Annotated in this window: 53 protein-coding genes, 6 tRNA genes, 1 other RNA gene, 2 pseudogenes, 2 riboswitches and 2 other annotated features (1 of these 66 running past the window's edge); of the genes and pseudogenes, 49 read left to right on the top strand and 13 right to left on the bottom strand. The window is 33.3% G+C overall.

Going from position 1 to position 57,671, the window contains the following annotated elements; genetic code table 11:
• Nucleotides 1-162 precede the first annotated feature (162 nt).
• The 5 genes from dnaA to remB all read left to right on the top strand — a co-directional run bounded on the left by dnaA (nucleotide 163) and on the right by remB (nucleotide 4,473).
• A complete protein-coding gene (gene dnaA, locus TTHE_RS00010; RefSeq protein ID WP_013296578.1) occupies nucleotides 163-1,494 on the top strand; it encodes a chromosomal replication initiator protein DnaA in 1,332 nt (443 codons plus the stop codon).
• 223 nt (nucleotides 1,495-1,717) lie between these two features.
• Complete coding sequence (gene dnaN, locus TTHE_RS00015; protein ID WP_013296579.1) at nucleotides 1,718-2,830, top strand: DNA polymerase III subunit beta; 1,113 nt, start codon at nucleotides 1,718-1,720, stop codon at nucleotides 2,828-2,830.
• A gap of 20 nt (nucleotides 2,831-2,850) precedes the next feature.
• Nucleotides 2,851-3,057: an RNA-binding S4 domain-containing protein gene (locus tag TTHE_RS00020; protein ID WP_013296580.1), complete on the top strand. Its 207-nt coding sequence runs from the start codon at nucleotides 2,851-2,853 to the stop codon at nucleotides 3,055-3,057.
• A gap of 59 nt (nucleotides 3,058-3,116) precedes the next feature.
• Nucleotides 3,117-4,205, top strand: coding sequence for a DNA replication/repair protein RecF (recF, locus tag TTHE_RS00025; RefSeq protein ID WP_013296581.1), 1,089 nt, complete (start codon nucleotides 3,117-3,119; stop codon nucleotides 4,203-4,205).
• 10 nt (nucleotides 4,206-4,215) lie between these two features.
• Nucleotides 4,216-4,473 carry an extracellular matrix regulator RemB gene (remB, locus tag TTHE_RS00030; protein WP_013296582.1) on the top strand — a complete coding sequence of 86 codons (258 nt, stop codon included), beginning with the start codon at nucleotides 4,216-4,218 and terminating at the stop codon, nucleotides 4,471-4,473.
• 18 nt (nucleotides 4,474-4,491) lie between these two features.
• On the opposite strand, the gene TTHE_RS00035 is transcribed toward remB, so the two are convergent.
• A complete protein-coding gene (locus TTHE_RS00035) occupies nucleotides 4,492-5,223 on the bottom strand; it encodes a type 1 glutamine amidotransferase (RefSeq protein ID WP_013296583.1) in 732 nt (243 codons plus the stop codon).
• A complete protein-coding gene (locus tag TTHE_RS00040; RefSeq protein ID WP_013296584.1) occupies nucleotides 5,220-6,581 on the bottom strand; it encodes a Mur ligase family protein in 1,362 nt (453 codons plus the stop codon). Before TTHE_RS00040 ends, TTHE_RS00035 begins: the two co-directional genes overlap by 4 nt.
• Nucleotides 6,582-6,778: 197 nt before the next feature.
• Between TTHE_RS00040 and gyrB the strand changes: the two genes are divergently transcribed.
• The 3 genes from gyrB (at nucleotide 6,779) to TTHE_RS00055 (ending at nucleotide 11,700) form a co-directional block, all read left to right on the top strand.
• Nucleotides 6,779-8,680: a DNA topoisomerase (ATP-hydrolyzing) subunit B gene (gene gyrB / locus TTHE_RS00045; RefSeq protein WP_013296585.1), complete on the top strand. Its 1,902-nt coding sequence runs from the start codon at nucleotides 6,779-6,781 to the stop codon at nucleotides 8,678-8,680.
• Nucleotides 8,681-8,723: 43 nt separating this feature from the next.
• Nucleotides 8,724-11,141 carry a DNA gyrase subunit A gene (gyrA, locus tag TTHE_RS00050; protein ID WP_041587495.1) on the top strand — a complete coding sequence of 806 codons (2,418 nt, stop codon included), beginning with the start codon at nucleotides 8,724-8,726 and terminating at the stop codon, nucleotides 11,139-11,141.
• 106 nt (nucleotides 11,142-11,247) lie between these two features.
• Nucleotides 11,248-11,700 carry an FMN-binding protein gene (locus TTHE_RS00055; protein WP_013296587.1) on the top strand — a complete coding sequence of 151 codons (453 nt, stop codon included), beginning with the start codon at nucleotides 11,248-11,250 and terminating at the stop codon, nucleotides 11,698-11,700.
• Nucleotides 11,701-11,726: 26 nt separating this feature from the next.
• On the opposite strand, the gene TTHE_RS00060 is transcribed toward TTHE_RS00055, so the two are convergent.
• On the bottom strand, nucleotides 11,727-12,161 hold the full coding sequence (locus TTHE_RS00060; RefSeq protein ID WP_013296588.1) for a ferritin-like domain-containing protein: 435 nt from the start codon (nucleotides 12,159-12,161) through the stop codon (nucleotides 11,727-11,729).
• Nucleotides 12,162-12,372: 211 nt separating this feature from the next.
• Nucleotides 12,373-12,600, top strand: a binding site (T-box leader).
• Between the two features lie 43 nt (nucleotides 12,601-12,643).
• Here TTHE_RS00060 and ilvN point away from each other — a divergent pair.
• From ilvN to ribH, 12 genes are all read left to right on the top strand, one after another.
• Nucleotides 12,644-13,147 (top strand): acetolactate synthase small subunit, encoded by a 504-nt coding sequence (ilvN, locus tag TTHE_RS00065; protein ID WP_013296589.1) that lies wholly within the window; start codon nucleotides 12,644-12,646, stop codon nucleotides 13,145-13,147.
• A gap of 1 nt (nucleotide 13,148) precedes the next feature.
• Nucleotides 13,149-14,144 (top strand): ketol-acid reductoisomerase, encoded by a 996-nt coding sequence (ilvC, locus tag TTHE_RS00070; RefSeq protein WP_013296590.1) that lies wholly within the window; start codon nucleotides 13,149-13,151, stop codon nucleotides 14,142-14,144.
• A 15-nt stretch (nucleotides 14,145-14,159) separates the two neighbouring features.
• Nucleotides 14,160-15,353, top strand: coding sequence for a 2-isopropylmalate synthase (locus TTHE_RS00075; protein ID WP_013296591.1), 1,194 nt, complete (start codon nucleotides 14,160-14,162; stop codon nucleotides 15,351-15,353).
• A complete protein-coding gene (leuC, locus tag TTHE_RS00080; RefSeq protein WP_013296592.1) occupies nucleotides 15,344-16,600 on the top strand; it encodes a 3-isopropylmalate dehydratase large subunit in 1,257 nt (418 codons plus the stop codon). Before TTHE_RS00075 ends, leuC begins: the two co-directional genes overlap by 10 nt.
• Nucleotides 16,601-17,086, top strand: coding sequence for a 3-isopropylmalate dehydratase small subunit (gene leuD / locus TTHE_RS00085; protein WP_013296593.1), 486 nt, complete (start codon nucleotides 16,601-16,603; stop codon nucleotides 17,084-17,086).
• The gene (gene leuB, locus TTHE_RS00090) at nucleotides 17,087-18,154 is read left to right on the top strand and encodes a 3-isopropylmalate dehydrogenase (protein WP_013296594.1); all 1,068 of its coding nucleotides are present in this window, start codon (nucleotides 17,087-17,089) and stop codon (nucleotides 18,152-18,154) included.
• A gap of 4 nt (nucleotides 18,155-18,158) precedes the next feature.
• Nucleotides 18,159-19,823 (top strand): dihydroxy-acid dehydratase, encoded by a 1,665-nt coding sequence (ilvD, locus tag TTHE_RS00095; RefSeq protein ID WP_013296595.1) that lies wholly within the window; start codon nucleotides 18,159-18,161, stop codon nucleotides 19,821-19,823.
• 34 nt (nucleotides 19,824-19,857) lie between these two features.
• Nucleotides 19,858-21,513: a biosynthetic-type acetolactate synthase large subunit gene (gene ilvB, locus TTHE_RS00100; protein ID WP_013296596.1), complete on the top strand. Its 1,656-nt coding sequence runs from the start codon at nucleotides 19,858-19,860 to the stop codon at nucleotides 21,511-21,513.
• A gap of 46 nt (nucleotides 21,514-21,559) precedes the next feature.
• A riboswitch (FMN riboswitch) is annotated at nucleotides 21,560-21,673 on the top strand.
• A 69-nt stretch (nucleotides 21,674-21,742) separates the two neighbouring features.
• A complete protein-coding gene (gene ribD, locus TTHE_RS00105; RefSeq protein WP_041587393.1) occupies nucleotides 21,743-22,825 on the top strand; it encodes a bifunctional diaminohydroxyphosphoribosylaminopyrimidine deaminase/5-amino-6-(5-phosphoribosylamino)uracil reductase RibD in 1,083 nt (360 codons plus the stop codon).
• 8 nt (nucleotides 22,826-22,833) lie between these two features.
• Nucleotides 22,834-23,454 (top strand): riboflavin synthase, encoded by a 621-nt coding sequence (locus TTHE_RS00110; RefSeq protein WP_013296598.1) that lies wholly within the window; start codon nucleotides 22,834-22,836, stop codon nucleotides 23,452-23,454.
• Between the two features lie 43 nt (nucleotides 23,455-23,497).
• A complete protein-coding gene (locus TTHE_RS00115) occupies nucleotides 23,498-24,691 on the top strand; it encodes a bifunctional 3,4-dihydroxy-2-butanone-4-phosphate synthase/GTP cyclohydrolase II (RefSeq protein ID WP_013296599.1) in 1,194 nt (397 codons plus the stop codon).
• Nucleotides 24,692-24,711: 20 nt separating this feature from the next.
• Complete coding sequence (ribH, locus tag TTHE_RS00120; protein WP_013296600.1) at nucleotides 24,712-25,179, top strand: 6,7-dimethyl-8-ribityllumazine synthase; 468 nt, start codon at nucleotides 24,712-24,714, stop codon at nucleotides 25,177-25,179.
• Between the two features lie 51 nt (nucleotides 25,180-25,230).
• Here ribH and ytvI read toward each other — a convergent pair whose 3' ends face one another.
• Both ytvI and TTHE_RS14270 read right to left on the bottom strand, forming a co-directional pair.
• Nucleotides 25,231-26,295 (bottom strand): sporulation integral membrane protein YtvI, encoded by a 1,065-nt coding sequence (gene ytvI, locus TTHE_RS00125; protein WP_013296601.1) that lies wholly within the window; start codon nucleotides 26,293-26,295, stop codon nucleotides 25,231-25,233.
• 91 nt (nucleotides 26,296-26,386) lie between these two features.
• Nucleotides 26,387-26,554, bottom strand: a complete 168-nt coding sequence (locus TTHE_RS14270; RefSeq protein ID WP_013296602.1) for a hypothetical protein — start codon at nucleotides 26,552-26,554, stop codon at nucleotides 26,387-26,389.
• Between the two features lie 146 nt (nucleotides 26,555-26,700).
• Between TTHE_RS14270 and lepB the strand changes: the two genes are divergently transcribed.
• The 4 genes from lepB to TTHE_RS00145 all read left to right on the top strand — a co-directional run bounded on the left by lepB (nucleotide 26,701) and on the right by TTHE_RS00145 (nucleotide 29,072).
• Nucleotides 26,701-27,237 carry a signal peptidase I gene (gene lepB, locus TTHE_RS00130; protein ID WP_013296603.1) on the top strand — a complete coding sequence of 179 codons (537 nt, stop codon included), beginning with the start codon at nucleotides 26,701-26,703 and terminating at the stop codon, nucleotides 27,235-27,237.
• A 45-nt stretch (nucleotides 27,238-27,282) separates the two neighbouring features.
• Nucleotides 27,283-27,468, top strand: a binding site (T-box leader).
• A 35-nt stretch (nucleotides 27,469-27,503) separates the two neighbouring features.
• The gene (gene serS, locus TTHE_RS00135; protein ID WP_013296604.1) at nucleotides 27,504-28,775 is read left to right on the top strand and encodes a serine--tRNA ligase; all 1,272 of its coding nucleotides are present in this window, start codon (nucleotides 27,504-27,506) and stop codon (nucleotides 28,773-28,775) included.
• Between the two features lie 84 nt (nucleotides 28,776-28,859).
• Nucleotides 28,860-28,948: transfer RNA gene (locus tag TTHE_RS00140), tRNA-Ser, on the top strand.
• Between the two features lie 30 nt (nucleotides 28,949-28,978).
• Nucleotides 28,979-29,072 (top strand) — tRNA-Ser (locus tag TTHE_RS00145).
• A gap of 206 nt (nucleotides 29,073-29,278) precedes the next feature.
• Here the strand turns inward: TTHE_RS00145 and TTHE_RS00150 are convergent.
• The gene (locus TTHE_RS00150; RefSeq protein WP_013296606.1) at nucleotides 29,279-30,508 is read right to left on the bottom strand and encodes an LCP family protein; all 1,230 of its coding nucleotides are present in this window, start codon (nucleotides 30,506-30,508) and stop codon (nucleotides 29,279-29,281) included.
• A 182-nt stretch (nucleotides 30,509-30,690) separates the two neighbouring features.
• On the opposite strand from TTHE_RS00150, the gene TTHE_RS00155 reads away from it, so the two are divergent.
• The 4 genes from TTHE_RS00155 to TTHE_RS00170 all read left to right on the top strand — a co-directional run bounded on the left by TTHE_RS00155 (nucleotide 30,691) and on the right by TTHE_RS00170 (nucleotide 35,151).
• Entirely contained in the window at nucleotides 30,691-33,423 is a 2,733-nt protein-coding gene (locus tag TTHE_RS00155; RefSeq protein WP_013296607.1) for a UPF0182 family membrane protein, read from the top strand.
• A 104-nt stretch (nucleotides 33,424-33,527) separates the two neighbouring features.
• Nucleotides 33,528-34,115 (top strand): hypothetical protein, encoded by a 588-nt coding sequence (locus tag TTHE_RS00160; RefSeq protein WP_013296608.1) that lies wholly within the window; start codon nucleotides 33,528-33,530, stop codon nucleotides 34,113-34,115.
• 76 nt (nucleotides 34,116-34,191) lie between these two features.
• The gene (locus TTHE_RS00165) at nucleotides 34,192-34,686 is read left to right on the top strand and encodes a hypothetical protein (RefSeq protein WP_013296609.1); all 495 of its coding nucleotides are present in this window, start codon (nucleotides 34,192-34,194) and stop codon (nucleotides 34,684-34,686) included.
• Nucleotides 34,687-35,074: 388 nt separating this feature from the next.
• Nucleotides 35,075-35,151, top strand: a tRNA-Arg gene (locus TTHE_RS00170).
• On the opposite strand, the gene TTHE_RS13830 is transcribed toward TTHE_RS00170, so the two are convergent.
• Together TTHE_RS13830 and TTHE_RS14080 are read right to left on the bottom strand one after the other, a co-directional pair.
• Nucleotides 35,114-35,383: a hypothetical protein gene (locus tag TTHE_RS13830; RefSeq protein ID WP_081441834.1), complete on the bottom strand. Its 270-nt coding sequence runs from the start codon at nucleotides 35,381-35,383 to the stop codon at nucleotides 35,114-35,116. The genes TTHE_RS00170 and TTHE_RS13830 overlap by 38 nt on opposite strands.
• Nucleotides 35,384-35,416: 33 nt before the next feature.
• Nucleotides 35,417-35,581: a ParB N-terminal domain-containing protein gene (locus TTHE_RS14080; RefSeq protein ID WP_155812159.1), complete on the bottom strand. Its 165-nt coding sequence runs from the start codon at nucleotides 35,579-35,581 to the stop codon at nucleotides 35,417-35,419.
• 225 nt (nucleotides 35,582-35,806) lie between these two features.
• Here TTHE_RS14080 and TTHE_RS00175 point away from each other — a divergent pair, with 225 nt between their 5' ends.
• The 4 genes from TTHE_RS00175 to TTHE_RS00195 all read left to right on the top strand — a co-directional run bounded on the left by TTHE_RS00175 (nucleotide 35,807) and on the right by TTHE_RS00195 (nucleotide 41,472).
• Entirely contained in the window at nucleotides 35,807-36,610 is an 804-nt protein-coding gene (locus tag TTHE_RS00175; RefSeq protein WP_013296610.1) for a LuxR C-terminal-related transcriptional regulator, read from the top strand.
• Between the two features lie 430 nt (nucleotides 36,611-37,040).
• A complete protein-coding gene (locus tag TTHE_RS13655) occupies nucleotides 37,041-38,177 on the top strand; it encodes a radical SAM/SPASM domain-containing protein (protein WP_013296611.1) in 1,137 nt (378 codons plus the stop codon).
• 48 nt (nucleotides 38,178-38,225) lie between these two features.
• Nucleotides 38,226-39,398 (top strand): radical SAM/SPASM domain-containing protein, encoded by a 1,173-nt coding sequence (locus tag TTHE_RS00185; RefSeq protein WP_013296612.1) that lies wholly within the window; start codon nucleotides 38,226-38,228, stop codon nucleotides 39,396-39,398.
• An 808-nt stretch (nucleotides 39,399-40,206) separates the two neighbouring features.
• Entirely contained in the window at nucleotides 40,207-41,472 is a 1,266-nt protein-coding gene (locus TTHE_RS00195; RefSeq protein ID WP_013296613.1) for an MFS transporter, read from the top strand.
• Nucleotides 41,473-41,726: 254 nt separating this feature from the next.
• Here the strand turns inward: TTHE_RS00195 and TTHE_RS13660 are convergent, their stop codons facing one another.
• On the bottom strand, nucleotides 41,727-42,233 hold the full coding sequence (locus TTHE_RS13660; protein ID WP_049774864.1) for a hypothetical protein: 507 nt from the start codon (nucleotides 42,231-42,233) through the stop codon (nucleotides 41,727-41,729).
• Nucleotides 42,234-42,367: 134 nt separating this feature from the next.
• Nucleotides 42,368-42,805 (bottom strand): transposase, encoded by a 438-nt coding sequence (locus TTHE_RS13665; protein WP_049774865.1) that lies wholly within the window; start codon nucleotides 42,803-42,805, stop codon nucleotides 42,368-42,370.
• Nucleotides 42,806-42,958: 153 nt separating this feature from the next.
• Between TTHE_RS13665 and TTHE_RS14085 the strand changes: the two genes are divergently transcribed.
• Both TTHE_RS14085 and TTHE_RS00205 read left to right on the top strand, forming a co-directional pair.
• Nucleotides 42,959-43,114 (top strand): hypothetical protein, encoded by a 156-nt coding sequence (locus tag TTHE_RS14085; protein ID WP_013296614.1) that lies wholly within the window; start codon nucleotides 42,959-42,961, stop codon nucleotides 43,112-43,114.
• Between the two features lie 469 nt (nucleotides 43,115-43,583).
• A pseudogene (locus TTHE_RS00205) lies at nucleotides 43,584-44,219 on the top strand (reverse transcriptase domain-containing protein); the annotation flags it as partial.
• A gap of 334 nt (nucleotides 44,220-44,553) precedes the next feature.
• On the opposite strand, the gene TTHE_RS00210 reads toward TTHE_RS00205, so the two are convergent.
• The 3 genes from TTHE_RS00210 to TTHE_RS13670 all read right to left on the bottom strand — a co-directional run bounded on the left by TTHE_RS00210 (nucleotide 44,554) and on the right by TTHE_RS13670 (nucleotide 47,422).
• Nucleotides 44,554-45,378, bottom strand: coding sequence for an ExeA family protein (locus TTHE_RS00210; protein ID WP_231292682.1), 825 nt, complete (start codon nucleotides 45,376-45,378; stop codon nucleotides 44,554-44,556).
• On the bottom strand, nucleotides 45,379-46,617 hold the full coding sequence (locus TTHE_RS00215; protein ID WP_013296616.1) for a DDE-type integrase/transposase/recombinase: 1,239 nt from the start codon (nucleotides 46,615-46,617) through the stop codon (nucleotides 45,379-45,381). It lies immediately after the preceding gene.
• Between the two features lie 232 nt (nucleotides 46,618-46,849).
• On the bottom strand, nucleotides 46,850-47,422 hold the full coding sequence (locus TTHE_RS13670; RefSeq protein WP_013296617.1) for a DUF6431 domain-containing protein: 573 nt from the start codon (nucleotides 47,420-47,422) through the stop codon (nucleotides 46,850-46,852).
• Between the two features lie 247 nt (nucleotides 47,423-47,669).
• Here TTHE_RS13670 and TTHE_RS00225 point away from each other — a divergent pair, with 247 nt between their 5' ends.
• From TTHE_RS00225 to TTHE_RS14475, 15 genes and pseudogenes are all read left to right on the top strand, one after another.
• Complete coding sequence (locus tag TTHE_RS00225) at nucleotides 47,670-48,359, top strand: DUF234 domain-containing protein (RefSeq protein WP_340371402.1); 690 nt, start codon at nucleotides 47,670-47,672, stop codon at nucleotides 48,357-48,359.
• A gap of 157 nt (nucleotides 48,360-48,516) precedes the next feature.
• Nucleotides 48,517-48,593: transfer RNA gene (locus tag TTHE_RS00230), tRNA-Arg, on the top strand.
• 16 nt (nucleotides 48,594-48,609) lie between these two features.
• Nucleotides 48,610-49,056: a nucleoside deaminase gene (locus TTHE_RS00235; RefSeq protein ID WP_041587502.1), complete on the top strand. Its 447-nt coding sequence runs from the start codon at nucleotides 48,610-48,612 to the stop codon at nucleotides 49,054-49,056.
• A tRNA-Ser gene (locus tag TTHE_RS00240) sits at nucleotides 49,043-49,132 on the top strand. Before TTHE_RS00235 ends, TTHE_RS00240 begins: the two co-directional genes overlap by 14 nt.
• Before the next feature lie 12 nt (nucleotides 49,133-49,144).
• Nucleotides 49,145-49,238, top strand: a tRNA-Ser gene (locus tag TTHE_RS00245).
• 137 nt (nucleotides 49,239-49,375) lie between these two features.
• Nucleotides 49,376-49,641, top strand: an RNA gene (gene ffs, locus TTHE_RS13840) — signal recognition particle sRNA large type.
• 258 nt (nucleotides 49,642-49,899) lie between these two features.
• A complete protein-coding gene (locus tag TTHE_RS00250) occupies nucleotides 49,900-51,183 on the top strand; it encodes an IS110 family RNA-guided transposase (protein ID WP_013296619.1) in 1,284 nt (427 codons plus the stop codon).
• A gap of 527 nt (nucleotides 51,184-51,710) precedes the next feature.
• Nucleotides 51,711-53,600, top strand: a complete 1,890-nt coding sequence (locus tag TTHE_RS00260; protein ID WP_013296620.1) for an HD domain-containing phosphohydrolase — start codon at nucleotides 51,711-51,713, stop codon at nucleotides 53,598-53,600.
• 58 nt (nucleotides 53,601-53,658) lie between these two features.
• Nucleotides 53,659-55,260 (top strand): DNA polymerase III subunit gamma/tau, encoded by a 1,602-nt coding sequence (dnaX, locus tag TTHE_RS00265; RefSeq protein ID WP_013296621.1) that lies wholly within the window; start codon nucleotides 53,659-53,661, stop codon nucleotides 55,258-55,260.
• A 73-nt stretch (nucleotides 55,261-55,333) separates the two neighbouring features.
• Nucleotides 55,334-55,669 carry a YbaB/EbfC family nucleoid-associated protein gene (locus tag TTHE_RS00270; protein WP_013296622.1) on the top strand — a complete coding sequence of 112 codons (336 nt, stop codon included), beginning with the start codon at nucleotides 55,334-55,336 and terminating at the stop codon, nucleotides 55,667-55,669.
• Nucleotides 55,670-55,682: 13 nt separating this feature from the next.
• The gene (recR, locus tag TTHE_RS00275) at nucleotides 55,683-56,282 is read left to right on the top strand and encodes a recombination mediator RecR (RefSeq protein ID WP_013296623.1); all 600 of its coding nucleotides are present in this window, start codon (nucleotides 55,683-55,685) and stop codon (nucleotides 56,280-56,282) included.
• A gap of 300 nt (nucleotides 56,283-56,582) precedes the next feature.
• Nucleotides 56,583-56,686: riboswitch (SAM riboswitch) on the top strand.
• Between the two features lie 63 nt (nucleotides 56,687-56,749).
• Entirely contained in the window at nucleotides 56,750-57,361 is a 612-nt protein-coding gene (locus TTHE_RS14465; protein WP_231292683.1) for a homoserine dehydrogenase, read from the top strand.
• Nucleotides 57,309-57,539 (top strand): hypothetical protein, encoded by a 231-nt coding sequence (locus tag TTHE_RS14470; RefSeq protein WP_269207936.1) that lies wholly within the window; start codon nucleotides 57,309-57,311, stop codon nucleotides 57,537-57,539. The genes TTHE_RS14465 and TTHE_RS14470 overlap by 53 nt, the downstream gene beginning before the upstream one ends.
• A pseudogene (locus TTHE_RS14755) lies at nucleotides 57,485-57,634 on the top strand (homoserine dehydrogenase); the annotation flags it as partial. The gene TTHE_RS14470 and the pseudogene TTHE_RS14755, both read left to right, overlap by 55 nt.
• A 24-nt stretch (nucleotides 57,635-57,658) precedes the next feature.
• A protein-coding gene (locus tag TTHE_RS14475) for a hypothetical protein (RefSeq protein ID WP_231292685.1) crosses the window boundary here: on the top strand, nucleotides 57,659-57,671 show its beginning. 374 nt of this gene lie beyond the right edge of the window; the window shows 13 of its 387 coding nt (coding positions 1-13); its start codon is at nucleotides 57,659-57,661; its stop codon lies off the right edge, out of view.

Below are 57,671 nucleotides of genomic sequence, written 5' to 3' on the forward strand. Positions count from 1 at the left end.
TAAACAAAACTTTATACACAGTATATTTATAACTAAAAAACAATGATACATTGTTGATATTTTTTTTTCCTTTTAAACAAATTTTATCAACATTTATCCGATATAAACATAAATAAATTAATTTTTATTAACAGCTTGTTTATATTTGTAGGAGGTCACAAAATGTATGAAGATTGTTACACATTGTGGGATGCAATATTTGAAAAATTAAAAAGTGAGCTGACGTCTACCAGTTATACAACTTGGCTTGTCCATTTAAAGCCAGTTGCTCTTTTAGACAATATACTGGTACTATCAACTGTCAATGTATTTACCAAAAACATAATAAACGGAAGATACTTAAACGTAATATACGATGCAGCAAAATCTATTACTAATAAAAACATAGAAATAAAAATAGTCTCTGAAGATGAAGAAGAGTATAAAAAGATAAAGGAAACAGTCCAGTATAAAAACGACAAAGACAAAATTGTTTCCAATATGCTGAATCCTAAATATACATTTGACACATTTGTGGTTGGGAACAGCAACAAACTGGCTCATGCTGCATGTTTAGCCGTAGCTCAATCACCTGCAAGGGCATATAATCCATTATTTATATATGGGGGGGTTGGCCTTGGCAAAACGCATTTAATGCATGCAATAGGTCATTTCGTACTAGAGCACAACAGCAATACAAAAATAATGTATGTTACATCTGAGACATTTACAAATGAGCTTGTTAACTCTATAAAAGATGACAAAAACGAAGAATTTAGAAATAAATATAGAAGTATGGATATTCTTCTAATTGATGATATACAATTCATCGCTAAAAAAGAAAGGACACAGGAGGAATTCTTCCACACATTTAATACATTATATGAAGCAAATAAACAGATCATAGTTTCAAGTGATAGACCTCCAAAAGAGATACCAACACTTGAAGACAGGCTAAGATCTCGATTTGAATGGGGACTCATAGCAGATATTCAGCCGCCAGACTTTGAAACAAGGATAGCTATCTTAAAGAAAAAAGCGCAAAACGAAAACTTAAATATACCTGATGATGTACTTATATATATAGCAGAAAAAATTCCTTCTAATATAAGAGAATTAGAAGGTGCACTAATAAGAATTGTTGCCTTTTCATCACTTACAAAGGCAAATATCGATCTTGATCTTGCAAAGGATGCACTAAAAGACATAATATCAAACAAAGTTAGAAAAATAACGGTTAAACTGATACAAGAAGAAGTATGTAAATATTACAATATAAAATATGAGGATTTTATATCGAAAAAAAGAACAAAGACAATAGCATTTCCAAGGCAGATTGCAATGTACTTAGCCCGTGAAATGACTGATTTGTCATTGCCAAAGATAGGTGAAGAATTCGGTAAAGATCATACTACAGTAATACACGCGTACGATAAAATCTCAAACGACATTAAAGAAGATGAGTCATTAAATAAACAGATAGAAGAGCTTAAAAAACGAATAAAAGGATTTTAACATATCCACATTAATAAACTGTTAATAACATTATTTTTTTTGAGCTTGTTGATATTGTTAATAATTTTTCACTGTTTAAACAAATTTGTTAACAAATGTCGAAGCTTGTCGCTACGCATATTAAAATACTTTTTCACATATTAACAAGCTCTATTATTACTACTACTATATTTATATATATTCTTATTTTTATAAAATATGCTTAAAAGGAGCGAAATTTTTTATGAAATTTTCTTGTGATAAAATTTCATTATTAAATGCGGTAAATAAAGTTATAAAAGGGGTAACCCCCCGTACCACCCTACCTATTCTCCAAGGGATACTTTTAACTGCAAAAGACAATAAATTAGTCATGTATTCAACAGATATGGAAATAGGTATTGAATGTAAAGTTGATGCTGAAATTGTCGAAGAGGGAAGTATTGTCGTGTCATCAAAAGTTTTCTCTGATCTCGTAAGAAAACTTCCAGAAAACACCATTTACTTTACAACTGACCAAGATTATATAGTGAATATAAAGTGTGGATTATCAGAATTTACAATTTCAGGCAATTCTTCAGAAGAATTTCCTGAAATACCGGAAGTTTTGAAAGAAATAACTTTTAGCATAAATCAAAATGTCTTAAAAGAAATGATTAAAATGACTTCATTCTGTGTTGCACAAGATATGACAAGACCTATTTTAACAGGAATACTTATGGAGATAAGTAAAAATACGATAAACATGGTAGCGCTGGATGGATATCGCATGGCTATAAAAAAATATATATCAGAAGATCTTTTGTTAAAAGAATTCGACGACTTTAGTGTTGTCATACCTGGTACGACTGCGAATGAGCTTGTTAGGATAATGGAAGATAATGATGATAATGTGTATGTGTCTTTTACTGGTAATCAGATTTTATTTGAAATTAATGATACAAAGGTTATATCAAAGCTTCTAGATGGGAATTATATGAATTATAAGGCAGTCATTCCAAAAGACTTTAAGTCGATAGTCATTATCGAAAAAGATGATTTAATAGGTGCCATAGATAGGGCATCGCTATTAGCTTCAAATAAAAGCAATTTAATAAAGTTCACTTTTAATGAAAGGGAACTTATTATATCGTCAAATTCAGAAAAAGGAAAGATGTCTGAACGTGTAAATATTGATATTGAAGGAAATCTGATAGAGATCGCATTTAACTCCAGGTATCTATTAGAAGCATTGAGGGTAATTGATTCTGAAAAAATTAAAATGAACATGATTAACAGCATAAACCCCATGATAATAACTCCTGTAGAAGATGATGATTATTTATACATGGTGTTGCCTGTAAAATTAAATGGTTAGTATTGAAAGGATTAGATATTATGAAAGAGGTAAAAATTGACACGGATTATATTACGCTTGATCAATTTTTGAAATATGTAGGTATTGTAGAAACTGGCGGTAAAGGTAAACAAATGATATTAGATGGGCTCGTAAAAGTAAACGGCAATATTGAACTTAAAAGAGGCAAGAAGTTGCGCAGTGGTGATATTGTAGTTGTCAATGGTCATGAATTTATAATTTTGTAATATAAATACAATGTATTAAGATTATGCTATTTTCGATATAACGAAAGGATAAGGAATAAGTGTATTTGAAAGAGCTTACAATTGACAATTTTAAGAACTTAAGACAACAAAAGGTAACATTTTCCGCTGGAACTAATGTAATATATGGAACAAATGCACAGGGTAAAAGTAATCTTTTAGAATGTATAAGGATCTTAAGCATTGGCAAATCGTTTAGAAATAGCAAAAACAAAGATATGGTAAATTTTAACAGTGATTACTATTATATAAAAGGTATATTTGATATAGACAATGAAGAAATAACAGTTGAAACAGGTTATAAATTGAATCAAAACAGATTTTTTAAAGTAAACAACAATAAGATAAAAAGTATTTCAGAGCTTATTGGAGTTATACTTACTACAATTTTTTCTCCAGACGATTTAAACATTGTAAAAGGCAGTCCTTTTATAAGAAGGCGGTATATGGATGCATCAATATCAATGATTAAGAGAAATTACCTTTACGATATTATACAGTACAACAAAGTTTTAGCAAATAGAAACAAAGTATTAAAAAATATAAAATTTAAAAGTGAGAATTTAAAGCTTCTCGATATAATGGATGAACAGCTTTCGATTTATGGGTCTAAAATCATGATGTACAGGAAACAGTACATTAATAATCTTAACTTAATTGTGAAAAAGATATTGCATGATATATCAGATGAAGAAGTTGAGATTTGTTATTGGAGCAATGTTATGGATAAAATTGACGATATAAAGTACATAAAAGAATCACTAAGCAATAAGTTGAAATTAAATAGAGAGATAGATATAAAATATGGCGATACTAGATACGGGCCTCATAGAGATGATATTAAAATATATGTAAATGGTCATGATTCCAGAATTTATGCATCGCAGGGACAGCAGAGGACAATAGCTTTATGTCTTAAACTAGCTGAACATGAAATGATTAAGTCTGAGAACCACGAAAATCCAATACTTTTATTGGATGATGTAATGTCAGAACTGGATTTAAATAGAAGAAGATATATTTTAAATAAAGTCACTGGTTGCCAGACATTTATAACACATACGGAAAAAGATGATATAAAAGGCGACAAATACTTTTTAATTTCAGATGGAGTAATAATGCCTGATTAAGGAGGAAATTATGTACGTTCATTTAGGTGGTAATGTTGTTGTACCTGACAACGAAATAATAGCGGTTTTTAATATTGATGTCAGAGAGATGTCAAAAGATACTTGTGAATTTTTGAGAATAGCTGAAGAAGAAGGGTTTATTGTGAAGATATCAAAGGATAACTTAAAGTCTTTCGTGGTTACTGAGAGAGATAAAAAAAGCATAATATACTTATCGCCAATTTCATCATATACAATAATAAAAAGGGCATTAAAATACGAAGAATAAAAAATAGAGGCATATCCTCTATTTTTTTGCAAATCTTTTTATTATGGCATTTTGCGTTAGATGTTCAAAAGAGTCATCTAAAGGTTCTAGTTGATTTTTTCCGTATTTTCTGTCCAGTGCTTTTTTTATCAACATATCTGTAAATTCAGGATTTTTAGGTAATACAGGCCCATGAAGATATGTCCCAAAGGTATTCTTGTATACAGTACCTTCCATGCCGTCTTCACCATTATTGCCATTTCCATATATGACTCTTCCTAATGGTTTTACATTTTGTAGAAATGTTTTTCCAGAGTGATTTTCAAAACCAACCATTTTAAAAGTTTTACCGTCAATACTTGCATCTATTATTATATTATCGATCATCCTTTTATTTCCAGCAATTGTGTATATGTCTAATGCACCTATGCCGGGGAGTTTATTTCCATCTGATGATAAATAGTATTTACCCAGCAATTGGTATCCACCGCATATACTGAGCAGCGTCAAACCATCCTCAATAGCAGACTTTAAATTTTTTGCCCTTTTTAGTGTTAAATCATCGCTGACTATTTTTTGTTCTCTGTCAGAACCTCCACCTAAAAATAATATGTCGATGTCTGTAAAATCTGTATTTGTATCGATAGTTATAGACTTTATTTCAGTATCTATTCCTCTCCATTCACACCTTCTTTTAAGGGTTATTATATTTCCTCTATCACCGTAGAGATTTAATAAATCAGGGTACATATGTCCAATTGTTAATTTCATGCTTTGACACCTCTTGACTTCATATAGGTATTTACTTCATGCAGTGATGTATAATTAGGCAGTACTGCTATCAATTCTTCGTTTGTAACGGTTGGGATGTAATCAAGGGCATTTTCTATCGAATTGATAATTTTTATCTTTTTTGGATCTATACCAGCGTACTTTAGCCTCAATGCCATGTCTTCTGCTCTAAGACCTGATGTAACTACATAGTTTATTTTTGCATGTGATACAAAGTTTTCGATATCCACATCCCAAAGCCATGATACATCTCTACCATCTGCGTAATTGTCATTTATGGCAATTAGTAGGTTTAAGGGTTTGTTTATCTCTCTTAGCATATTTAAAGTGCTGTCAAAACCTATCGGATTTTTTATGAGGTTGATTATAGCTTTTTTTCCTTTTAAGTATGTTGTCTGCAATCTTCCTGCAATAGGCCTATAATTGTTTAATCCAGCCTGTATATAGCTTAAAGGAGTTCCTAAAAGTATATTTGTGGCGACAGATGACATTACATTGTATATATTATAAGCTCCATTAAGATGGCTTTTTATGTTTATTAGTTTATCTTTGTACTTAATTTTAAATGATATACCATCTTCGGTAAGTTTGATATCTAGTGCACCAAAGTCTAAGTTAGGTCTTGATTTGCCACATTTAGGGCAATAGTAATCTCCAAGTTGCCCGTAAAAAACATCTTTGTACACGTATTTACCGCCGCATACAGGACAATACTTTTGTTCAAATGCTGGTGAAAGGCTATATCCGTAGTTTAGCTTGTCTAAAATTCCATAGTACATGACATTTAAATTTAAATCATCACCTAATGAAGCAGTGAAGGGTTCATCTGCATTTAAAAGAAGCATTGAATCTTTAGGAAGTCTATTTAAAGATTCTTTAACCTTTTTTATTGTGATGTCCAACTCGCCATATCTGTCAAGCTGGTCTCTAAAAAAGTTTGTAACTACGACTATCTTTGGATTGATATCATTTAAAACAAGAGGCATGTTTGCTTCATCGACTTCGAATACACCTGCGTCTTTATTTATGTTTCCAAAAAAGTCGCTGTTTTTTATCAATACCGTAGCAATACCGCTTAACATGTTTGCGCCTTCCCTGTTGTGTACAACTTTTTTGCCTGATGATTTTAATATTTCTGCGATGAGTCCTGATGTTGTTGTTTTTCCATTTGTTCCTGTTACAACGACTTTTTCATTCTTTACACCTTTTACAATATCTTTTATTAAGTTAGGACTTATTTTAAGTGCAAGTTTTCCTGGAAGTGATGTGCCGTTTTTTCCAGTTAATTTACAACCTAATATGACAAATTTACCTAAAACAACACCGAGTAAATCCAATTTAACACCACCTTGATAAAAACGCTCTTATTTTATTATATTTTAAGTATATTATAAAACAGTGTATTTATAAAATAAAAATATTTCCTTTGATGATAAATTATTCATTATAAATTTGTCCAATATTGTGTTTCCTTGTATAAAAATCAAAAAAATGATACAATAAAACTATTGGAATTTAGTACGGAGGTATGAATATGGCAAATGAAGAAACATATGGTGCAAGTCAAATTCAAATATTAGAAGGTCTTGAGGCCGTTAGAAAACGCCCCGGGATGTACATAGGAAGTACCAGCAGCAGGGGACTTCACCATCTTGTATATGAAATAGTAGACAACAGTATTGATGAGGCATTAGCAGGATACTGTAAAAATATTGATGTTGTCATTCATAAAGATAATTCTGTATCAGTTATAGATGATGGAAGAGGTATACCTACAGATATACATCCACAGACTGGTAAATCAGGTGTTGAAGTCGCACTCACTGTGCTTCATGCTGGTGGTAAATTTAATAATGATGTGTACAAAGTTTCTGGTGGACTTCATGGTGTTGGATTATCAGTTGTAAATGCATTATCTAAAAGACTTGAGGTTATTGTTAAGCAAAATGGCAAAGTGTATGAACAAAAATATGAAAGAGGAGTTCCTAAGTCAGACCTTAAGATCATTGGTGATACGGATGAAACCGGTACGACGATAACATTTGCGCCAGATGATGAAATCTTCGAGACGCTGGAATACGATTATGATATATTATCTCAAAGATTAAGGGAATTATCATTTTTAAATAAAGGCGTAAGAATTAGGCTTATGGATGAGAGAGATGGAAAGGAAGACGTGTTCCATTATGAAGGCGGTATAGTGGAATTTGTCAAATATTTAAACAGAAATAAAGAAGTGCTACATCCTGAGCCTATTTACATGGAAAGCAAAAGTGATACGTATGAAGTAGAAGTGGCGATGCAGTATAACGATTCATATACAGAAAATATATTTAGTTTTGCCAATAATATTGATACTAGAGAAGGCGGTACTCATTTAATAGGTTTTAAAGCAGCTTTAACAAAAGTTATAAATGATTATGCTAGAAAGTTTAATATCATAAAGGATAATGACAAAAACCTGCAAGGTGAAGATGTCAGGGAAGGATTAACGGCTATTATAAGTGTAAAACTTATGAATCCACAGTTTGAAGGGCAGACAAAGACTAAATTAGGTAATTCTGAAATGCGTTCTATTGTGGATTCTGTTGTGACAGAAAAACTCACAGCATTTATGGAGGAAAACCCTTCTTTATCGAAAGTAATTCTTGAGAAAGCTACATCTGCTGCAAGAGCTAGGGAAGCGGCCAGAAAGGCAAGAGAGCTTACAAGGCGGAAATCAGCTCTGGAATCTACTTCACTTCCTGGCAAATTAGCAGATTGTTCAGAAAAAGATGCATCTAAGTGTGAACTTTACCTTGTAGAGGGCGATTCTGCAGGTGGTTCTGCAAAAATGGGAAGAGACAGCAGATATCAAGCAATACTTCCTCTTAGAGGTAAGATTTTAAATGTTGAAAAGGCAAGGCTTGATAGAATATTATCAAGCGATGAGATAAAAGCGATGATAACTGCTTTAGGTACCGGTATAGGAAGTGATTTTGATATTTCAAAGCTTAGATATCACAAAGTTGTGATTATGACTGATGCCGATGTAGATGGTAGCCACATAAGAACTTTGCTTCTTACATTTTTCTACAGATTTATGAGACCATTAATAGAAAATGGAAATGTATATATAGCACAACCGCCACTTTACAAAATAGAAAAGAATAAAAAGGTTTATTATGCTTATTCTGATAAAGAACTTGACAATATTTTAAAAGAAATTGGAAGGGAAAATTACAATGTACAGAGATACAAAGGTCTTGGTGAAATGGATGCTGAGCAGCTTTGGGATACTACAATGGATCCTGAAAAGAGAACAATGCTTAAAGTAAGCCTTGATGATGCTATTGCTGCAGACGAAATATTTACAATCTTGATGGGCGATAAAGTAGAGCCAAGGCGGGAATTTATTGAAAAATACGCTAAGACAGTTAGAAATCTAGATATATAGGCAGGTGTTTTAAGTGAGTGATAATAATACAAATAATGAAGAAATGAGAGTTATACCTGTAGATGTTGAAGATGAGATGAAAAAATCTTTTATAGATTACGCTATGAGCGTTATCGTCAGCAGAGCTTTGCCTGACGTCAGGGATGGATTAAAGCCTGTTCACAGGAGAATTCTCTATGCAATGAATGGGCTTGGACTAACGCCTGATAAACCGTATAAAAAAAGTGTATCTGTAGTTGGAGAAGTTTTAGGAAAGTACCATCCCCATGGTGATGTTGCAGTTTACGATGCGATGGTAAGAATGGCACAAGATTTTTCTATGAGAGAGACATTGGTAGATGGTCATGGAAACTTTGGGAGCATAGATGGAGATCCAGCTGCTGCTATGAGATACACAGAAGCAAGGCTATCGAAGATAGCATTGGAGATGCTTACTGACATCAATAAAGAAACTGTTGATTTTGTCCCGAATTTTGATGAAAATTACAAAGAACCTGTTGTACTTCCATCGAGGTTTCCTAACATATTGGTAAATGGATCACAAGGTATAGCTGTTGGTATGGCAACTAATATTCCTCCTCATAATTTAGGCGAAGTCATAGATGGTATAATAGCTTATATAGACAATCCTTACATTACTACAGAAGGGCTTATGAAATATATTAAAGGGCCTGACTTTCCAACAGGCGGCCTTATTGTTGGAAAAGATGGTATAAGGGAGACGTATGAAACAGGTAGAGGTAAAATAATAGTTAGAGCAAAAGCAGAAATAGAGGAGCACAATGGCAGAAATAGAATTGTAATTACAGAAGTACCTTATATGGTAATAAAATCAAAACTGGTTGAAAAGATAGCAGAGCTAGTAAGAGATAAGCATATCGAAGGTATATCAGATTTAAGGGATGAATCCGATAGAAATGGAATGAGAATTGTCATCGAATTAAAGAGAGATGTCAATCCAAAGGTTGTTTTAAATAAACTGTACATGCATACTCAGATGCAGCAAACATTTGGAGCTATAATGCTGGCATTAGTCGATGGAGCTCCTAAAATACTGTCATTAAATCAGATAATAGAAAAATATGTTGACCATCAAGTAGATGTTATTACAAGAAGGACAAGGTTTGAGCTTCAAAAAGCTGAAGAAAGAGCACATATATTAGAAGGGCTAAAGATAGCATTAGATCATATAGATGAAGTTATAAATGTTATACGTAGTTCAAAAACAGAGCCTATAGCCAAGAAAAACTTAATGGACAAGTTTGGGCTAAGTGATAAACAATCTCAGGCAATTGTTGATATGAGATTGGGACGTTTAACTGGGCTTGAAAGGCAAAAGGTAGAAGACGAATTAAATGAGCTATATAGGAAAATCGAAGAACTGAAAGGCATATTGGCTGATGAAAAAAAGGTGCTGGAAATAATTAAAAAAGAGCTTAAAGAAATAAAGGATAAATTTTCATCGGAAAGAAAGACTCATATAGTGGCAAAAGTAGATGAAATGGATATTGAAGATTTAGTCCAACTGGAAGATGCTGTTGTAACAATGACGCATTTTGGTTATATCAAAAGGATGCCACTTGACGCATATAAATCTCAGAAGCGTGGAGGAAAGGGCATATCGGGTATATCTACGAGAGAAGACGACTTTGTAGAGAATGTCTTTACGACAACAACTCATGACAGGCTTTTGTTTTTTACAAATAAAGGAAAAGTATACAGTTTAAGAACTATAGATATACCTGAATCAGGAAGACAAGCAAAAGGGACAGCTATAGTTAATCTAATTCAGATAGATCAAGATGAAAAAGTAAGTGCTGTAATACCAATTAAGAAGTCTGTAAAGGCAAAATATGTAGTCATGTGTACAAAGAAGGGAATCATTAAAAAGACAGAAATAGATGACTTTCCTAAAATTAAAAAAAGTGGCAATACTGCCATAAAGCTTGACGATGGCGATGAACTTATAAATGTCATGCTGACAAATGGAGATAGGGAAATCATAATAGGCACAGCCAATGGTTATTGCATTAGATTCCATGAAAATAACCTAAGGCCAATGGGGCGACAAGCAAGAGGCGTGATAGCCATATCCCTAAGAGATGACGATTATGTCGTTGAAATGGATCTTATAAATGAAGACAACGAGATATTGGTTGTAACTGAGAATGGCTATGGCAAAAGAAGCGATGTCAAGGAATACAGATCGCAGACAAGAGCAGGAAAGGGAATAATCGCTACAAAAATAACACAAAAAACTGGGAAATTAGTTTCAATAATGTCTGTAAGTGAAAAAGACGAGCTTATGATAATTTCTGCCAATGGAATACTCATAAGGACGAGAATTGCTGATATATCTAAGATGCATAGAGATGCGTCAGGTGTCACGCTGATGAAACTTGATGATGGAGATAGGGTTGTTTCAACTGCAAAGATAGATAATGATGATGACCAAGAATAAAAATTTTGTTAAAAATTATTTTAACAAAAAGAAGGAATTTTATGTTTAATGTCGAATATATATATGAAGATGAATTGTTAAAAATTTTTCTAAAGGAGAGGTTAGAATGAGAAAGGCTTTAGCTTTAGGTATTGCTACGGCATTTGTTGCAGTCAGCTTGGTAGGCTGTGGTTCGAATGGTTCGAATGCATCCTCCACTTCATCAAATTCATCTGCATCAGGTGCTTATAAAGACGGCACTTACAAGGCAGAACAGGCTGCATTTGATGATCATGGATATAAGGGCCAGATAGAGATAACAGTTAAAGATGGGAAAATAACAAATGTTTTGTATAATGAAGTTGATAAAGATGGCAAGTTTAAGAGAGACGACGAAAATTACGCATCAAAAATGAAAGCAAAGACAAATACTACTCCAAAAGAAGCAGATGAAAAACTACAACAAGAATTGATAGACAGCCAAGACACATCTAAAGTTGATACTGTTGCCGGCGCAACTGAGACATCAAAGACATTTAAAGAATTAGCAGATCAAGCTTTAAAAGACGCTAAAAATTAAAAAGAGCCCTCCTGTGGAGGGTTTTTTTATGGATCTATTTTTAAGATTCCTAGCGCTTTTTCAAGATCTATTATATGATTTTCTTCTTCTAGAGCTATGTTTCTCAACTTTTGTCCTATATCAAATAATCCAAGGTTTTCTGCTTGTGATACCCTTTGATTGTACCCATTTAATGCATCATATTCATAGTTTAAATCTTGGTACAGCATTTCACGATTGTCAAGGGATGTTTGTCTCGGATATACTTCTACAGTCGGTATACCACCAAGATATTGTATTATGTCTGCCAGTATGACTGCATGTTCATGTTCATCATTTGCATGTTCTAATATTTTATCTATTACTTCTACGTATTCGGCTCCGTGCAACATGCTGGAATGCTGTATATATTGAATCATCGCAGCGTATTCCTTTGTTAGATCAGAGTTTAAATTTGAAATCAGCTCTTTTTTATTTATCATATAATTTCACCTCTATGTAATCATATGTTGATATAAAAATTGTGTTACTAATATTAAAATTAAAAAAAAGGTATTTTTTTACCTTAAAAATTAAAATTTTTTAATAAATGTAAACGATAGTTTATTTAGAATTTACAAAAAATTTATTTGACTTATTCTTAATAAACTGATAAAATAACTATTAATTTCACCTATAATAATATTTTATTGTTCAAAAGCGATGATGGAGAGGGGTATATGTAGGAGCTAAAGAGAGCCGGTGGTTGCTGCAAACCGGTGCGAATACATATATTAGATCGCTCCAGAGTAGTTAAGTTGAACTTAAGTAGGCTTAACCGTACGACCTGCGTTAAAGGTAAGTATGATTACTTGCTGAGGCATTTTACCGTGAGGTAAATGTGAAATCAGGTGGTACCGCGAGGCAATCCTCGCCCTGAATATGGGCGAGGATTTTTTTATCATGTGAAGGGGGTGATATTATCATACACATTATATCTGTCTTAGTAAATAATCATTCTGGTGTTTTATCTCGAGTTGTAGGCCTTTTCTCGAGAAGAGGTTACAACATCGAAAGTCTTGCAGTTGGTACTACCGAGCAGAATGATCAATCTCGTATTACACTAACAGTCAATGGTGACGATTATGTAATAACACAAATAATAAGGCAGCTTAGCAAGTTGTATGATGTCATTAAAGTTCAGGATGTTGGTAAATTTCCCAATGTTTCAAGAGAACTTGTACTTGTAAAAGTGGAGATAAATTCTAATACACGAGATGACATCATGCATATAGTGGAAACCTTCAGGGGGAAAGTCATTGATATTTCGTTAAATTCAATCATCATTGAAATCACTGGTGATAGTGAAAAAGTAGAGGCATTTATAAAACTTATCAAACAATTTCAAGTCAGAGAACTTACAAGAACAGGTCTTATATCTCTAGAAAGAGGAAATAGAATTTTAAAAGAATATGAGGAGGAATTTTAAAATGGCAAGAATGTATTATGATGAGGATGCGGATTTAAATCTATTGAAAGGCAAGAAAATTGCGATAATTGGCTATGGAAGCCAAGGTCATGCACATGCTTTAAATCTTAAAGATTCAGGGCTTGATGTTGTTGTGGGTCTTTATGAAGGAAGCAAATCTGCTGAAAGAGCTAGAGAGAATGGACTTACAGTATTAAGTGTTGATGACGCGTGTGAAGCAGCAGATGTTATAATGATTTTGATACCTGATGAAAAGCAATCGAAGGTGTACAAAGAAAATATTGAAAAGCACTTAAAACCAGGGAATGCATTGGCATTTGCACATGGCTTTAACATACATTTCCATCAAATAGTGCCGCCAGAATATGTTGATGTGTTTATGGTTGCACCAAAGGGACCTGGGCATTTGGTAAGAAGAGTATTTACTGAGGGAAAAGGCGTACCAGATTTGGTTGCGGTGCATCAAAATTATACTGGAAAAGCTTTCGAACTTGCATTAGCTTATGCCAAAGGTATTGGTGGAACGAGAGCAGGTGTCTTGGAAACTACATTTAAAGAGGAGACAGAAACAGATCTTTTTGGAGAACAGGCGGTTTTGTGTGGCGGCGTTACAGAACTCATGAAAGCTGGATTTGAAACATTGGTAGAAGCGGGATATCAGCCTGAAATAGCGTACTTTGAGTGTATACATGAAATGAAGCTTATAGTGGATTTGATCTATGAAGGCGGATTCGCAAACATGAGGTATTCTATATCTGACACGGCAGAATACGGTGATTATGTGACAGGTAAGAGAATAATCACAAAAGATACTAGAAATGAAATGAAAGAAGTTTTAACTGAGATACAAAATGGAGAATTTGCAAAAAAATGGCTTTTAGAGAACAACGTAGGAAGGCCACAGTTTAATGCAATGAGAGAAAGAGAGGCAAATCAACAACTTGAAAAAGTAGGAAAAGAGCTCCGCGGAATGATGTCATGGCTTAAAAAGAAATAAAGAGGGGGCTTGTATATGGGGGATAGAAAAGTCATTGTATTTGATACAACATTAAGAGATGGTGAGCAAACACCTGGTGTGAACTTTGACAAAGACAGTAAATATAGAATAGCAAAACAGCTTGTTTCACTTGGTGTAGATGTTATAGAAGCTGGTTTTCCTGCTGCATCAAACGGCAACTTCGAAGCTGTAAAGCATATAGCAGAAAATATTGATGATGTAGTTGTGGCAGGATTATCAAGATGTGTAAAAAGTGATATAGATAAAACTTATGAAGCACTGAAAAATGCCAAAAAATCAAGAATACATCTTTTCATAGCAACATCTGATATTCATTTGAAATACAAATTAAAAATATCCAGAGATGAAGCATTAAAAATGGCTGTTGACAGTGTAAAATATGCTTCAGGTAAATTTGACGAGATACAATTTTCTGCAGAAGATGCTTCAAGGACAGATTGGGATTTTCTTGTGAAAATATTTAATGAAGTTGTTGATGCGGGAGCAAAAATAATCAATATACCTGACACTGTAGGCTATGCGGTTCCAAAAGAATTTGAAAAGTTAGTAGAATACGTTAAAAAGCATATACATGATAAAGACAATGTTACAATAAGCGTTCACTGTCACAATGACCTTGGAATGGCTGTTGTGAATTCCCTTTCAGCATTGGAAAACGGTGCTGATCAAGTGGAAGTAACTGTGTGCGGAATAGGTGAGAGAGCAGGAAATGCATCGCTGGAAGAAGTTATTATGGCAATAAATACGCGAAAAGATTATTTCAATTTACTTCACAGTATAAATACAAGAGAAATATTTAGTACCTGCAAACTTGTAAGTGAACTTTCAGGCATCGATCTACAACCTAATAAAGCGATTGTAGGTTCTAATGCATTTAGACACACTGCTGGAATTCACCAGCATGGCGTGATAAACAATAAAGCAACGTATGAAATAATGAGGCCTGAAGATATAGGTATAACTACAGATCATATATCTATGGGGAAGCTATCTGGCAGAAATGCCTTTGAACTGAAATTAAAAAATATGGGATATGAACTTTCACGTGATGAAATGAACTTAGCTTTTAAAAAGTTTAAAGATGTAGCTGATAATAAGAAAATTGTAAATGACAATGAAATAAAAGCGATTGTAGATGATGTTATTTCGAATTCGAAAAGTATCAAGGAGGGAGAGCTTTGGGGTTAACTCTTACACAAAAAATTTTAGCTGATAAAGCAGGCTACGATGTGCATCCTGGCGATTTAATAGAGATAGATGTGGACATGGTTCTTGGAAATGATGTCACATCACCTGTTGCAATAAAGGAATTTTTGAAGATAGGCGTAAAAAATGTATTTGATAAAGAGAAAATTGCACTGGTTCCAGACCATTTTGTTCCTAATAAAGACATAAAATCTGCGGAACAGGTTAATATTGTAAGAAAATTTGCCAGGGAATATGGAATTGTAAACTTCTTTGAAGTTGGAAAGATGGGAATAGAACATGCCCTTTTACCTGAAAAAGGTTTAGTTCTGCCTGGTGATGTCGTCATAGGTGCAGATTCTCATACATGTACCTATGGCGCCATAACTTGTTTTTCAACAGGAATAGGAAGTACAGATATGGCATGTGCGATGGCTACAGGTAAGGCATGGTTTAAAGTTCCTGAAGCTATCAGGTTTAACTTAAAAGGCAAGCTTAATAAATGGGTAAGTGGTAAGGATGTAATACTGTACATCATAGGAATGATAGGCGTTGATGGTGCGCTGTATAAATCTATGGAGTTTACAGGTGATATCTCTTCTTTATCAATTGATGACAGGTTTACAATTGCAAATATGGCAATAGAAGCAGGGGCTAAAAATGGTATTTTCGATTATGACGAAATTACCGAAACATATGTTAAAGGGAGAGCAAATAGAAAATACAAGGTATTTAAAGCCGATAAAGATGCAGATTACGTTGAAAGCTATGATATAGACTTATCAAAAATAAAACCACAAGTAGCATTTCCACATTTACCTGAAAACACAAAGCCAATAGATGAAGTAGGAAATATAAAGATAGATCAAGTTGTGATTGGTTCTTGTACAAATGGACGTATAAGCGATATGGAAGTAACGTATGAAGTTTTAAAAGGTAAAAAGGTTCATCCAGATGTTAGATTGATAATTTTCCCCGCTACACAGGATATATACCTTGAATGTGTAAAGAGAGGATATATAGAAGAATTTATAAAAGCAGGTGCAGCAGTATCTACACCAACATGTGGTCCATGTTTAGGTGGTCACATGGGAATACTTGCAAAAGATGAAAGAGCAATATCCACCACAAATAGAAACTTTGTAGGAAGGATGGGCCATACTGAAAGTGAAGTGTACTTAGCAAGCCCTGCAGTAGCTGCTGCATCAGCCATAAAGGGATGTATAGCAAGTCCTGAGGAGGTGGTATAAATGGAAGGAAAAGCAATAAAGTATGGAGACAATGTTGATACAGACGTAATAATACCTGCTAGATTTTTAAATACATCGGATCCAAAAGAACTTGCTTCTCACTGCATGGAAGATATCGATAAAGATTTTAAAAGCAAGGTTAAGCCGGGGGATATAATGATTGCAGGATACAATTTTGGATGCGGCTCATCTAGAGAGCATGCTCCAATAGCAATAAAAGAATCAGGCATATCATGCGTCATTGCAAAGTCTTTTGCAAGGATTTTCTACAGAAATGCCATAAATATAGGTTTGCCTATCTTGGAATGTCCTGATGCGGCATCTGCCATAGAAGATGGTGACATGGTATCGGTTGACTTAGAGACAGGTATTATAAAAGATATAACTAAGGGCATTGAGTTTAAATCGCAGCCGTTTCCGGAGTTTATAAAGAAAATCATTGAATGTGGTGGACTCATCAACTATGTTAAGGAAAAGGTGGTATAAATGTACAAAATAGCTGTATTGCCTGGTGATGGAATAGGAAAAGAAGTTATAGAGGAAGCATTAAAAGTATTGGATTCAGTTTCAGAAAAGTATGGGATAGAGTTCGATATAAAAAAGTATTTGTTTGGCGGGTGTGCAATTGATGAGTATGGTACTCCATATCCTAAAGAGACGGAAGAAGCGTGTCTTGAAAGCGATGCTATTCTACTAGGTGCTGTTGGTGGTCCGAAATGGGATGATTTAGATGGAGACAAAAGGCCGGAGGCAGGGCTTCTTGCATTAAGAAAAAGCCTAGATGTGTACGCAAATTTAAGGCCTGCCATCCTTTTTAGCTCCTTGAAAAGTGCATCGCCACTTAAAGATGAGCTTTTAAAGGATGGTTTAGATGTGCTTGTTGTTAGAGAACTGACAGGTGGTATATATTTCGGTGAAAGAGGAACGGAAAAGATAGATTATGGTTATAAAGCGTATGATACAGAAGCTTATACCACAAAAGAAATAGAAAGAATAGCTCATATTGCTTTTAAAGCTGCTAGAAATAGAAAGAAGAAAGTTACATCTGTTGATAAAGCGAACATATTGGATTCATCAAGACTATGGAGAAAAGTTGTCAATGAAGTTAGCAAGGAATACCCAGATGTAGAATTAAACCATCAGTATATTGACAATTGCTCGATGCAGCTTATAAAAGATCCGTCCCAATTTGACGTAATATTGACATCCAATTTGTTTGGCGACATTTTATCAGATGAAGCATCACAGCTTACAGGATCTATAGGAATGCTGCCATCTGCAAGTTTGAGAGGAGATAAAGTCGGATTATATGAGCCTGTTCACGGTTCAGCGCCAGACATTGCAGGTACTAAAAAGGCCAATCCATTGGCGACTATATTATCAGTTGCAATGATGCTGGAATATTCATTTGATAGGCTTGACGCCGCAAATGATATAAGAAAGGCTGTAAATGAGCTGTTAGAAGATGGATATAGAACACCTGATTTAGGAAGTGGCATTATTTTAAATACTGAAGAGATGGGAGACATGGTTGTTAAGTATTTAAAGAGGTGATTTTATGTTAAGCAATAGTGTAAAGAAAGGAGTCGAAAAAGCACCACACAGATCATTGTTGTATGCTTTGGGGCTTACAGATGAAGAAATAAATAGACCCATAATAGGCATTGCAAATTCAAAAAATGAGATAATTCCAGGTCACATAAATCTTGACAAAATAGCTGATGCTGTGAAAGCTGGCGTAAGGCTTGCCGGTGGGACACCGATAGAATTTTCAACAATAGGTGTCTGCGACGGCATAGCTATGAACCATAAAGGAATGAAATATTCTCTGGCGTCGAGAGAATTAATAGCGGATAGCGTTGAAACAATGGCAATGGCTCACGGGTTTGACGGACTTGTATTGATACCAAACTGCGATAAGATCGTTCCAGGCATGCTTATGGCTGCTGCAAGGCTAAACATACCAACGGTAGTTATAAGTGGAGGTCCGATGCTTGCTGGGAGTTACGAAGGGGAAACATGCGACTTAAGCTCTATGTTTGAAGCTGTAGGAGCTTTAAAAGCAGGGAAAATTAATGAAGATGAGCTTAAGGCGATGGAGATGTCAGCTTGTCCTACGTGTGGCTCATGCTCTGGCATGTTTACTGCAAATACCATGAACTGCTTGACAGAAGCACTGGGACTTGGACTTCCAGGCAATGGAACAATACCTGCTGTTTATTCAGAGAGAATAAGACTTGCAAAACAAGCGGGAATGAAGATTGTAGAGCTTGTAGAAAAAGATATAAAGGCTAGAGATATATTAATAGAGGATGCATTTATAAACGCGTTTTGTTTAGACATGGCTTTAGGGGGCTCTACAAACACCGTGCTTCATCTTAAGGCAATTGCACATGAGGCTGGATTTGATATTCCACTTAAAAAGATAAATGAGATTAACCAGAAAGTGCCAAATCTTTGCAAATTAAGCCCTGCAGGAAGGTACCACATCGAAGATCTATACCATGCTGGAGGTATACAGGCAGTGTTGAGAGAATTATCTAAATTAGATGTCTTAAATACAGATTGTATAACTGTAACTTGTAAGACATTAGGAGAGAACTTTAAAGATGCAAAGATAAAGAACTACGATGTTATACACACTGTTGATAATCCATACAGCGAAACAGGAGGACTTGCGATTTTATATGGCAATATTGCAAAAGACGGTTCTGTAGTAAAAGCATCTGCCGTATCTCCTGAAATGCTTCGCCATTCAGGACCTGCTAGGGTATTTAATTCAGAGGATGAGGCTATAAAAGCGATTTACGATGGTAAAATACAAAAAGGCGATGTGGTTGTAATTAGATATGAAGGACCTAAAGGTGGACCAGGGATGAGGGAAATGCTGAGCCCGACATCGGCGCTTGCTGGTATGGGGCTTGATAAAGACGTGGCCCTTATAACAGATGGCAGATTTTCTGGTGCAACAAGAGGAGCTTGCATCGGTCATGTGTCACCTGAGGCTATGGATGGTGGAGAAATAGCTCTAATAAACGATGGAGATATCATAGATATAGACATACCTGGAAGAAAGCTAAATTTAAGAGTAAGCGATGAAGAGATGGAAAGCAGGAGGAAAAACTTTAGAAAGCCTGAACCACATATTAAGACAGGATATATGGCAAGATACGCAAAATTGGTCACATCTGCAAATACTGGTGCGGTTTTAAAGGATGTATAGTTGTAAATAATTGTTGGGAAAGGAGGCGTGATACATGATATTGAAAGGATCGCAGGTTATAATAGAAGTTTTAAAAGAACAGGATGTAGATACTATATTTGGCATACCCGGTGGTTCTGTTATACCACTTTATGATGCTTTGTATGATTCTGATTTAAAGCATATTCTTGCAACACATGAGCAGATGGCTGCTCATATGGCAGATGGATATGCAAGAGTAACGGGAAAAGTTGGTGTATGTATAGCTACATCTGGACCAGGTGCTACCAATTTAGTAACAGGCATTGCAAATGCATATATGGATTCTGTGCCTATTGTTGCAATAACAGGTCAAGTAGCCACAAACTTGATAGGTAAAGATTCTTTTCAGGAAGTCGATATTGCCGGGATTACTATGCCTGTAACAAAGCATAATTTCATAGTAAAATCACCTGATAAATTAGCTGATACTTTAAGAGAAGCATTTTTTATAGCAAAGGAAGGAAGGCCTGGACCTGTACTGGTAGATATACCAAAAGATATTCAGACATCAAATGTAAATTTTATTAAGCGGAAAGATTTTTACATTGAAGTTAAGAAGCATCCTGTAAATGAATCGGATTTGACAAAGGCTACGGAATTAATAAATTCAAGCAAAAAGCCTGTGATATTTGCAGGTGGCGGAGTTATATGGGGTGAGGCGTCCAAGAGCTTATATGATTTTGCAAAAGAAAATATGATTCCTGTAGCGACTTCTCTTATGGGATTAGGATGTTTCCCAGAAGATGATGAATTGTCACTAGGACTTATAGGAATGCATGGAAGCAGATATGCCAATACAGCCATTTATAAGTCTGACTTAGTAATTGCCATAGGTACTAGGTTCAGCGATAGAGTTGCCGGTAAAGCAGGTGGGCTGGCACCTTATGCAAAGGTCATCCATATCGATATAGATCCTGCAGAAATTGGTAAAAATATAGATGTAGATGTTCCAATTATTGGGGAAATTAACGAGGTTCTTAAACTTTTAAATAACATGATAAAAGAAAAAGAACACAATGAATGGATTCATGAGCTTTTATCTATAAAAGAAAAAACATCGTTTAAGTATAAAGACGATGGAAAATTAAAGCCTCAGTGGATAATCGAAAAAGTGCAGGAAATGGGGAAAGACGACCTTATCATGGCAACGGAGGTAGGGCAAAATCAAATGTGGACTGCCCAATATTTTAAATTTAAAGAGCCTAGGACATTTGTGACATCTGGTGGTCTTGGCACAATGGGATTTGGACTTCCAGCTTCAATAGGGGCACAGGTAGGGAGAAATGATAAGCGTGTTGTAAATATAGCTGGAGATGGAAGCATAAGGATGAACATCCATGCTTTTGAAACAATGGCTATATACAATATACCTGTTATAACTATTATTCTCAATAATCAGACATTAGGAATGGTAAGACAATGGCAGAATCTCCTTTTCAATAAAAGATATTCTCAGACGGATTTAAATCCAAACCTTGATTTTTCAAAAGTAGCAGAAGCGTTTGGGGTCTTTAGCAAAAGGATTTACACAAAAGAAAAGTTTGAAGAATCATTTAAAGAGGCATTATCTAATAATAAGCCATGCGTGTTGGAATGCATGATAGACAAAGATGAGATGGTTCTTCCTTTTATTCCTGCTGGAGGAACTATTGAAGAAATGATAGACTAGTATTTTTATTAAGAGTATGATATAATATAAAAAATTGAATAAATTTAAAAACCTTCAGGGATTGGTGAAATTCCATACCGGCGGTAAAGCCCGCGAGCCTTATGGCAGATCTGGTTAGATTCCAGAGCCGACAGTAAAGTCTGGATGAAAGAAGGTAAATAGGCAATTTTGTCGAAATGCCCTGAAGTATTACATACTTCAGGGCTAAGTTTATTTTTGGGGTGTTTTTATGGAGAAATACATGAAAAGGGCATTACAGCTTGCAAAATTAGGCTTAGGGCACACAAATCCAAATCCTTTAGTAGGTGCAGTAATTGTTAAAAATGGCAGGATAATAGGTGAAGGGTACCATGAATACTATGGAGGACCACATGCAGAAATAAATGCACTAAAAAGTGTTAAAGAAGATGTAATAGGAGCTCAGCTTTATGTCACATTAGAACCGTGCTGTCATTATGGAAAAACTCCGCCTTGTGTAGATGCTATTGTAAAATCAGGTATAAAAGATGTTTTTATTGCTATGGAGGATCCAAATAAACTTGTTTCAGGAAAGGGAATAAAACATCTTAAAGAAGCAGGCTTAAATGTGTATACAGGTTTATTAAAAGAGGAGGCAGAGAAAATAAATGAAATATTTATAAAGTACATTACGACTAAAAAGCCGTATGTAATATTAAAGTCTGCCATGACGATTGATGGAAAGATTGCAACTTATACAGGCGATTCTAAATGGATAACAAATGAAAAATCGAGAGAACATGTCCATATAATGAGAGGCTGTGTTATGGCAATAATGGTAGGTGTCAACACAGTTATAAAAGATAATCCATATCTTACGGCGAGAATAGATGGATTTAAGAATCCTTTAAGGGTGGTTGTTGATAGCCGTGGCAGGATTCCTCTAGAAGCAAATGTTGTAATTGACAAATCTGCCAAGACAATAGTAGCAACAACGGATATGATGCCCTATAAAAAAGTAAAAGCATTAAGGGATTTAGGAGTAGATGTATTTGTGCTTGACAAGTTAAACGGTGAAGTAGATTTAAAAAAATTGATGGATATGTTAGGAGAGAGAGGGATAGACAGTGTAATCATAGAAGGTGGAGGAACACTAAATTATTCTGCTTTAAAAGAAGGAATAGTAGACAAAGTGATGTTCTATATAGCTCCAAAAATAATAGGTGGAAGCAATTCTTTGACGCCTGTAGAAGGAAAAGGCATTGATTTGATTAAAGATGCCATAATGATTGAAAAATTAGACGTAAAAAGATTTGATGATGACATACTTATAGAAGGTTATATTAAAAAGTAGGTGTTACTATGTTTACAGGAATAATAGAAGAGATTGGCAAAGTTAAGATGATACAACGTGGAGATATTACAAAAATAGCAATTGAATGTGATAAGGTGTTAAATGGCACAAGAATTGGGGATAGTATAGCTGTAAATGGAGTATGTTTGACGGTTACAAATGTAGGAAAAAATCTATTTACAGCGGATCTGATGAGGGAAACACTAAAATCCAGCAATTTAGGAAACTTGAAAATAGGAAGTATGGTCAATTTAGAAAGAGCTTTAAGCATATCTGGCAGGTTAAATGGCCATATTGTGACAGGACACGTAGATACTGTCGGTACAATAGTTAATAAAAATCGAATTATGAATTCAAATGTATTTAAAATTAAAATCGATGAAAGATATTCAAAATACGTTGTAAGCAAGGGAAGCATCGCTGTCGACGGAATAAGTTTGACAGTCGTGGAGGCGTTAGCTTCATATTTTACGGTTTCTGTCATACCGCATACGGAGTTAAATACAACACTAAACTTTAAGAGAATCGGAGATAGTGTCAATATAGAAGTAGACATACTATCGAAGTATGCTGAAAAACTGTTGTTAAAAAAAGGAATGAAGGAGCTTGTATTAGAAAATGGCTTTTGATTATTTAACATATTTTTATTAAATTTTAAGGAGATGTGTATAAATGCTTGATACGATAGAAAGTGCAATAGAAGACATCAAAAATGGTAAAATGGTCATTGTAGTCGATGACGAAGACAGGGAAAATGAAGGGGATTTAGTGATGGCAGCAGAAAAAGTTAGAGGCGAAGATATAAATTTTATGATAAAGTATGGACGTGGATTAGTATGTGTTCCCATGAGTGATAAAAGGCTTAAAGAATTAAATATAGGTAAGATGGTATCTGAAAATACAGATAATAGAGAAACTGCCTTTACTGTATCTGTAGATCACAAAAGTTGTAAGACTGGTATTTCGGCGTACGAAAGGGCATTTACAATAAAAATGCTTCTAGATGATAATTCTAGGCCGGATGATTTTACAAAACCAGGACATGTATTTCCTCTGAAAGCAAAAGAAGGAGGTGTTTTGGTAAGGGCAGGACACACAGAAGCAGCGTATGATTTGTCGAGACTTGCTGACTTTAAAGGTGCTGGCGTAATCTGTGAAATCATAAAAGATGACGGCAGGATGGCTAGACTTCCAGAGCTTGTGGAGTTTTCAAAGAGGTTTAACCTAAAGATAATATCTATAGCCGATCTAATTGAATACAGAAGGAAGAAAGAAAAACTAATAAGGAGAGTAGCTGAAGCCCATCTTCCTACAAAATACGGCGATTTCAATATAATAGGGTATGAAGAAATTTTGACCGGTAAAGAACATGTGGCGTTAGTAAGAGGAGAATTGACAGAGGAGCCTACGCTTGTTAGAGTTCATTCAGAATGCTTAACAGGTGATATAATGGGTTCTTTAAGATGTGATTGTGGTGATCAGCTTCATGCAGCAATGGAGAGAATAGGAAAAGAAGGAGGTGTCCTTTTATACTTAAGACAAGAAGGCAGAGGAATCGGACTTTTAAACAAGATTAAAGCATATCACTTACAGGACGCAGGCCTTGATACGGTTGATGCTAATCTTAGATTAGGTTTTCCTGCTGATATGAGAGAATACGGAATAGGAGCTCAGATTTTAAAAGATTTAGGACTTAGAAGGCTTAGGATAATGACCAACAACCCTAAAAAATTAGCTGGTTTATCTGGCTATGGGCTTGAAATAGTGGAGAGAGTCCCGATAGAAGTATCTTTAAACAAGCACAATGAAAAATATCTTAAAACAAAAAAAGAAAAGTTTGGCCATATATTTCATACATTTCAATAATTAGTAAAGGGGAGATTATTTTGAGGACATATGAAGGAAAACTTATAGGTGATGGCTTAAAGTTAGGCATCGTAGTAAGCAGGTTTAATGAATTCATAACAAGTAAACTTCTAGATGGTGCTTTGGATGCTTTAAGGAGGCATGGTGTAGATGATGACAGCATTGAAATTGCTTGGGCACCAGGTGCCTTTGAGATTCCTCTTATTTCAAAGAGAATGGTCATGTCTAAAAAATATGATGCGGTGATTGCACTTGGTGCTGTTATAAGAGGTGATACACCCCATTTTGATTATGTAGCTAATGAAGTTTCGAAAGGAATTGCAAAGTTATCCCTTGATTTTGATATACCTGTAATATTTGGAGTTCTTACAACAGATACTGTAGAACAGGCAATCATGAGATCTGGAACAAAATCAGGCAACAAGGGATTTGACGCTGCTGTAACAGCTTTGGAAATGGTTAATTTGATAAAAGAAATAGATGGCTAATAAAAATAAACGTTCATCTTAAAGCACTAATGCTTAAAAGATGAACGTCTTTCATTTCCAAGAAGGTATTATTCCTGATTTTTGGAAGGTTTTAAATACAACCACAAAAACTGGTCCCATAATGAGGCCGAATCCTCCGAAAAGTTTTGCACCAATGAACATAGACAAAAGCGTTACAAGAGGATGAAGACCTATGCTTTGTCCAACGATTTTAGGCTCTATCATCTGCCTTACAACTGTCACAATGCCGTATAGTATTAGTAAATAAATACCTATTAAGTAATTTTTAGTAAATATATTGTATACAGCCCATGGAACTAGTACCGATCCTGAACCCAACACAGGCAGTATATCTATGAAGCTTACTAGAAGGCCTAACAAAAACGCATAATCAAATCCTATTATTGTAAGACCTATTGATACCTCCATAAAAGTGATAAACATTATGGTTATTTCTGCTCGTATAAATCCAATTAGCGTTTGGAAAAGGTCACCTTTTATATTTTCTGCATGTAATGCCCAGTTTGAAGGAAATTGCCTTTTTATAAAATTTAATATCAACCATTTATCTTTGCTTAAAAAGAATGTTGATACAATTGTTATTATAGACATAAAGAAAAAATTAGGCAGCTTTGTTGCTAAACCTAAAATCCAAGCAGCAAAGTTTTTAGCAAGGACAGATATGTTGTTTAAAATAGATTGAAGATTGTTCTCCAAAAACGTTGAGATATTAGTGGGGAGTGAAATATAGTATATTCTAATTCTATCAATAAGATCAGATATGACCACATCGAAGTTTTTTGTATAATTTGGCGCATGTTCTGCCAAAGTATTTAGCTCAAAAACAAGTTGTGTAATTAAGAGACTTATTAAAAGTCCTATTATAGCAATTAGTAGAAGAATTAAAAATGCAGACGATAATCCCCTTGGTACTTTCAGCTTTTTTTCCAGGAACTCAACGGCAGGGTCAATTAAGATTGCTAAAAACAGTGCAACCGCAAATGGCATTAAAAAAGGAATCAATTTAAAAACAAACAAATAAAAACTTATAATGACGGCCAGTATTATAATAACATTTTTTATCGTGCTTTGGTATCGTGAGAGAAAATCTTTCACCAAAAAACCCCTCCTTATTTTTATTATAGTATGATAAAAGGCAAGTGTCTACAGCAATCAATAAATAAAATCCGGTTTCTCCGGATTTTATTTATTGGGCGGTCTTAATTTTAATTTCGTGTGATTTTTTGGCTATTTCCGATTGAGATATTATTCCTTTTTCAATAAGCAATTCTATCAACGATGTTATTGCTAAAGTATTTTTGTACTCTGTGTCTTTTAAATCGGCAATTTCTAGTAAATATTTAATTTCGTTCATCGGAATCCCCCTAAATTATTTTATATAATAATTATTGACATATTTATATATTATATACATGAAGATTTAGTTTGGTATCTAATGTTAGCATTTAACACTACAATGTGATATAATATCTTTGTATATTTAAAAAAGGAGATTGGACGATGAAGAGCAATACTAAAAAGGAAATTTTAAGTTGGGTTCTGACTATCGGCCTTGCATTTATTATAGCTATGTTAATTAGGACGTACATCTTTGAACTTGTTGATGTGCCAACAGGTTCAATGCTTGACACGATACAGCTTAATGATAAATTTGTAGAATTGAAATTTATATATAGATTTGAGCCTATAAAAAGAGGAGATATTGTTGTATTTAAATATCCTGACGACCCATCTGTGAGTTTTGTAAAAAGGGTAATCGGTATAGGCGGCGATACAATAGAGATTAAGAATGGCATTTTATATAGAAATGGTGTACCTGTCAAAGAGCCGTATCTTAAAGAGCCTATGAATAAAAATGAAACATTTGGACCATATAAAGTGCCACCAAATCATTACTTTATGCTGGGGGATAACAGGAATCAGTCACTTGATTCAAGGTATTGGAAAAATAAATATGTATCTAGGGACGCGATAATGGGAAAAATAGTATTTAGAATATGGCCTTTAAGCCGGTTTGGAACTATGGTTGGGAAATAATTATTGAAATTGAGAAATTTGTATAGTATAATTTATTTTAAGTTAAAAGAAGCGTTGAAGGGCCAATAATATGTATTATATTTAAGAGAGCTGGTGGTGGGTGTAAACCAGTATATGTACATATTTATCCAGCCTGGAGCTATGGTTAATAACCATCGGGCGACCGTTAAATCAGTGATGAGGGCTTTTTTAGCCAAATCAGGGTGGCAACACGGAAATCCCGTCCCTAAATGAGGGCGGGATATTTTTATTAGGAGGTGTAAATTATGCTTGATATTAAAAGGATAAGAAATAATCCAGATGAAGTAAAGAAAGCTATTGAACTTAAAAAAGAAAACTCAAATATCGATGAATTTTTAGAGATTGACGAAAAAAGAAGAGGGATTTTAAAAGAATTAGAGTCTTTGAAGAATACGCGAAACAAAGAATCTGAAAACATCGCCAAGTTAAAAAGAGAAGGCAAAGACGCGGAAGAACTCATAAAAGAAATGAAAGAGATATCGGATAAGATTAAAGCGATGGAAAGTGATGTAAAACAATATGACGAAAGATTAGAAGAGCTTCTTTGGACCATACCAAATATTCCTCATGAAAGTGTTCCAGTGGGAGATAGCGATGCAGATAATGTTGAGATACGTAGATGGGGCGATGTAAGGAAGTTTGACTTTGAAATAAAGCCTCATTGGGATATAGGTGTTGAACTGGGAATTTTAGATTTTGAAGCAGCATCACGTGTTACAGGTTCAAGGTTTACTTTTTACAAAGGATTAGGATGTAGACTTGAAAGGTCCCTTATAAGCTTTATGATGGATCTTCATACAGAAAAGCATGGCTATACAGAAGTTTTTCCTCCATTTATGGTACATAGAAGAAGTATGTATGGAACGGGACAACTTCCAAAGTTTGAAGAGGATGCATTTAAAGTAGCTGGTACAGATTATTTCTTGATTCCGACAGCTGAAGTTCCTGTTACAAACATGTATAGAGAGACGATAATTGATGCTGAAGAGCTTCCTATTTACAACTGTGCTTACAGTGCATGCTTCAGGCAAGAAGCAGGTTCTGCTGGAAGGGATACAAGGGGATTAATTAGGCAGCATCAGTTTAATAAAGTAGAACTGGTGAAAATTACTGAGCCTGAAAGATCTTACGAAGAGCTGGAGAAAATGGTAAATGATGCTGAGGACGTATTAAAGACTTTAGGGATACCATACAGGGTTGTTTCAATATGTACTGGGGACCTTGGATTTACGGCGGCAAAGAAGTATGACCTTGAAGTCTGGATGCCAAGCTACGGAAGATATGTTGAGATATCATCATGTAGCAACTGCGAAGACTTCCAAGCTAGAAGGGCTAATATAAAGTATAGGCCTAAAGGCGGCGGGAAGGCACAGTATGTTCACACATTAAATGGCTCAGGCGTCGCAGTTGGGAGGACATTTGCGGCAATATTGGAAAACTATCAGCAGGAGGATGGCTCTGTTGTCATACCTGAAGCACTTAGACCTTACATGAAGTGCGACGTTATAAGGAAGTAAAAGGCTGCAATAGTATTAAATATTTGATTCATGATTATTGACAACTTAGCCGGTATATGATATACTTTATATCGTTCCCGGCTTGGAGAGGTGTCCGAGGGGTTTAAGGAGCTGGTCTTGAAAACCAGTGTCTCTTAACGGAGCCGTGGGTTCGAATCCCACCCTCTCCGCCATTAATATAATAAAGAGATTGTAGCTGACGTGGAGAAGTACCCAAGTTGGTGAAGGGGCGGTCCTGCTAAGACTGTAGGTCGGGGATAACCCGGCGCGAGGGTTCAAGTCCCTCCTTCTCCGCCATACATAAGCTACTTTTTTTATGATTAAATTAAATTAAAATAAAAAGGGCGCTATTGCGCCTTTAAAAAACATCGTTAAAATCCTCAAATGTATATTCACTTTCAGGGAGTTCCGATTTTATGCTGTGAAGCCCGTCTTTTGATGAACGCGTTTCTCTTATGGCATTAAGCATTTTTATCACCTCAGAAGTATTTTTTCATATTTCGTTATTTTTTATCCTCACCTATGATGACCACGACATCTGCGTTTTTATCCAAACTTTCATCGTTCAATACATTTTTAATAGATAATGCATTGGCTACTTTGATTGCTTTATCCATATTGTTATTTGTATAGACAAACGATTCTGAATAATTTCTGATATCAGCATTGGCAATTTTAATTACATTAAATCCTAGATTTATTAATTTATCTGCATATTTTGTGGCTAGGCCTTGTACTGTTGTCCCGTTAAAAACTTCTACATTTATGGTGTTATTGATGGGAGAATACGTCGATTGTAGAACTGTGCTTTTAGAATTAATCTTCTGACCATTTCCGAACATTTCTGATGCAACTTCCGCTGATTTTTGTTGGTCTGCAAAATAATAGCTAAAATTATCCATATATCCACCCTCACCTGGCAATATAGAAGCATTAATATTCTGAGGTTTATTCTTGACAAAATCTAATGCATATGCAGTGATATCCTTTGCAGTTAAGTCGGTTTTTAGATTTTTACTTAATGTTATTGCTAGAGAAGGAATCTTAGGAAGGATTGATGGAGTTGTGACTTTTTTTATGAAGGCTTTTAAAAATTCTTGTTGAGCATTTATTCTTCCTATATCTCCCTCTGTGTAGCCGTGCCTGTAGCGTACGAATTGAAGGGCTTCTTCACCATTTAGAACTTGAATCCCTTTTTTTAGGTTAATGTGAAGAGGAGGTTTTGCTACATTGTCGTCATATTTCATATTGAAGGGGACGTTAACCTCAACACCACCTATTGTATCTATAATTTCTTTGAAACCATCATAAGTTAAAATTACGTAATTGTCTATTTTTATTCCAAGCAGGTCTTCTACAGCACTTTTTAAACCATCTATTTTTTGCTCCGAATAGGCCGCATTGATTTTTTTCTCACTAGGGTTATTATAACCGGGCCTTGGATAATACGTATCGCGTGGAATCGATAACATCTCAATTTCTTTTTTATCTTTGTCAAAACTTGCTACAAATATAGTATCTGATAAACCATCGGCATCTCCTACAAATAAAATATTTTTTTTACCTGAGCTATTGTCGTTTTGTTTGACAGATCTAGTGGTAGTCGTATTATCGCTAGAGCTGTTTGCGGGTTTTACAACGTTTAAATTTCTATAATACATAAAAATACCGGTTCCTATTGATATTGCTATTCCTAGAATGACAAAAATAGAAATTTTAAAAAACTTCTTCATTCATATATCACATCCTTTGCAATTGCACATTTCTATTTATTATTAATATACATTATAGATTTAATTTAATCAATAAATTAGTGATTAGAAATAATAAAATAAAAATAAAAATTTGGCTTAAACAACTTTTTTGCATTTTATAAATTGTATATATTATAATAATATCTGGAAGTATGTTTAGGATGGTGATAATCTTGAGAAAAAGAAATGTGATAATAGGTGGTTTTTTAATTTCTTTATTTATAATAATCGGTATACTTGTAAGCTTTACCAACCTCATCGTTGATATACAATGGTTTGGAAGCATGAATTATTTAGGTGTATTTTTTAAAAAGTTTATAACACAGCTTACAATAGGTATTCCGACATTTTTTATAATTTTTTTGCTGTCATGCTTTTATTTAAATAGAATGGTTAAGGACTATGCTAAATTTGCGCAGGACATTGAAATCAAAAATGGACATAAAAAATTTAGTAGTATTGTCATAGCTGTATCGCTTTTTGTAAGCCTTGTTATATCTATATTTATTTCTGCTAACTGGTGGAATGATTTTTTGTTTTACATAAATTCCACATATTTTGGCATAAAAGATCCAATTTTTAATAAAGATATAAGTCTTTACATGTTCAGGTTGCCTTTTTTGTTTGATATATATAATTTATTGATAGTTATAATACCAATACTTATAGTTGCCACCATAATCGTTTATGGTCTTATGTACCTTTCTGACAAAACAAGATTTTATGAGATATCGGACAGAGGAGGCTTCTTTAGAGCTATATACAATAAAGACATACTTATGATAGCATTTAGGCAAATAGCCGTTTTAGGATTCATTTTTTTCATCGTTCTTGCATTAGGGTACTATTTAGAGGCGTATGGAATACTGTATTCTAAAAGTGGTGTTGTTTTTGGCGCAGGCTATACAGATGTCCATGTTAGACTTTTATTTTATAGAATTTTAATATTGGCATCTTTGATATCAGGCGTATTGTTTATGATAGGTGCATTTAGGCAAAAGCTTAAGTATATAATTGCTTCGCCTTTAATAATAATCGCGATTATGATTTTGTCAACTGTTTCTCAGACGATAGTTCAAAATTTTATCGTTGCACCAAATGAGCTTGATAAAGAAAAGATGTATTTAAAATACAATATAGACTTTACACAAAAAGCCTTTGGTTTAAACAATATTGAAGAAAAAAACTATGATTTAAGTGGCAAAATTGATAAAAAGGTATTAGATGAAAACAAAGATACTATAAATAACATAAGGATTAATGATTACAGACCCGTAAGCCAAATCTACAATCAGCTTCAAAGCATTAGGATTTACTATAAGTTTAATGATATTGATATAGACAGATACATGATAGATGGGAATTACAGGCAGGTGTTTATATCTGCCAGAGAAATGAATCTTGATAATCTAGCAAACCAAGCTAAAAATTGGATCAACATGCATCTTAAATATACACATGGATATGGTGTTGTCATGTCGACTGTGAATGATGTGACAGCTACTGGACAGCCTGATATGATAGTAAAAAATATACCTCCTGTTACGAATACGAATATAAAAATAACGAGGCCTGAGATTTACTTTGGAGAGCTTACAAATACATACGCAATAGTAAATACCAAGACAGGTGAATTTGATTATCCTACTGGTGATACAAACAAAGAAAATTTTTACAGTGGAAAATCAGGCGTGCCAATGACATTTTTGAATAAACTTCTATATACAGTTTATACTGGAAATATTAAGATACTCCTGTCTACGGATATTACGTCAAATAGCAGAATGCTTATATTTAGAAATATAAAGGATAGAGTTGAAAAGATAGCTCCTTTTCTGATATATGATGATGATCCATACATCGTCGTAGATAATGGAAAACTTTATTGGATGATAGATGCGTACACATATTCTGGAAATTATCCTTATTCAGAGCCTTATGAAGACACGGGCATAAACTATATAAGAAATTCGGTTAAAGTAGTTGTTAATGCATATACAGGAGATGTAAACTACTATATATCCGACAAAAATGACCCCATAATAAAGGTTTATGAGAGAATATTTCCTGGGCTTTTTAAAAGTATAGATAAAATGCCAGAAGGTTTAAAAGCCCACATAAGGTATCCTCAGTACCTTTTTGATATACAAGCAAATGTGTATAAAAATTATCACATGTCCGATCCGCAGGTTTTTTACAATAAAGAAGATTCGTGGGACATAGCAAAAGAAAAATTTACAGGCAAGATAGAGCCAGAGGAATCTCAATATGTTGTGATGAAGCTTCCTGGAGAGAAAAGTGAGGAGTATGTTTTGATGATTCCATATACGCCAGCTACAAAGGACAACATGGTGGCTTGGCTTGCTGCAAGAATGGACGGCAATAACTATGGAAAACTTGTAGTCTATAAATTTCCAAAGAGCAGTGTTATATATGGACCGATGCAAGTTGAGAATATGATTGATCAAGATCCTAATATATCAAAGGAAATGAGCTTGTGGGACCAAAAAGGATCCAGCATTATAAGAGGTAATCTTCTGACACTACCTATTGATGATTCAATGCTTTATGTTGAGCCAATTTATATACAATCATCAAATGAAAATGCAATACCTGAAGTCAAGAGAGTTATACTGGCGTACAAAGACAAGATTGTAATGGAGGATACACTAAGCAATGCATTAAATAAATTGTTTAATATAGAAGCGCCGACGCAACCGGTGGCTCCGCAAACACAAACAAGTCAAACACAGCAAGAACTTATAAAGAAAGCAAATGATATATATAATAATGCTATGAATGCTTCTAAGAATGGAGACTGGACAAATTTCGGTAAAAATTTAGATGAGCTTGGAAGCGTACTTAATGATTTAAACAATAGCATAAAAAAATGAGGCGTTAAAGTGCACCGCAAATGTTAGCAAAAATCAACTAATATTTGGTGGTGCATTTTATTTTTTGATTTAAAAATGGAAATACTAAAATTAGGTGATGGTAAATGGAAATATTGCAGTCGGAATTAAAGATAGAAAATTTAATAAAAGAAGTAGAGTATATATATGAAAGATTAATGAATCTTGACGAGGTAATTTTCAATGATACTTCAAAAATTGAATCAAAATTAGAAAAAATGAATACAGATTTAAAAGAATACATCGAAAATGCTTTTAAGAAGGAAGAAGCTAGCGACAGGAAGTATTTAATAAGCTATTTGAGAAAGCCAGATACACAATCTAGTAGTTTAAAAGAAATAGAAAATATAGTTTATTCTAACCTAAATGATTTAAATGAGGCCATAAAGAATCTAAAAAACGATTTAAACAACAAGAAAAATGCTTTATACAAATTAAAAGATTTAGAAAGAGATATAAATTCAATGAAAAAAGTAATCGAAAAAGATGTTCTTCTGAACATAGAATTAAATAGACAAAATGCACCTGAAAAAGTAGAATACGTTTATGATTTGCCACCACAGCTTATAAATAGCCTTAATGATGCATTTCAAAATATATGCATTGCTAAGGATGGCATGGACAGGATGAAAGTATATGAAGGGATAATAAACAACATAAATAAATTTCAATAGTAAAATTTTCATTTACTAATTCTAATTATAAAGGGAATATTAAATAACGGGGAAATTTTTTAAAGGAGGGTTTACATTGAATAGAAGAGAATTTGAGGACTACCTAGGAGAAAAAGTAAATAGCGAAGTGTCTGAAGAATTAAGCGCTAGATTTGGTAAACAGAACCAGGCACAGCAACAAGCTCAACAGCAGGCGCAGCAGCAAGCACAGCAATTTCAGCAACAATTACAGAATATGGGTATAAATGTTACGCCTCAGCAATTTCAGCAATTATTGAATCAGGTTAAAACACAAGCACAACAACAGCAGCAGCAAACAGATATGCAGGTACAGCAGGCTTTGCAACAGGCCATGGCTGCGCTTCAGCAAGCACAACAAAGCATTCAAGCAAATCAAGTTTTCGCTCAAATGAGCAAAATATTAGATTCATCAAATCAGCAACTGCAGCAGTTAACACCGCAGTTAGGAGCGCAAGCACAACAACCAGTGAATGCGCAAGCACAACAGATGCAGGCGAATTTGTTGAATCAGCAACAGGCGAATCAGCAGACTCCAACAGGAATGCAGTAATTGTAAAAGATAAGTTAGGGTTATAGGTAAAATACTATAACCCTTTTGTGAACCTACTCCATCCTATAGAGGATGAAGCTTCCTACTTCATAGACCGTTGCCTACTGTTATTCACAGCAGGTCTTACACAATCTCCATAGGCGTAATTTCGGGAGGAACCTTCCCTACAAAAATATTACTCTTAGGCTGTTATGCCTAATTGTCTTTACTTTTTACTCCTGATAATATTATAGCATATAATGTTATGGAAAACAATAGAAATTCATCTCCCACCTATAGAGGATGGGAGACTTCTTTCAAGCCTTCGTTAAAATTTGAGTAAATTTCCAGCTTCGAAAGAACATTTGCAAATAAAAATGAAATGTGGTATTATAAAGTATGTAAGTGGGCGCCCGTAGCTCAGTTGGATAGAGCGTTTGACTACGAATCAAAAGGCCACGGGTTCGAATCCTGTCGGGCGCACCAGTAAAATAGCATATTTGAGGGTATGTGTCGTAAGATGCATACCCTTTTTGATTGCGAGTTGATTGCGAGTTGAAATTGGAATTATGGTGTTCCTTGATTTATTAGCAGTATCTTCAGCAAACGTTGGTGTCATTTTGTCGTCAACGTTATATCCTGATGCTTTGTTCATTCCATAAGCGCATTTTATACCTGCTTTTGTTTCTGGATACTTTGCTTCATACAGATCTTTCATTCTTTTTAAATGTTCAGTATGTTACAAGACTGTCTATTCTGTCATTATTAAGTTTTTGTCAATTTCAGCCAATTCTTTGTCAATATTATTGTAGCTCATTGTTATGCATTCTATTTCATTTAAATCTAGCACTTTTGCTGCTTTTAATTTATGCAGCCCTGAAATAAATTCGTTTTTTGTTATAACAATTGGCTCCAATACTTATTTCCTTCATGTTTCAAGATGATTTAAATATTATATAATAATTCGACAAAAGTAGAGGAAATCATTTAAAAATATAAGCGGAATTCCACTTTTATAGAGCATTATGAGGTTTTGCAAATACCTAAAAAACATCTCTTTCTTTATTAAGGAGGATTTTTTGCTATTTTATAGAATTAATTAATGATTAATGCTATTTTAAAAATAATGGAGGTATCTAAATTGTTTGAAGTCATTACTGTAACAAAAGAATCAAGAGAGTATGTAGAATTATATCTTAAACTAAGTAGATTAAATTTAAATTTTATAGACGGGAAATTTAAAAAAAGTATTGAAGCTGAAGAATTTAAGCATAGAAAAGAACGTAAAAATGATATTATTACAGTACTTGATAATATTATAAATACAGACTTTTTGTATATGAGAATGATTGATGAAGGCTATTTTTTTATTTTATGTGATGAAGATGGCTATATCATTAGATTAATATATAACAATAAATTAGAAAATTATTTTAAAGAAATAAATTTGGCAGAAGGAGTCAGTTTAAAGCTAGAAAGCAGTGGAATAAATGCAGTCAGTTTAGCAATGGAATATAAACAACAGTATCAAATATGTGGTAATGATCATCAGTGGGACATATTAGAAAATTGGTATTGTACGGCAATACCTGTAATTGATTATGCAAATGCTTTAATAATTGCTTATCTTGATTTGTCATGTGTAAATTGTCAAAAAATAGATTATCAAAGTTTTATCTTAAGAAATATAGTTAAATGTGTAGAAAAAGCTTTAACATATAAAAATAAATTGTATACAATTGAGTCGGAATTAACTTCAATTGATACAGCAATAATATATTGGTTAGCGCATGGGATGGAGAGAAAAGATATATGTAAAGTAATGCATATTGCAGAAAATACTCTTAAAAATCATATAAAAAAACTTCGAATTTTATTAAAAGCAAACACGGATGCAGAATTAGTTTTCAGGGCAACAAAAGTTGGTATCATAGATCTTTATTAAAAAAGTAATAAATATAACAATTTTTTAATAGCCTACTAGTACAATAGTTACGATAAAATTCGACTTATATTGACAAAATAATTTGTACCAACAAGCTATTTTCAAAATTCAATAACAGTATTATTATTAAATTAATCGAAAAAAGTTAACTTTGAAATTTAATTAAGTAATTGGATAAATGAAATTTATTAAAGTGGTAATAATTATGCAAGCTAGAGACCAATTCCGAATTAGTTAAGAGGTAATTTTTTACATACTAATGTTTTGCTTTTATTTGCCGTGAAGAAGATATGAAAGTTAGAAAGTTTCATTCTCGTTCATTTAAAATCTATAATGATACCAAAAAACAAAATATTTCTTAATATATGAAAAAATTTGATAATTATTTTGCTATTTTAGTTTTAATTAAAATTAAGAGAGGTAGTCAACAATGAATGTTTTAAATGATTTTAAAGATTATAACATAAATAGTATTATTTTTAAAGTGACGAATAGTTGCAATTTAGATTGTCAATATTGTTACAGAAAAAAAGCAAAATTGGAAAATAAACAAAAATTATCGTTGGAAATATTAGAGAAGGCGTTTAGAGATTATTCGAATTATATTGAGGCTAATAATCTAGATAAAACTATGAATTTTGTTTGGCATGGAGGGGAACCTTTAATAGTTGATATTGACTTTTACAATAAAATTATTTCATTGCAAAAAAATTATATTGATAGAGGTTTTGTAATTCATAATGCAATACAAACAAATGGAACATTAATTGATAATAGATGGATAGAATTTTTTAAAAACAATAAATTCATTATAGGAATTAGTTTAGATGGACCTAAATTTATCCATGACAAACATAGATTAAATAGGAAGGGATATTCATCATTTGAAGATACAATAAATGGAATATTATTACTCAAACAATGTAATATATCAATTAATATTATATCTGTAATTAATAACGATTATGTAAATTATGGAGGCCAGATATTGGAATACTTTGTTGATTTAGGAATAAATGTTGTAGACTTTATTCCATGTTATTTTTATAATGATAGATATACATTATCAGTTGAAAATTATAAGAACTTTATGATTAACATATTCGATATTTGGATGAAAAAATATAAAAATGTTATAAAAATTAGATTTTTAAATGACATTTTCCAAAACATTTTGCGTAAATATGATAAAAATATTAGAGTAAATGTAGGTTGTGAGTTGGGTGAAGTATGTGGACGTAATTATAGTATTTCTGTAAATGGTGATATATTTCCATGTGAATGCTTGACCCCTATTGATTATATGAAATTGGGAAATATAAAAGAAGAAGATTTCATAAGTATATTAAAAAAACGAGAATTTAATGAATTTAAAGAATTATATAACAACGTAAGTAAAGACTGTTTAAGATGTGATATTTTAGATATTTGTCATGCTGGTTGTTTAAATAGGAGATTACCTCAATATACTTATAATTTAAAAGATTATTATTGTGAGGCAAGAAAGGGAATTATTTACCATATTCTAAATAATTTAGATTTATATTTTCCGAAAAGAAAAATATAAATTTAAATTAATATAAGTCTTTAAATATTATTGAAAGAAGGGTTACAAATGCTTTTTGATTATGAATATAAAATTAAACAAGTCTTTATCAAACCATCTGAACATTGTAATATGAAATGCGATTATTGTTATTGTAAAAGGGGGAATACCAATAATATTTTTGATAGTCTTGGTAATATGGATGCTAGTACTTTTGAAAATATCCTACAGAATTATATAAATTTTATTGAAAGTAATAAACAAGAATTAATTTTAAATATTGTATGGCATGGTGGCGAACCACTAGTAGCTGGATTGGATTATTATAAAAAGATGATGGAGATAGAGAACAGATATAGTGAACTTAATAAAGATGCTAACATTAAGATATTTAATTATTTACAAACTAATGCTACATTAATTGATAATGAGTGGATAAATTTTTTTAAAGATAACAAATTTAGTTTAGGAATTAGCCTTGATGGTCCAAAATATATACATAATAAATATCGTAAGTTTATAGATGATAATGGTACTTTTGATGTAATAATAGAGAATATTAGAAAACTTCAGGAAGAACATGTACCAATAGGTATATTATCTGTTATTACTAAATTTTCTTCGAATTTTCCAGAAGATATTTTTAATTTTTTTGTTGATAAACTTAAAATAAAATTAATTGATTTTATACCTTGTTTTTACAATAATGATGAGCTAAGCCCTTCATCAGATGATTTATCAAGATTTTTAATTAAAATTTTTGATTTATGGTATAGCATTAATTTTTCGTGTATTAACATAATTACATTAAGTGATATAATTGATAAGACAATAAATTGGCATTATAATATTGAACAGCCAGATAAATATATATGTGAATTTTCTGGTAACTGTGGACGAAATCTTGCTATATTATCAAATGGAGACATCTATCCATGTGAATGTTTAGTAAATGTTGGTTCTCTAAAATTAGGAAATATTAATCAAAATAATTTTATTGATATCATTTGTGGAGATCAGTTCAGCAGATTTAAAAATTTATGTAGTGATATTAGTGTTGAATGTATGAAATGCGTATATTTTTCGATATGTAAGGGTGGGTGTTTTCATAGAAGAATAAACGGATGGACAATTAATGAAAAAAGAGAACATTATTGTAATGCACGAAAAGAGATTATAAATCATATAATTAATACGCTATTTAAAGGGAGCATTCCTGTAATGGACAAAATTGAAGGTTGATAAAAAGGCATATCATGGTAGAATATGTGGTAATGAATTTACCCATTTCTAAATAAATTAAAACTATCATTGGAGGTACCTAAAATGAATTATAACCAAAATAAAAATAATGCAGATAAATGAACAAACATTAATTTTTGTAGTTAATATTGCGAAAGAAAAACATGTAGCAAGAGCAGAGGACTTTAGAGGAATTAAGCATGGTAAAACTCTTAGCTTTACCAACAAATAAAAGAGGCTTTGTTGAATTCTATAAATAATTTACTAAAATAAGCAAAAAATATGCTAAAGATAACGTTATAGCATGGAACCCACAGGATACTATGAGTTTTAGTAAAGTTTCTTAGATATAAAGGAATTAAAATAGTTATTATCAATCATATGCATGTCAAGAAAAGTAAAGAACTTTGATGATAATTTCCCGACCAAAAATGGCCGAAAATATGCGAGAGTAATCGTTCATAGCACTGTGCTGTAAGCTTATAAGAGTTCTTTACGCAATAGGAACAAAATGTGTTGAAATGGCATTAAAATCCAGAGATTGCATGTAATGCTGCTTAATAAACAGTAGCAAATATTTTTAGTTTAAGACAATAACTCACAAAATCTTAGAAAATGATCTTTGACAATATAAGGCTTAGAGTGTCGGTAGTATAAATCACAATTATGGCGATGACCATACAAAGAAGCATAACCGACATCCTCTAATTTCAATATTTCTTATTAATATAAATTTAATTCAAAGGTTTTATTTTGTTAATTTCAAAATACTAAGAATAAGTGAGTAAATTAAAGAAAATTAAAGATTATGGAAAGAAGTGATGACATGATAAATGATTTTGGAAAAAGAAATAAAATATTGCTATCAAATAGTAATTTTATGCTTTATATTATTGGCTATGTAATATCAGGCATTGGCACAAGACTTACAACGATAGCTATCTCAAGCAAAATATTGTATCTTACAAATAGTGGACTGTCTTTAAGTGCAACACTTATGTTTGAAGGAATACCAAGCTTTTTGTTAGGTTTGTTTGCTGGGAATGTAGTCGATAAGATGAGAAAAAAGAACATATTGATGATTTTATATATATTATTTGCTTTTACGTCTTTTGGATTGATATTTGCAAATGACATGAGCCTAATATACATAATTAGTCTTATAAATGGTATTCTTACATCATTTGAATATCCCGCCAGAAGTTCGATTGTCCCGCTTTTGGTTGATAAAGACCATCTTTTAGAGGCAAATAGCATAAGAAGCAGTTTATCAAGTATAAATATGATAGTGGGGTATTCTATAGGTGGTATAATTGTTTCGATATTTGGGAATGATATATCTTTTTTAATAGATAGTCTTACATTTATCATAATTGCGATTTTAATTGCCTTTATTAGATTAGATGAAAAGGCTCAAGAAGATAAAAGTGAGAATATATTTGATGATGTTTCAAAAACAATCAGCAATATGGCAAATGAAGTAAAGCAAGGAATAGGATTTATCAAAGGCAGCATGGTAATAAGACAAGTGATAAATCTTAATCTATTGAGTACGCTTATAATAAGTATGCAAACGCCACTTGTGTATATTTTTGTTAATAACTACCTAGGTGGGGAGAAATTGCTTGCAGCAAGAAGTGGTATGCTTTTTTCGTTAGCAGGTGTTGGAGGGGTTATTGGAGGTATATTGATAAATTCAATAGGAAAGAAATTTAATAATATTTCAATTATGACGACTGTACTGCTTTTTGATGGAATTACTCTTATTGCATTTTCAAACAGCAAAATATTTTTATTATCATCAATACTTTTTACCTTCTTAGGCATAATATTTGTAGTGTTTGAAACACTTACAGATACGATAATACAAGAAAATACTAATGACGATAATAGAGGCAAAGTTTATGGATTTTTAGGTTCATTAGTCGATCCTTTATCGATAATATCCTTAGGAATAGGTGGCGCTTTAACAAATGTATTTAGCGCAAAGGTAATTTTTATACTATGTGGAATTGCAGAGATTACTGTAGCGCTTATATATAAAACATATAATAGGGTTAAATCAATTAATTAATTTTATATAAATTTTATTGATTTTTATACTTAGAACATTTTAATTAAAAATTGCCACAAAAATTGTAATTATTTATAATAGGTTAGCTATTCTTATAGTAGATAGTCATTTTATAAATATACTTAATATAATGAGTTATACATGCAAGCATGCTCCGCTTTTAGTCTCGCAGAAAAGAGAACTATACCAGTAGTATAAGCTATTAAAATATTAAAAAGGAATGTGCCTTTTAAGGATGTAAGTAGTTTTATCACCTATTTTAACCTTTTTAGAATAGGACATAGCCATTTAATCCTGGCAGCTCTGCCTTTCTCCCTAGTTATACCATCATACTTCATTTTAAGAGAAGGGTCATAAGGGCAAGTAGGGATTCCATCAGAAGCAACATCAGGTTGAGGCAGATATTTTGAATTACGGTAATTTAGAGGGATAATAGGAATTATGCCATGTTCCTTAAAAAGATATCTATAATTATCAGAAGCATCAAAATCCGAATCACCCAAAAAATATTTAAGAGAGAAACCAGGATGAAGAGAAAAGAAATTATCAATGACAGGGATAAGACTTTTAGTATCATACTGATACTTAGATTCGTGAGCAGATTTAGCCGTATTAGGATTTAAAGAATTATCATCATAAAAATCAACATGACAAACAACACCTAAAGCATTGGTAACAATAGCAGTTTTGTGAGCATGACAATAGTGACCGTTAATATAACAGAATTTAGCATCAGGATTAGAAGAAGTGAATTTAGGCATTTTACTGCAGGCATACCTGTGAGCATTAAAGTCAGGATTAGACTTAGAGAATTTTTTAGCCTCACGGAAAAAAGAATCAAATAATTTAGGGTCATTCTCTCTGACATATGGTTCAATGTCGGCAATATCAGCAACTAAATTCTAGAGAGAGTAGGGCTGATTTGCTCACAAATAGGATGAGTAATATTGACAAGATTATGGAAAAAATCATCAAGATCACGCAAGAAAAGAGATTTAAATCTAAAGAATTGAGAAACATTAGGAACTCTTTTAAAGAACCCACAAAGTTCTCTAAGGTCCTTAGAAAGGTTAAGAATGTGAACAGGTAATTGAATAGTAGGTATAGAAAGAATCTTTTGGATAACCAAAGAAGAAAGCATAGACTCGAGACTGAAGACTCTATGAAGGTCATAATAACTGTAATAATGGTCATAAAAAGACTGAGGCACAATTTCAGAAAAATCAATATAAGAATCAAATAATTCGATAAACTTAGGCTTGTTTTCTTCAAAAATACATTCAATATCAGTGAAGACATCACTGATAGATAATTGTTTAAACTTGGTTTTCATAAGGATACCTCCTATTTGTTAATATAGTGTATTATATAATAATTCAACAAAAGTGGAGGAAATCCTTTGAAAATATAAACGAAACCCCGCTTTTTAGAGCATTATGGGGTTTCGTAAATACCTAAAAGTCTTTTATAGAAAGGAGGGTTAAGATTGTCAGTTGAAAATTTGGCTGAGAAAGTAGATGTTGACGCTTTAAAGGCTTTTGCAATAGCAAAAGGTCAACTTACATCTCACAAAGATGGATTTTGTAGAGCACCTTGGATAACTGACGAAACTGATACGAAAATAAAGGAACAAAATACGTAATTAAGCTTAAATGAATTTTTCCCTCCTTTTTAGGAGGGAGTTTCTATTGTGCGCCCGGCATGGGCGATAACTTGGCGGTGAAAGTCCGCTGTGGGCTTGGTAGTGGGAACCACTAGTTGAACCGCAAGGGTGTCCATCGTGAGGTGGAATCTGAAGGAAGCGGTAGGCAAAATCTCGGTCTGATGAACAAAAACCAGATAAGAGGCTGAATTGGGGCGGACGAGTTTGCAAGTCAAAACGAAGTCCAACACTACCCGAACCCCATACAGTAAATCTGGCAGATATATGAGATGAAGGTTATCGCTCTTACCCGGGGAGGTCTCAAGGACAAGTCATTAAAGTGAACTCTGAAATGACAACCCATACAGTGATGTATGGCTGAACCTTGAGAAGTCAGCAGAGGTCATAGTACTTATCTAGTCATGAATAGATAAGGAAGGACCGAACATTAGGAGGTTTTGGAAATCTTATGAACTCGAAAGATATGCAAAGACTGCAGACAACTCAACAAAGAGACTATCCGCTCAATCAAGAAATGGAATTTCAAGAGAGAGTGGAAGTGCATAGTATATCATCGGCGTCAAAAGATAGAAGAAACAATGTACAAAGATACACCAGTAATCTGCTTGAAATGATACTAGACCGAGAAAACATGAAAGAGGCATACAAGCGAGTAGTTGCAAATAAAGGAAGTCATGGAGTCGATGGGATGGAAGTAGATGAACTTCTACCGTATCTCAAAGAAAACTGGCTGACCATAAAGCAACAATTACTGGAAGGAAAGTATAAACCACAACCAGTGCTGAGAGTAGAAATACCAAAACCAGATGGAGGAACAAGACTACTAGGAATACCTACGGTACTAGACAGACTAATACAACAAGCAATAGCCCAAATACTAAGCGGAATATACGACCATACATTCTCGGAAAATAGCTATGGATTCAGACCTAGACGCAGTGCAAAAGACGCAGTAATAGCCGCAGAAACATATATAAACGAAGGATGCACATGGGTAGTAGATATAGACTTAGAAAAGTTCTTTGACAGAGTAAACCACGACATACTGATGTCTAAATTAGAAAAGCGGATAGGTGTTAAACAGCAAGATATTACATCCTGAAAAATAGAGATTAATTAAGCTGACTTATCCTAAAAAGTATAAAGATTAAACAATCACTAAACATTGTTTTTACTCAAAAATTCACATTATACAATCTATAAGATCATATTATTCTAAAATCATATACATATAGCTTTAAGTATATCCATCTTTAGGTTTTACGCTTTTTGGGTAAATGCCATCTTGAATGTACCTTCTCCCCCGGATTGAACCGGGAGAAAGTTGTTTTATGGCACCAACCCTCTCCGAAGTGCTCAGGTTGCACCCCTGCATTTCCTTATCCCCTCCGGAGAAGAAGATACACTCATATATCCAATTATTCTGTAATATTTATATCACTTTGAGCTCTAAATACTAGCTCACCATTTATAGTTTTTTGACTTTCTTTAGCTCCTAATATCATTGACATTTCTGCAAGTAAATTAATTTTTCTCAAATATCCATTTGTGCTTGAATATATTAATTCAATTGCGTCATCAGTAAATATTGTTTCATTGCATCCTGCACATTTTAATCTGGATGTTATATATTCTTTTGTTTCATCTTTGTTTAAACCCTTAAATGAATAATTTAAAACTATTCGCTGCCTTAATGCTTCATGTGCTTGTCTATTCAACTGTATAATTAATTGTGTTTGTCCAGATAATATAAGTAATGCATAATTTTTTGTGTCCATGTCAAAATTAAATATAATACGTAAATCATCAAGGATTGAGTTGCTTATGAACTGAGCCTCATCAACGATGATAACGGGAGTTATGTTTTTTGAATGATAACTTAATATTACATCCTGTATCTGGCGAAACATATCACATTTTCTATGCTTCGGTATTAATCCTAAGCCGTCGGATAAATACCTGTAAAAATCCATAACGGTAAGTGTTGATATTGGTATGTACACAACCTTGTACATATTAGGATTTAAAGAAGTTACAAAGCATTTTAGTGTATATGACTTACCAGATCCAGGATCTCCTGTTATTAACCCAAATCCTTTTTTATCTTTTAAAAATTCTAATCTGCTCATTGCTTGTATATAATCCTGTGATTTGTAGTGATATTTCACATCACAGTCTTTAGAAAATGGATTAAATGTTAATCCATAATATACATTGAACATTGTTTTTCCTTCTTTCTTCATTTACAAAGAAAAGTCTATTTCTTTTCTTCTTATCTTAGAATTATCAATTTTGTTTACTGGATGTATTGTTTGTAAGAGTTTACCGTCTTCGCTAAAAATATATGCTTTATCAAGTGATTTTGGATAATATCGTATATTTACATAATCCCCAATATACTGCATTGGTACTTCAAATTTAATTTTTTCTATTGATACTGTCGCATCTTTAATTACACGCCTTTTGACTCTATAGAGAAATATGTTATCAAGATCTTCTTTAGAATTTATGAATTTCATCGTGTCTGTGTATTTAATGAATTTCTCTATAGGCTTCATATTTGTTGATGAATGTACTGTTTGATGATATATTCCTTCAATATATTTATTCAAGTTCTCATTCAATTCGTCTATGGAAGATATTTTCTGCCAATCAAATCCATACATCCATTGATCTTTTAATGTCCTGAAAAATCTTTCGATTTTTCCTTTTGATTCTGGCGAATACGGTTCAGCATAACATAAAGACGTTCCCAATGATGCACATATTAAATGCAATTGTTCGCTTTGGAATACTTTGCCGTTATCAACAAATAGCTTTTTAGGAACACCTCTTTTCGAAACGGCTTTTTTGAACGCATCAATAAGTGATATGACATTATCTGTATCATAAAATTCTGCATGTGTTATTAACCTTGATGAATCATCCAGAAAAGCAATAAGGTATGTTTTAATCTTCTTGTCGTTGATAATTAAGTATGGACCCATTGATATATCAGATTGCCAACAGTCATTAGGATACTCCATTTCAAAAGATCTCCTGTCTTTTGTGTTTAATGCTGATGTAGATATTTTAGTTTTTCGAAGATATCTTTGAACTGTAGATAAGGATACTTTATCAAGCTCAATAAACTTTTTAACCAAAAGTTCCTGATAGATTGATTTAGCTGATCTTCTTGGATTATCAAGTTTTAGATTCTTAATATAGGCTTTAACATCATCAGTTAAAACTCTCGAAGCACCTTTGTCGCATCTGCTTTTTGGATATAAACCTTCAAATCCATATTTTCTGTAACAGTAAAGCCATGTCTTAATTGTATTAGGAGAAAATTCTCTTTTACCTAATGAAGGCACATCATAAACTTTAGAAGTAATAACCTCCATATATTCTTTTGCAGTTTCCTGAGTGTAATTTTCATTGATAAGCGGTGCTATCAAAGAAAATTTAAAGTAAGCAATTTTTTGTTTAACATCATTATCCATGCCTAAAAACCTCCTCGATTTAATTATCAGTATTATTGACTGGATAATGATGGTACATTCACAAAGGTTATGTGGAGAGATAAAATGCGAATTAGATAAATTTACATAGACAAATTCAGATTAAACATTTTTAATCGAATTAAAATAATTATACAGTCAAAAATAGCGGTAAATTATGATAAAAAAACACGACTTTTGTAAAAAAGCAAAAAAATTCTACCAAGAATTAAATTTAAACTTTTTTGAAAAAATGTACTTTCATCAAATCAAAATAGTGTAAATTAAACTTTAGCTTTTCTTTTGTATATTTACAAATATTGCTTATCAAAGTTCTAGGTGATAAACTGTTCATTGTTTCAATGTATTCTCGAAAATTAGCAAAAAAGCTGTGAACATAATTCAAAATCGAGAGAAATCTCATTTTGAAATAACTGATATTTTGCTCTTTTACAAAAGACAAATTAAACTCTTTAATGATTTCATCAGCAACATATGTAGTGCCATGTCCATCGATAAATATTTTTTTCAAAGAAGTTAGAATAACAGATAAAGGATAGATAAAATATGGCACAAGGAAATCCGGTATTAAAGCATGTGTCTTATGGCATACAGGACAAATAACTCTTGCTATGGTAATATCTATGCAATTATTGTCAATAAAGACACCCCTGCAGTAATAACCGTGCCTATACAATTTACCGTTGTAATTGCAATTAGGACATCCAGATGGTGTATCTATGTACAAATATGATTCATTTTCGATATATTCATGTATATTTTTAACTGGAAAGGCTATAATTATCATTGTGATACCTTTCTTGGGGTGGTAATTAATTTTACCGCCCCATTATTTTTCTATAATTGTAGGCAAGATTAACCAATCTTATACATGAATATGAAAATTAATTAACTTTATATAATGGATAAGGTTAAATTATTTTGCTTTTTATATCACTTTTTATATTGAAATAATTTGCTGTATAACAGTATATGAAAATATTAAGACTAAAATATTAGATAAATCATCATATCTCTATGAAGAACCTAAATTATTGCTAAGACAAGAAGTTAGAGAACCTGCTTTGTACAATTCAATTATAGAAGCAATAGCTACAGGTGGAAGCAAATTAAATGAAATATCTACAAAAGTAGGTATTGATACTGATAAGTGCTCTAAATATATTTCTACATTGATAGACTTAAAAATACTCGAAAAAGTTACCCCTGTAGAACTAAAAGCTAAAAGTAGAAAAAGCATATATAAGATCAAAGATAATTTTTTCAGATTTTGGTACAGGTTTGTTTTTAACAACAAGACATTGATAGAGCAGGGATTGCTTGATGAAGTCATTGAAAACAAAATTAAGTCGTCAATGAATAATTTTTTGGGATTAGTGTATGAAGAAATATGTATAGATTATCTTAAAATTTTAAATAAGAATAAGAAGCTTCCGTTTATTTTTGAAGAAATAGGTAAATGGTGGGGCAACAATCCGTATAAAAGACGTGAAGAAGAGATTGATATTGTTGCTATCAATAATGATAATATAATATTTGGAGAGTGCAAATGGCAAAATCAAAAGATAGACATGGCTGTTTTAAACGACTTAATAGAAAAAAGTGCATTGTTTGATTATCAAAACAAATATTATATCTTATTTTCAAAAAGTGGTTTTACCAGTGAAGTGGCTAATTTTGCATCATATAGCAATAATATTATTTTGGTAGAAAACTTTGATTAGGAGGTTTTTAAGGTCATAGAAGAATTTCTGAGGCTTTTTGAAGCAAGCATAAGTCTCATATCTAAAAAATGGATTGGACTAACCATCTTGATTAATTTAAGCACGTATTGTATAATGATATTGACAAAATTCAAATTTTATATATAATATAAATCATGCGCCCGTAGCTCAGCAGGATAGAGCAACGGTTTCCTAAACCGTGTGCCGGAGGTTCGAGTCCTCTCGGGCGCACCATTTATGTGTGATTGAGATGTACAATAAATATATGAAATGCGCTATTGATGAAGCTGTGTTAAGTCTTAAACTTGGTGAGATGCCGGTTGGTGCAGTTGTCGTTAAAGATGGTATAATCATAGGAAAAGGGCATAACTTAAAAGAAACTGAAAAAGATGCAACGCAGCACGCTGAAATCAATGCAATAAAAGATGCTTGCAAAAATATTGGAGACTGGAGACTCAATGACGCATCGCTGTATGTAACATTAGAGCCATGTCCTATGTGTGCAGGTGCTATAATTGAATCTAGGATAAAAAGAGTGTATATAGGTGCTGAGAGTCATGATAGCGGTGCTGCAGGCACTGTGTATGATTTTTTAAATAAGAAAGTTGACGTATATTTTGGTATTATGGAAGATGACTGTAAAAAATTAATAAGTGATTTCTTTAGTAGACTAAGGCAAATCCGGAGAGATGGCTGAGTGGTCGAAAGCGCTCGCCTCGAAAGCGAGTGGGCGGATTTCCGCCTCGTGAGTTCGAATCTCACTCTCTCCGCCATGAAAATATCATGGAGAGATGGCTGAGCTGGTCTAAGGCGCACGACTGGAAATCGTGTGTACCCACAAAATGGGTACCGAGGGTTCGAATCCCTCTCTCTCCGCCATAAAACACATATCCCATCTTAATCCATAACATCCATTAAAAATCTCAATCAAAATGTTGATTTTTACATATAGACGATGTATAATAAACTTTGTATTGCGCAAAATAATGTCGTAAGTTAATAAATGACTTACATGGCCGTACTAGATGGGGAGGTAGCGGTGCCCTGTAACCTGCAATCCGCTATAGCAGGGTCGAATTCCCGAGCCGAGGCATGATTACTGTAAGGCTGGCGTAAGTAAGTGATTATGATATTCAAGTCCTCCGCAATGGAAATTTGTGAACCCCGCCAGGTCCGGAAGGAAGCAACGGTAAGCAAATACTTTCATGTGCCGGGGGAGTGCTTGAATGGAGTTAACTGCTTATGTAACGCTTATGGTAACATGACAGAGTCGGGTGTGCGGCCTTTTATTATTACCTTTGATTATTAAAAAAATTTAATACTTATTAGTAAAGTATAATACACAAAAAATATTCTGATATTTAAAATTTGTGTAAAGTTTTTTTTATATTGTCGAAAATATTAATAGTGATTTTAACTGCTTAGGGAGCATTCCTGTAATAAAGAAATATAAGATTTGAAATAAAAAGTACCTCCTGATAAAATACAAGATGTCGATTGTTCATGAACACGACTCTCAAATAACAAGGAGGTACCTAATATGAAGTATAACCAAAATTTAAAGATATTGCAAATAACAGAAAAGACATTAATTGTAGGTGTAGACATTGCTAAAGAGATACATCACGCTAGAGCTTTCGATTTCAGAGGAATAGAATACGGTAAGCGTATTGAATTTAGCAATGACATTGATGGAATGAAAAGATTTTTAAAATGGGCTGCAGATATTATGAATAAAAGCAACAAAGAGCATCTGATGGTTGGCATGGAACCAACAGGCCATTATTGGCTCTGCTTTGCACAGTTTCTTAGAGATAAGAACCATAAGGTGGTACTGGTAAATCCATTCCATGTAAAGAGAAGTAAGGAATTTGATGATAACTCGCCAACTAAAAATGACAGGAAAGACCCTAAGACAATTGCAATGCTAGTTAAAGATGGAAGATATGTTGAACCTAATATACCTGAGGGTATATACAGCGAACTTAGAATTGCAGTGGACATAAGAGAGATGCTTACAAAGGATTTAAACAAGATAAAGAACCGAGTTGCAAGATGGCTTGATATATACTTTCCTGAGTTTAATAAAGTTTTTGCAGATTGGGAAGGGAAAGCAGCACTGATAACGTTAAAAGAATTTCCAACGCCTGCAAAGATATTAGGTATTGGAGCTGAGGAAATACTTGCAGCTTGGAAAAAGGAAATTAATCGTGCTGTAGGTGCAAAGAGGGTTTTAAAGCTTATAGAAGCTGCCAGTCAAAGTGTTGGTAAAAGAGATGGCATTGAGATGGCAGAGATAGAGATAAAAATTATACTTGAACAGTACGAAATGCTTGTAAAACAGTTAAAAAAAATAGAAAGCAAAATAGAAGAACTTTTCATGCAAGTACCTGGTGCTAATGAAATGCTAAGTATAAAAGGTGTAGGAGTAATAACAGCAGCAATATTTATTGCTGAAGTTGGCGATATAACAAGATATGAGCATCCAAAACAAATACAGAAGCTTGCGGGTTACAATCTGGTAGAGAATAGTTCAGGACAGCATAAAGGGCAAACCACCATAAGCAAAAGAGGAAGAAGGAGGCTAAGAAGTGCTCTATACAAAATGATAATGCCAATACTTGCAAACAATAAAGAATTTCAGGAATTACACAAATACTACACCACAAGAAAAGAAAACCCGCTTAAAAAGAAACAGTCAATGATAGTTTTATGCTGCAAGCTAATCAGAGTATTTTTTGTCATACTGAAAAAAGGAGTAAAATACAACGGAAATAAGATGTTAAGAGATATAAAAAGACCAGAGATTAGGAATGCTGCATAAATTGCACCGCTGTGGTGATGATACACCGCAGTCCCTCGTCAGTCAAGGGCAAGGACCACGTCTCAGCTTTGCTGCGTTTCACTTCACAAAGCTGACCCTTGACAGCCTCGCTCCTGCGATGGTTTGGATAATTAAGCGGTGCTAAAAATAAAGCAAATAAAGATTTAAAACTCAATTTAAAAATTCGAAGATTGACAAAGAGAGCCGGAATTGTCAGGTTGGTAATTTCACCATAAGGGCTTAAGACCCAGCAAGGGAGCATAACTGACATCCACCTCATGTAAGGCAGAACGAAGGAATTAAGGACAAAGATCCTGTGAGACATGGGAGGGTATGCCACATGAGCTTAAGTGGAATTCATAGGCCAAAATATGGAAAAACAACAGAAGCTTATTTGGGATACCTATCATATGTAAAATTAATGAATAAATAGCATTAATATACATGAGGGCTCCTTTGAAGATCATGAAAATTTGAGAATGAGTGAGATATTAAAAGAAAATCAAAGATTATAGAGGGAGGTATTTATGTTTAAAAGTTATCGCAGCCGATTGTTTGCAATAATATTTGGAGTTTCGGTTTTTGTGTACCTTCTTTCATTTGTACACATTATAAAAGGGATTGGAAATAACATATTTACATCTATTTTAATTTTGCTTATTTCAGTTTTTATAGCAATGAGAGAATCTAAATACATGTCATATCCTCTGGAAAAATTAAATGAATGTGTTAAAAGAATTACAAATGGTGAATACGATTATAATATTGATATAGATGTAACAGAAGAATTTGCAGAGTTATCAAAAAATTTTAATAAAATGTCTTCTAAGTTAAAGTCGAATTATGAAGAACTAAAAAAAGAATCTCAGGAGTTAATTAAAAAGAATAATGAATTGCAAGACCTGTATATGGAACTTGAAGCGTCATATGAGCAGATGGAGGCTGTTACAAATGAACTTGAAGCATCAGAATCAAGGTATAGAACATTGGTGGATAATATGTCGGATATTCTTTGGTTTACCGACAAAGAGTACAATGTAGAATTCATAAATAACAGATCTTTAAAATTTTTAGATTATTTACCTGATGAAATGATAGGTAAAAAAATTTTTGAATACATTGATGATGATAAAAAATTAATGGAAGATTTAATGACCGGAAAAATAAATATGTCAGAAATAAAATTCAAAAAAAGAGACGGCTCAACAATTTTGACTGAGACTAGAGTCAAGCTAGTGAAAAATAGTGAAGATGAATTGCTGGGAATTCAAGGATTGTCTAGAGATATAACAGATTATTGCAATGCAAAAAAGGAGATACTGGAGAGAAATAGGCAGATTCTTGCTATAGGAAATGTGACACAATTGTTGACTAAAAATTTAGAGCCCCATGATATACTTTATTCTATAGCAGAAAAAATATCAACAATACTGTCTTCTCCATTGTGTACCATAAGAACTGTCAATGAATCAGGAAAATTGGAGCTTATGGTGGCAGCAGGGGAGTTAAAAGATATGCCTCTTTTAAAAGAGCTATCTTTAACAAGTGATGAAAATGTTAAGCTTCTTGTATCAAAGGAAATTACGATTTTAGATGCGAATAAATTTCCAGCAGATTACGTTTTGTTAAAAAGGCTTAAACAGCTAAATGTCAAGAATATAATTTCTGTTCCGCTAATATCGAAAGACAAGGCTGTAGGAACATTAAACATATTAACGACATCAAGATTAGCAAATGATATAAGCTTATTGCGATCTGTTGCTGATAGCGTATCTATTGCTATAGAAAATGCCAATCTCTACGATAATCTAAGAAATTGGTATCTAAGGGCAATTGATGCGCTGGCGTATGCGGTTGAAGCAAAAGACAGATATACTAAGGGACACTCTTTGAGAGTTTCAAAATATGCAGCAATTATAGGCGAAAGTATGGGGCTTCCAAAAGATGAAATAGAGAAGTTAAAAATTGCTGGCATATTACATGATATAGGTAAAATTGGAATATCAGATAAAATACTCACAAAACCTGGAAAACTTACAAAAGAAGAGTATGATAAGATTAAACAGCATCCTAGCATATCGAGGAAAATTTTGGAGCCTATAGGGCTTTCGAAAGATATAATAGATGGAATCGAGAAGCACCATGAAAGGTACGACGGAAAAGGCTATCCCTTTGGGCTTGATGATGATAACATACCATTGATTGCTGCGATACTGTGTGTTGCAGATTCATTTGATGCAATGACATCTGATAGATCATACAGAAAAGGGATGCCTTTTGACGAAGCCGTAAATGAATTATTAAAGTATAAAGGGACACAATTCAATCCGCGGGTGGTAGATAGTGTAATATCTATATACATGAGAGACAGAAAAAAGATTGAGAGAATCAAAAGAGAAATTGAGATAGCTAACTAAAAAGGATATAGAAAAGTATCCTTTTTTTTGTTACAATTAAGTAAATGAGGTGTTTTTTATGTATCAGTCGTTATACAGGAAATACAGACCTCGAAATTTTAGTGAGGTTTTAGGGCAGAATCATATTGTTAGAACGTTAAAAAATCAGATAAAGACAGGAAGAATAGGACACGCTTATCTTTTTTGTGGGACTAGAGGTACAGGTAAAACCAGTGTTGCTAAGATTTTCGCAAAAGCAGTCAATTGTCCTAACAGTGTAGAAGGTGAGCCTTGCAATAGATGCCAAATATGTGAATCTGCAAACAACAATTCCCTTATAGATATAATAGAGATAGATGCAGCATCAAATAACAGCGTTGATGATGTAAGAGAATTGAGGGACAATATAATATATGCACCATCAATATGTAAGTACAAAGTGTATATTATCGATGAGGTTCACATGCTGTCAGGAAGTGCTTTTAATGCGCTTTTAAAAACGTTGGAGGAGCCGCCATCACATGCTATATTTATATTGGCAACTACAGAGCCAAATAAGATACCGGCTACTATTTTGTCAAGGTGTCAGAGATTTGATTTTAAAAGGATACCATCAAAGGTTATTTCACAAAATATAGGGAAAATTGCCAAAGACAGCAATATAAACATAGAGAATAGAGCTATTGCGATGATTGCCCGGCATGGAAATGGCTCTATGAGAGATGCTATAAGCATACTTGAACAGTGTGTGTCATACAATGATGTTTTAACGTATGATGATGTATGTGACATTCTTGGTACTGTAAATGATGATACATTATATACTCTTGTAAAAAGAATAAATGATAGAAACGCAAAGGAAGTCATAAACCAGATAGATAAATTGATGCTTTATGGCATAGATGTAAGCAACTTGATCAAAGCGATGTTGTCATTTTTGAGGGACATTGTTATTTACAAAACATGCGGTACAGAGTCTGAAGAAATACTAGAAACAGAGATAAATGATAAAATATTGAAGGCGTCGGAATTTGATATGTCGTTTTTGTCTAACGCTATAGAAAAGTTGATCGATTTACAAGGAAAAATTAGATACGCGCAATCACCAAGAATATTATTTGAAATAACAGTATTGAAGCTTATGAATCCTGAAATATCACCTGATATAGACAGCATTTTAGATAGGATTAAGAAACTTGAAAATAGATTGAATAACGTTAAAGTAGCATTTAATGGGGAAAATGATGCTGGTATTATATCTAAAAAAGATGTGGTAAAATCCGAAAAGGGTGTTCAAAATGATAAAGTTGCTGCAGATGAAATAAAAAAAGAGCACATAGAAATTACTGAAAGTGCAGATAAAAGCGGTAAAATCGATGCAAATGAAGTCTTTAATAAAGCACTGAATATAATAAAAAAAGATAGGCCGATGATTTTTTCTTTTTTGAGCTTAGGCAAACCGTATTTGAAAGACGGTAATTTTATGATAGAATATCCAAAGGAGCATGAATTCTACAAAGATGAACTGAATAAAGTTGAAAATAAAGATTATATTAAAGATGTTATTAAGAAATTGACTGGAATAGATTATATAGTGAACGTGGTAGTCAAAAAAAATGAAAATGACGAGTTGATTGAAGCAGTAAAAAAATATTTTGGCGATGTAGAAATTATAGATTAATTTATCACTACCCAGCCAAAATCAGCATATAAATAGGAAGAGAGTAGTAAAATATTAATAGGAGGTATTGTGGATGGCAAAAGGAGGATTTCCTGGCGGTTTTAACATGAATAACATGATAAAACAAGCACAGCAGATGCAAGAGCAAATGAAGAAAATGCAGGAAGAGCTTGAAAACAAGACGGTTGAAGAGTCTGCAGGCGGTGGAGCTGTAAAAGTGGTAGCTAATGGAAGAAAAGAGTTGATCAGTATAAAGATTGATCCTGCCGTTGTTGATAAGGACGATGTGGAGATGCTGGAAGACCTAGTCTTAGCAGCAGTAAATCAGGCTTTAAGAAGTGCTGAACGCATGATTGCAGAGGAAATGGGAAAAATTACAGGAGGTTTTAATATACCAGGCTTATTTTGAGGTGAATTAATTGATGAATGTTTATTCGAGGTCATTGTCAAGGCTGATAGATGAATTATCAAGACTTCCAGGTATTGGACGAAAAACAGCACAGAGACTTGCATTTTACATCTTGGATATGCCGAAAGATGACGTTATTAATTTATCTAATGCTATATTGGAGGCAAAAAACAATTTGAAATACTGCAACAAGTGTTATAATTTCACTGATAGCGATTTATGCAATATCTGTAGCGATGAAACCAGAGATTCATCTACTATTTGTGTGGTATCTGATCCGAAAGATGTAGTAGCTATGGAGAAAACAAGGGAGTATCGTGGTTTATACCATGTGCTGCATGGTGTAATATCACCCATGGACGGTATAGGACCAGAAGATATAAAGATAAAAGAATTGCTAGAAAGGATTAATAATAACGACATAAAGGAGATTATATTAGCGACAAATCCCGATATAGAAGGCGAAGCGACTGCTATGTACATTGCAAAACTTATAAAACCTTTTGGCATAAAAGTGACGAGGATAGCACATGGTGTACCTGTTGGTGGTGACCTCGAATATACTGATTCTGTTACTTTATCGAGGGCATTGGAAGGTAGAAGGGAAATGTAAATTTCTTGTAATTATTGTTAAACAAAAATAAATTCGTATCAAAGTAAAAAAAGTTGTGTCAAAGAAAATAAAGTTGTATCATAGAATCATGGTCAGAGGGAAAGAAAAGGCTCCTTCAAGCCATGATTTTTTGTTCAGAATCAAGGAAATAATAATTAAGGAATATTGCTGAACGCTTTTTTAATCAACTTACAAGGAGAATTTTAAAATACAAAGTACCAGAATTAAAAGAATGCTTGACTATAATAGTATAAAGTGATAATATATTCATTAATAAATTTAAAAGAGAATATTGAAAGCCTCTTATCAAGAGTGGTGGAGGGACTGGCCCGATGAAACCCGGCAACCGGCATTTATATGCGTTTGGTGCCAAATCCTGCAGGAAAAAACCTGAGAGATGAGAGGAGCGGCGTATTTTGGCCCTCTTCTCATTGAAGAGGGCCAAAAATTTTTAGGAGGTATGTCACATGGAATTTAAGATTGGTTTGTTGGGGTTTGGAACAGTAGGGAGCGGAGTCTATAAAATAGTTACATCAAGAAAACAGCATATAAAACAAAAAACGGGATTTTATCCTGAAATAAAAAAAATACTTGTGAAGCATCCTGATAAACCGAGAAATGTTAATGGTATAGATGAAATACTAACAACTGATGCTAACGAAATCTTGTGTGATAGCGAAATAAGTGCAATAATTGAAGTAATGGGAGGAATTGATCCTGCTTACGATTACGTGAAAAAGGCGTTAATTTCTAAGAAGCATGTTATTACTGCAAACAAAGAATTAATAGCAAAATATGGAGACGAGCTAAGAAAAATGGCAGAGGAAAACGGCGTATTTTTAAAATTTGAGGCAAGTGTTGCTGGAGCAATACCTGTTATACATCAGATTGAAAGACTCAAAATAACCGATGAAATAAATTTTGTTGGAGGAATAATAAACGGTACGACAAACTACATATTGACACAGATAATAGAAAAGGGAATGAAATATGATGAGGCACTTGCAGCCGCTCAAAAGCGAGGGTATGCGGAAAAGCAATCCGGATTACGATATAAAAGGATTCGATGCTCTGTATAAGCTTGTGATTCTCATAAAAAAAGCATTTGATGTTGATGTTTCTGTTAATTCAATAATGAGATATGGTATAAATGAAATAAAGTATGACGATATATATATTATGCTGGAAAATGGGGATATAAAATTAAACCATTTGCATGGGCTAAATACGAGAAGGGAAATGTCTATGCGAGTGTAGAGCCTATACTAATAGAAGCTAACAATATTTTAGCAAGTGTTGGTAATGTAAACAATGCTGTTATACTGAGAGGAGATCATTTTAAAGAATTTATTTTTATTGGAAAAGGTGCAGGACAAATGCCTACAGGGG

The organism is Thermoanaerobacterium thermosaccharolyticum DSM 571 (genome assembly GCF_000145615.1).
Taxonomy (GTDB): domain Bacteria; phylum Bacillota; class Thermoanaerobacteria; order Thermoanaerobacterales; family Thermoanaerobacteraceae; genus Thermoanaerobacterium; species Thermoanaerobacterium thermosaccharolyticum.

Bases quoted from the DNA above. Each gene is read 5' to 3' on its own strand.
- TTHE_RS13830 (WP_081441834.1), bottom strand. From the start codon at position 35,383: ATGAAAGATCTGTATGAAGCAAAGTATCCAGAAACAAAAGCAGGTATA.
- leuD (WP_013296593.1), top strand. From the start codon at position 16,601: ATGGAAGGAAAAGCAATAAAGTATGGAGACAATGTTGATACAGACGTA.
- TTHE_RS00055 (WP_013296587.1), top strand. From the start codon at position 11,248: ATGAGAAAGGCTTTAGCTTTAGGTATTGCTACGGCATTTGTTGCAGTC.
- gyrA (WP_041587495.1), top strand. From the start codon at position 8,724: ATGAGAGTTATACCTGTAGATGTTGAAGATGAGATGAAAAAATCTTTT.
- TTHE_RS00075 (WP_013296591.1), top strand. From the start codon at position 14,160: ATGGGGGATAGAAAAGTCATTGTATTTGATACAACATTAAGAGATGGT.
- dnaA (WP_013296578.1), top strand. From the start codon at position 163: ATGTATGAAGATTGTTACACATTGTGGGATGCAATATTTGAAAAATTA.
- TTHE_RS00035 (WP_013296583.1), bottom strand. From the start codon at position 5,223: ATGAAATTAACAATTGGACATATGTACCCTGATTTATTAAATCTCTAC.
- TTHE_RS00210 (WP_231292682.1), bottom strand. From the start codon at position 45,378: ATGAAGAAAGAAGGAAAAACAATGTTCAATGTATATTATGGATTAACA.
- ilvB (WP_013296596.1), top strand. From the start codon at position 19,858: ATGATATTGAAAGGATCGCAGGTTATAATAGAAGTTTTAAAAGAACAG.
- ribD (WP_041587393.1), top strand. From the start codon at position 21,743: ATGGAGAAATACATGAAAAGGGCATTACAGCTTGCAAAATTAGGCTTA.
- TTHE_RS00060 (WP_013296588.1), bottom strand. From the start codon at position 12,161: ATGATAAATAAAAAAGAGCTGATTTCAAATTTAAACTCTGATCTAACA.
- TTHE_RS14465 (WP_231292683.1), top strand. From the start codon at position 56,750: ATGGAATTTAAGATTGGTTTGTTGGGGTTTGGAACAGTAGGGAGCGGA.
- dnaN (WP_013296579.1), top strand. From the start codon at position 1,718: ATGAAATTTTCTTGTGATAAAATTTCATTATTAAATGCGGTAAATAAA.
- gyrB (WP_013296585.1), top strand. From the start codon at position 6,779: ATGGCAAATGAAGAAACATATGGTGCAAGTCAAATTCAAATATTAGAA.
- lepB (WP_013296603.1), top strand. From the start codon at position 26,701: ATGAAGAGCAATACTAAAAAGGAAATTTTAAGTTGGGTTCTGACTATC.
- TTHE_RS00260 (WP_013296620.1), top strand. From the start codon at position 51,711: ATGTTTAAAAGTTATCGCAGCCGATTGTTTGCAATAATATTTGGAGTT.
- TTHE_RS00155 (WP_013296607.1), top strand. From the start codon at position 30,691: ATGGTGATAATCTTGAGAAAAAGAAATGTGATAATAGGTGGTTTTTTA.
- TTHE_RS00150 (WP_013296606.1), bottom strand. From the start codon at position 30,508: ATGAAGAAGTTTTTTAAAATTTCTATTTTTGTCATTCTAGGAATAGCA.
- TTHE_RS00215 (WP_013296616.1), bottom strand. From the start codon at position 46,617: ATGGATAATGATGTTAAACAAAAAATTGCTTACTTTAAATTTTCTTTG.
- leuB (WP_013296594.1), top strand. From the start codon at position 17,087: ATGTACAAAATAGCTGTATTGCCTGGTGATGGAATAGGAAAAGAAGTT.
- TTHE_RS00020 (WP_013296580.1), top strand. From the start codon at position 2,851: ATGAAAGAGGTAAAAATTGACACGGATTATATTACGCTTGATCAATTT.
- TTHE_RS00235 (WP_041587502.1), top strand. From the start codon at position 48,610: ATGTACAATAAATATATGAAATGCGCTATTGATGAAGCTGTGTTAAGT.
- TTHE_RS00185 (WP_013296612.1), top strand. From the start codon at position 38,226: ATGCTTTTTGATTATGAATATAAAATTAAACAAGTCTTTATCAAACCA.
- TTHE_RS13665 (WP_049774865.1), bottom strand. From the start codon at position 42,805: ATGAAAACCAAGTTTAAACAATTATCTATCAGTGATGTCTTCACTGAT.
- TTHE_RS00160 (WP_013296608.1), top strand. From the start codon at position 33,528: ATGGAAATATTGCAGTCGGAATTAAAGATAGAAAATTTAATAAAAGAA.
- TTHE_RS13670 (WP_013296617.1), bottom strand. From the start codon at position 47,422: ATGATAATTATAGCCTTTCCAGTTAAAAATATACATGAATATATCGAA.
- remB (WP_013296582.1), top strand. From the start codon at position 4,216: ATGTACGTTCATTTAGGTGGTAATGTTGTTGTACCTGACAACGAAATA.
- dnaX (WP_013296621.1), top strand. From the start codon at position 53,659: ATGTATCAGTCGTTATACAGGAAATACAGACCTCGAAATTTTAGTGAG.
- TTHE_RS00195 (WP_013296613.1), top strand. From the start codon at position 40,207: ATGGAAAGAAGTGATGACATGATAAATGATTTTGGAAAAAGAAATAAA.
- TTHE_RS13655 (WP_013296611.1), top strand. From the start codon at position 37,041: ATGAATGTTTTAAATGATTTTAAAGATTATAACATAAATAGTATTATT.
- TTHE_RS00115 (WP_013296599.1), top strand. From the start codon at position 23,498: ATGCTTGATACGATAGAAAGTGCAATAGAAGACATCAAAAATGGTAAA.
- ilvD (WP_013296595.1), top strand. From the start codon at position 18,159: ATGTTAAGCAATAGTGTAAAGAAAGGAGTCGAAAAAGCACCACACAGA.
- serS (WP_013296604.1), top strand. From the start codon at position 27,504: ATGCTTGATATTAAAAGGATAAGAAATAATCCAGATGAAGTAAAGAAA.
- TTHE_RS00250 (WP_013296619.1), top strand. From the start codon at position 49,900: ATGAAGTATAACCAAAATTTAAAGATATTGCAAATAACAGAAAAGACA.
- TTHE_RS00110 (WP_013296598.1), top strand. From the start codon at position 22,834: ATGTTTACAGGAATAATAGAAGAGATTGGCAAAGTTAAGATGATACAA.
- TTHE_RS14270 (WP_013296602.1), bottom strand. From the start codon at position 26,554: ATGAACGAAATTAAATATTTACTAGAAATTGCCGATTTAAAAGACACA.
- TTHE_RS13660 (WP_049774864.1), bottom strand. From the start codon at position 42,233: ATGCCTAAATTCACTTCTTCTAATCCTGATGCTAAATTCTGTTATATT.
- TTHE_RS14470 (WP_269207936.1), top strand. From the start codon at position 57,309: ATGCGGAAAAGCAATCCGGATTACGATATAAAAGGATTCGATGCTCTG.
- recR (WP_013296623.1), top strand. From the start codon at position 55,683: ATGAATGTTTATTCGAGGTCATTGTCAAGGCTGATAGATGAATTATCA.
- ilvC (WP_013296590.1), top strand. From the start codon at position 13,149: ATGGCAAGAATGTATTATGATGAGGATGCGGATTTAAATCTATTGAAA.
- TTHE_RS00270 (WP_013296622.1), top strand. From the start codon at position 55,334: ATGGCAAAAGGAGGATTTCCTGGCGGTTTTAACATGAATAACATGATA.